The sequence below is a fragment of the Pseudonocardia sp. GCM10023141 genome, from assembly GCF_042653605.1.
Genome location: NZ_JBHSIR010000055.1, coordinates 368925 through 425630 on the forward strand (window position 1 = coordinate 368925; position 56706 = coordinate 425630).

The following is a 56706-nucleotide window of genomic DNA, read 5'->3' on the forward strand; positions in this document are numbered from 1 at the left end:
GCGGCGCGCAGGCCGCGGTTGGTGCCGTGGGTGCGGATCCAGGGGCCCAGGCCGAGCTTCTCCAGCTCCGCTATGGCGCGCGGCGTCAGGCCGTCGCCGCAGGCCTTGTCGCGCGGGAACGTGGCGGCGTCGGCGAGCACGACGTCGAGGCCCGCGCGCGCCGCCCAGGCCGCGGCCGCCGCTCCCGCCGGGCCGGCACCCACGACGAGGACGTCGGTGGCGGTGGGCGGTGCGGACGGAGCCGGAGCTGCGGAGGCGGACGACACCCCACCAGTATCCCGGGCCCGCACCGGTGCCGCGCTGTGACGTCCGGTGCAGTGCGCCTTCGCCGGTGGCCGCGCACGCGTCAGGCACTCGCATTGCAGGAAGGCCCGGGGGCGTTGCCTGCGGTCCCGGGATGTCCCCGCTGGCGGGCCGGCTTCGCGCGGCGATGGCAGGAAAGCCACTTTCCTGCAACGACGTTGCGGGAAAGTGGCTTTCCTGCAACGGGGCCGGTGCGGGGGGCCCTACACCAACCGTTCGAGCACCCCCCGCAACAGGGCGAGTGCCGCGCCGGGGTTGTCCCAGAACACCATGTGCCCGGCATCGGGGATCTCGACGAACCCGGCGGCGGGGTTGGCCGCCGCCGCCTCCACCACCCCGGCGGCGGTCACCACCGGGCTGTCGGCCCCGTGCACCAGCACCGCGGGCGCCGGGACCGACGGCCATGCGGAGAAGAAGTCCTCGCTCTCGAAACCCTCGTGCGTCGCGACGATCGCGGCCTCGGCGCAGCTGGAGAGCCACCGGGCCCGCAGCTCCTGCTCGGCGCGCGGCCACCGCGGCCAGGCGGCGGCCACCTCGTCGGCGTCGGTCCCGCGCTGCGCCTGCGCGAGCTGGCCGCGGAACGCCGCAAGCGTGGTCGGGTAGGGACCCCGGCCGGGCCCGCTCATCGGCGGGTCCACGAGCACCGCGCCGCGCAGGTCCGCGCCCCCGGCCGCCACCACCGCCGCGATCCGGGCGCCCATCGAGTGCCCCATCAGCAGCGGCCGCTCCAGCTCCAGCCCGGCGATCACCGCGCGGGTGTCGGCGGCGTAGTCGTCGAGCGTCCAGGACGAGCCCGTGTCCGACAGGCCACGCCCCCGCACGTCGACGACGACCGGGCGCACGAGGTCGGTCAGCTCGCGCGCGACGAAGTCCATGGTGATCGCCGGGCTCGTGATGCCGGGCAGCAGCACCAGCGGCACGCCGGGCCCGCCGTAGTCGAGCACGTGCAACCGCACCGCGCCCGAGCGCACCCAGCGGCTGGTGGCGGGCACGTCGGCGAGGTCGGCCAGCGCGGCCTGCAGCACGGAGCGGGTCACGCGGGAAGGCCCTTCAGGTACGCGACGGCGTCGGCGACGTCGATCACGTCGCCGTACTTGGCCTGGATGTCGAAGAGGTTGGCCTCGTGCGGCGCCTGCGCGCGGTCGCCCACGCACTGGCGCGGCACGAGCACCGAGAACCCGGACTGGACGGCGTCGACGGCGCTCGCGCGCACGCACCCGCTGGTGGTGGCGCCGCAGATCAGCACCGTGTCGACCCGCAGCCCGGTCAGCAGCGCGGCCAGCGTGGTGCCGAAGAACGCCGAGGCACCCTTCTTCGTGATCAGGTGGTCGCGCTCCTGCACCGGCAGCCGGGCGTCCAGGTCGACCTGCGCGCTGCCCGCCCGCAGCGCCCGCATGCCGGGCGCCTTCGTCAGCCACGTGACGCCGTCACCGTCGGCCTCGGCCGGGGTGAAGGCGATCGTCGTGAAGACGACGGGCACCCCGGCCGGGCGCCCGGCCTCGATCAGCTCCGACGTCGCCGCCACCACGGCCGCGAGATCGGACCCGGTGGGGGCGTCGGGGTCGGTGAAGCCGTTGGTCAGGTCCACGACCACGATCGCCGGACGCTCACCGCGCCGGACCGTCGCGCCGAACCCCGCCCGTGCATAGACCTCGCTGGTCATGCGCTCTCCCGTTCCGGTACCCGGCGGGCACGGGCACACTCGTCAATGGCTTCGACGATCGTCTGGTAGCCGGTGCACCGGCACAGGTTCGCGGCGACGACATCCCGGATCTCCTCCTTGGTCGCGTCCGGCCGCTCGGCGAGGAACCCCTCGGCCAGCATGAGGAAGCCGGGCGTGCAGAACCCGCACTGCAGGCCGTGGTTGGCCGAGAAGCACTGCTGCAGGTCGTTGAGGGTGCCATCGGGTGCAGCCAGCGACTCGACGGTGCGGACGTCGGCGCCCTCGGCCTGCGCCGCGAACATCAGGCACGCCCGCATCGGAGCGCCGTCCACCAGCACCGTGCAGGCCCCGCAGACGCCGTGCTCGCACCCCACATGGGTGCCGGTCAGCCCCAGGTCGTGGCGCAGGACGTCGACGAGCGTGCGGCGCGGTTCGATCGCCAGCTCGTGGCGCTCGCCGTTGACGGTCAGCTCGATCAGCTGGACCTCGTTCACAGGACCTCCAGTGCCCGGTAGATCGACTCCCGCGCGATCGGCGTGTCGTCGAGCTCGACGCCGGTGGCGCGCAACGCGTCGTTGACGGCGTTGAGCACCGCGGCGGGCGCGCCGATGGTGCCGCCCTCCCCCGCGCCCTTGGCGCCGCTCTCGGTGAACGCGCACGGTGTCTCGAGGTGGTGGATCAGCACGTCGGGGATCTCCGCGGCCGTCGGCACCTTGTACTCCATGAAGCTCGGCGCCATCGGCTGCCCGGCGTCGTCGTAGGTGACCTGCTCGAACAGCGCGCCCGCGATGCCCTGCGCGATGCCGCCGCGGCACTGCCCCTCCACCACCTGCGGGTTGATCGCGACGCCGCAGTCCTCGACGCAGACGTAGCGCAGGATCTCGACGCCGCCGGTGCCGCGGTCCAGCTCCACCACCACGCCGTGGGTGGCGTTGGAGAACGTGCCGTCCCCCGCCACGTCGAAGCTCGCGGTGGCCGTCAGGCCCGGGCCGACGCCCTTGGGCAGCAGGTGCGCCCGCAGGTACGCGACGTCGGCGATATCCGCATAGGACAGTCGACGGCCGTGGTCGTCGCGCAGTCGCACGCCGCCGTCGCCGTCGAGCTCCACGTTGTCGACGTCGGCCTCCAGCAGGTGCGCGGCGATCTCGCGCAGCTGCTCGCCCAGCTTCACCGAGGCCGCCGCCACCGCGCTGCCGCCGATCGTGACCGAGCGGCTCGCGAACGATCCGAACCCGTAGGTGATCCGGTCGGTGTCGCCCTGCACGATCTTGACCTGGGCGATGTCGAGCCCGAGCCGGTCGGCCACGATCTGCGCCATCGTCGTCTCGTGGCTCTGCCCGTGGCTCATCGTGCCGGTGGTGACCGCGACCGTGCCGGAGGTGTCCATCCGGATCTCGGAGATGTCGAAGCCGGGCACCACCAGCATCTTGCGCTGCGCGAACGCGCCGGAGCCGTAGCCGGTGCGCTCGGAGAAGCAGGCGTAGCCGATGCCGATCACCCGACCCGGCTCCGCCCGCACGTCGTACCAGCCCTCGTCGCGCACCACCTGCTCGCACAGGTCCAGCGACTCCCGGTAGGAGCCCGGGTCGTAGGTGATGCCGTTGATGCCGGTGTAGGGGAACACGGTGATCACGTTGCGGCGCCGGATCTCGACGGGATCCATGCCGAGCTCACGCGCGGCACGTTCCATCAGCCGCTCGACGACCATCACGTACTGCGGGCGGCTCACCCCGCGGTACGGGCCGGTCGGCGCCTTGTTGGTGGTGACGGCCCGGCCGCGCACCCGGTAGGCGGGCACCCGATAGACCCCCGGCATCTCCGCCGACGCCATCAGCGGCTCGATCCCGGCCGTGAACGGGTAGCAGGAGTACGCGCCCATGTCGCACACGACATCGGCGTCCAGCCCCAGGATGTGGCCCTCGGCGTCGAACGCGGCGCGCACGTCGTAGCGCTGCTCGCGGGCGAGGAACGCCGCGGTCAGCGCGTCCTTGCGGTCCTCGATCCACTTCACCGGACGCCGCAGCCTCAGTGCGGCCGCGGCGGCGGCGATCTCCTCGCGGCCGACCACGCACTTCTGCCCGAACCCGCCACCCATGTCGGGCACGGTGACGCGCACCTGCTGCTCGTCGAGCCCGACGCAGCGCGCGAGCACGGTGCGCACCTGGTGCGGGATCTGGGTGGCGGTCTGCACGCGCAGCTGCTCGTCGCGGTCGTCCCAGTCCGCGACGACGCCGCGGGTCTCGAGCGGCAGCGCGTTCTGCCGACCGGTCTTGGTGCGGACCCGCACCACGCAGGCGGCCTCGGCGAACACGTCGTCGATGCCCTCGGTGGCGAACAGCGCGACGTCGACGAGCGTGTTGGCCGGTGCGTTGTCGTGCACGAGCGCGGCACCGGTGGCGAGCGCGGCGGTGTCGGAGACGATCGGCGACAGCTCGTCGTACTCGACGACCGCGTACTCCAGCCCGTCCTCGACCGCGTACGGGTCGGTGGCGACGACGATCGCGATCGGCTCGCCGACGTAGCGGACGCGGTCGCGGGCCAGCACCGGCATGCCGGTGGGCACGAACTCCTCGATCGGACGGTCCAGCAGCGCCGTGATGTCGCCCAGGTCCAGGTCGGCCGCGTCGAACGCGGCGACGACGCCCGGCACCGCGCGCACCTCGGACAGGTCGACCGAGACGATGCGGGCGTGGGCGACCGTGGCCCGGACGAACTGGGCGTGCAGCATCCGCGGCAGGTCGATGTCGTCCACGAACCGGCCCCGGCCCGCGAGCAGGCGCGGGTCTTCGCGGCGGCGCACCGAGGCGCCGACCCAGGTGCCGTCGCGTCCCATCTCAGGGGGTCTCATCGGCCTCCTCACAGGCTCGTTCGACGAGGGTGCGCACCAGCCCGCGGCGGTAGTGCGCGCTGACCCCGGGCTCGTCGCGGGGGTCGATGGCGGCGGCTGCTGCGGTGGCGGCGCGGCGTGCCGGGGTGTCCAGCGGGGTGACATCGCTGACGTTGGACGTCAGTGATGTCACCCCGCTGGAAGATCCACCCGCCAGCTCCGCCGCCGCGGCCGGCACCCGCAACGGGGTGGTGCCCACCCCGCCCAGCACCACGCGCGGGGCGTCGAGATCCACCGCGGCGGCGACGATGGCGAAGTCACCCCGCCGCTCCGCGAACTCCGTCAGCGCCGCCCGCGGTGCGGGCCGCGGGAACACGATCTCGACGATCAGCTCGTCGGGCTCCAGCGCCGTGGTGAAGACGCCCTGGAAGAAGTCCGCGGCCGCGATCTCGCGGCGCCCACCCGGCCCCTCGACGACGATCACGGCGTCGAGCAGGACGGCGAGCAGGCACCACTCGGCCGTCGCGTCGGCGTGGGCCAGGCTGCCGCCGATCGTGCCGCGCGTGCGGATCGGCAGGTGGCCCACCCAGCGCATCGTGCGCGAGAGCACCGCGAAACCGGCGCCCAGATCGGCCGTCTCGACGGCGTGGTGGGTCACCAGCGCACCGATGCGCAGGATGTCACCGTCGCGGCGGATCGTGTCGAGCCCGGGCACCCGCGCGATGTCGATCAGGTGCTCGGGCCGGGCGAGGCGGAAGTTCATCATCGCGACCAGGCTCTGCCCGCCTGCGATGATCTTGGCGTCGTCCCCGAGCTCGGACAGCAGCCCCACCGCGCCGGCGACGGAGCCGGCGCGGTGGTAGGTGAAGGACGCAGGCTTCATGCGACGGTGGAGGGCTGCGCAACGGTCGGCACGGCCTCGTCCCCGGTGACGCGGTCGAGCTCGCGACCCGCGGTCTCCGGACCCGACACGGCCATCCAGATCACCGCGACGACCACCAGCACGGCCAGCGCGGCGAACGTCAGCGGCAGGCCCAGCAGCGGCCAGAGCACGCCGCCGAACACCAGCGGGATGAACCCGCTGACCACCCGGCTCGCCGAGGACGCCCAGCCGAACCCGCTGGCCCGCAGCTCGGTCGGGTAGAGCTCGGAGACGTAGGCGTACATCACGGGGATCACCACCAGCACCACCGCACCGAACACGGCGAGCATCGTCACGGCCGCGGCCGGCGCGCCCAGCACCATGGCGAACACCGTGAGGCTGATCGCGGCGAGCGGTCCGGCCACGCCGATCACCCACTTGCGGCCCACCCGCTCGACCAGCAGCACCGCCGCGGCCACACCCAGGATGCCGAACGCGTTCATCAGCGTGGCGGTGGCGAAGGCGGCGTACTCGCCGAAGCCCTGCGTCCGCAGGATCGACGGCATCCAGGTCACCGCGGCGTAGTAGGTGGTCATGACGCTGACGAACAGCAGCCACGCCATGCCGGTCAGCACCGGGTTGAAGGCCCAGATCCGGCGCAGCTGGTCCAGCGCGGCGGCCGGGCCACGCAACCGCCTGCCCACCTCGACGGCCTTGATCTCGTAGGGCTCGACCACGCCGCCCGTGCGGGCCACCATGTCGTCGATCACCGCACGGGCCTCGGACTCGCGCCCGGACCGGGCCAGGTAGATCGGCGACTCGGGGATGCCACGGCGCACCCAGAACAGCAGCAGCGCGGGCAGCACCATCAGGGCCAGCGCCCAGCGCCAGCTGCCGGGCAGCGGCAGCAGCAGCGTCGACGCGACGCCGGCCAGCGTGGCTCCGATCGGCCACCACCCGTCCATGCCGGCGAGCACCCGGCCGCGCTGCTTGCGCGGGGAGAACTCCGACACCAGCGCGTAGTCGACGGGGATGCAGCCGCCGAGCCCGACACCGGCGAGGAAGCGCAGCACCAGGAACACCCAGTAGGACGGCGACAGCGCGCCGAGCACGGAGAACAGGGCGAACGCGAGCAGCGTCAGGCTGAACGCCTTCTTGCGCCCGAGCCGGTCGGCCACGGTGCCCCAGGCGACGGCGCCCACAGCCATGCCGACGAGGTTCGCGGTGGCCACGAGGCCGCGCTCACCGGTCGTCAGGCCGAACTCCTGGCCCAGCAGCGGTGTCAGGAAGCCGTTGAGCGCGACATCCCAGGCATCGAACATGTAGCCGAGCCCGCCGATGATGAAGATCTTTCCTTGCACTCCCCACTTCCAGGGGAGGTCCTGCACGACCTGGTCGCCAGTACGCATGTCGGGTCTCCGGTTGTGTGGCGGGAAGGGGATCAGCGCACGAACGGGTAGGAGAAGGACTCGAGATCGGGGTTGTTGAGCGGGGTGCCGCGCCACAGCCAGTCGTAGGACACATCGGACTCGCCGCTGAACGTGCGCAGCTGCGCGTCGCGCGCCTCCTGCTCGGGGCCGTCGGGCAGGTGGTAGAAGCGCATGTTCTCCAGCGACGCGTCCTGCACCATGCCGGCGTGGGTGGCGCGCCGGGACACGTACCGCACCAGAGCGCCCGCGATGCCCGACCGGGTCACCGCGCCCAGCTCCTCGGCGAGCACGGCGGCGTCCTCCATGGCCTGCGAGGCGCCCTGGGCCTGGTAGGGCAGCATCGCGTGGGCGGCGTCGCCCAGCAGCGCGACGTGCCCGTCCACCCACACCGGGTCGCGGTGGCGGCGGTACATCGCCCAGCTCGACGCGTCGCCCTCGGCCTTGGACAGCATCGACGCCACCCGGTCGTCCCAGCCGGGGAAGCTCTCCACCAGCTCGTCCGCGCTCGCGGGGGCCGTCCACGTCGACGGGTCGTCGTCGCGGACGTCGAGGGTGTTGGGCACGATGGCGACCACGTTGAGGAACTCTCCGCCACGGATCATGTAGTGCACGAGGTGGCGGTCCGGCCCGTACCAGATCGTGGAGTGGTACCGGTCGAGCAGGAAGCGCGTCGCCGGATCGGCGGCGATCTTGTCACCCGGGATCAGGGCCCGGAACGCCATCTCTCCGGAGAACACGAGCGTGTCGGGCAGGCCCATCGCGTCGCGCACCGCGGAGCGGATGCCGTCGGCCCCGATCAGCACGTCGGCGTCGAAGCGGCGGCCGTCGGCGGTGACGGCGACGGGGCGCTCGGCGTCACTGCCGTCGATGTCGACGACCCGGGCGTTGGTGAACACCTGCACGACCGGTCCGGCGCCATCGGGGTCGAGGCAGGCGTCGAGCAGGACGCGGTGCAGGTCGGCGCGGTGGTAGTGCCAGTACGGCGCGCCGTACTCCTGCTTGACGCGGTCACCGAGCGGGAGCTGGGCGATGATGCTGCCGTCCTGCCAGCGGCGCCGGACCTGGTCCAGCGGCTCGGTGCGGATGGCGGCGAGGTGGTGGCGCAGGCCCAGGCCCAGCAGGATCCGGCTGGCGTTGGGCGCCGTCTGGATCCCGGCGCCCACCTCCCCCAGCTGCGGGGCCGACTCCAGCACGGTCGTGCGCAGGCCACGGCGGCGCAACGACAGGGCGGTGGTGAGGCCACCGAGACCGCCACCGGCGATGGTGACGGTGAACGACTGGCTGGTCACAGGTTCCTCCACGGCGCTCGACGGGTGTGCGCGCAGAGATAATCCGAACACTGACGATCTGGTTTGGCAAGCCCTGATGTGACCTGTAACGCATCAGAAACCTGGCAAGCGGGCCCGACGACGGCCCGGAATCAGTCCTCGACCAGGCTTTCCCAGTGTTCCGAGAGCTTCGTCAGCTCGCGCAGGATCGACTCCTGACGCGGCGCGTCGTAGCCCTGCATCAGCACGACGTCGAGCTCGCGGGCCCGCCGATCGGCGTCAGCCAGCGCCTCGGCCCCGGCGGCGGTGAGCGTCAGCATCCGCTTGCGGCCGTCCGCGGCGGGCTTCTCCCGGGTGATCAGCCCGCGGTCCTCGAGCCTGCGCACGATGCTCGCCATCGTGGAACGGTCCAATGCCACGGCGCGGGCGAGGTTGCCCTGCTCCACCCCGGGATAGGCGTTGACGGCCGTCAGCACGGCGAACTGCGGGCCGGTCAGCGTGGCGTCCACCATCCGGACCCACGCGGCCACGTACGCCTGGTGCAGCCGTCGGGCGACGTAGCCCGGGGCCGCGAGCAGTTCGGGCGGGGCCGGGAGGCCGCCGGGGCCCGTCGTTCGTTGATCGCCAACCACGGTGGCAACTCAACCATGTCGAGCGGGCCCGCCCGCGGAGGCTCGCGCCCGACCGTGCCACCCGGAGCTACATGACCTCGCGGACCGCCTTCTCGAACCCGATGACGTGTTCCAGCGCCAGTGCCGACGCCCGCTCGGGGTCGCCCGCGATGATCGCCTCGAGCAGCGCGTGGTGCTCGCCGATGTGCCCGGCCAGTCCCGGGAGCCGGTCGAGGAACAGGCCCCAGATGCGGGTGGCGAGGTTGTCCTGGCGGATGAGGATGTCCTCGAGGTGGGGGTTGCCCGCCGCCCGGTAGATCGTGCGGTGCACGTTGACGTCGCGGCGCAGCAGCTCGTGGCGGTCGGTGATGTCGGGCGTGGCGGCGATCGAGGCGGCGACCTCGACCAGGTCGGCCCGGATCGACGCCGCCGGGTTGCGCGCGGCCCTGGCCGCGGCGAGCGGCTCGAGCTCGGCCCGGATCTCGGAGATGTGCGCGAGGTCGGCGATGTCGACGGCCGTGGCGAACGTGCCGCGCCGCGGGTAGGCGACGACCAGGCGATCGCCCTCCAGTCGCTTGAGCGCCTCGCGCACCGGCGTGCGCCCGGTCGCGAGCTCCCTGGCCAGCAGCTCGTCGTTGAGCGGCTCCCCGGGGCGGATGTCGAGCATGATCAACCGATCGCGGATCGCCTCGTAGGCCCGGTCGGCGAGCGACACCGTCGACGCCCACGGCTGCGCGGTAGCCCGCTCTGCGCTCGTCACGCGAACCTCCCTTGACCGCCCCCAACAGTGCGCCTACCGTACACGGCGGACTGATATATCAGAAGTTCGACACTGACCCGGCAGAAGGGGTAGCCACTGTGGCGCTCGCCGACCACGAGACCGTCGAGGCACTCAACGCCTCCCTCGCCGACACCGACCCCGAGGTGTACGCCGCCGTCGCGGCCGAGCTGGAGCGCCAGGAGACCACCCTGGAGATGATCGCGAGCGAGAACGCCGCCGCGATCTCGGTGATGCAGGCCCAGGGCACCGTCCTCACCAACAAGTACGCCGAGGGATACCCCGGCCGGCGCTACTACGGCGGCTGCGAGCACGTCGACGTCATCGAGCGCCTCGCCATCGAGCGGATCAAGAACCTGTTCGGCGCGGACTTCGCCAACGTCCAGCCGCACTCGGGCGCGCAGGCCAACGCGGCCGCGATGGCCGCCATGCTGAAGCCGGGCGAGACGATCCTCGGCCTGGACCTCGCCCACGGCGGGCACCTCACGCACGGCATGCGCCTCAACTTCTCCGGCAAGCTCTACCAGGTCGCGGCCTACCACGTGCGCGAGGACGACCACCGCGTCGACATGGCCGAGGTGGAGCGCCTCGCGAAGGAGCACCGCCCGCAGGTGATCATCGCGGGCTGGTCGGCCTATCCCCGCCACCTCGACTTCGCCGCGTTCCGCCGCATCGCCGACGAGGTGGGCGCGTACCTCATGGTGGACATGGCGCACTTCGCCGGCCTCGTGGCCGCCGGGCTGCACCCCTCCCCCGTGCCGCACGCCCACGTCGTCACGAGCACCACGCACAAGACCCTCGGCGGGCCGCGCGGCGGGTTCATCATCACCGGGGGCACCGACGACGCCGCGGTCGAGCTGCGCAAGAAGCTCAACTCCGCGGTCTTCCCCGGCCAGCAGGGCGGCCCGCTCGAGCACGTGATCGCGGCCAAGGCCGTCGCCTTCAAGCTCGCCGCCACCGACGCGTTCAAGGAGCGCCAGCAGCGCACGCTGGAGGGCGCCGCGCTGCTCGCGGACCGGCTGCTGGCCGAGGACTCCCGCGCCGCCGGCATCAACGTCGTCTCCGGCGGCACCGACGTGCACCTGGTGCTCGCCGACCTGCGCGCGTCCGAACTGGACGGACAGCAGGCCGAGGACCGGCTGCACGCCGCGGGCATCACGGTGAACCGCAACGCGGTGCCGTTCGACCCGCGCCCGCCGATGGTGAGCTCGGGGCTGCGGATCGGCACGCCCGCGCTGGCGACCCGCGGCTTCGGCTCGGCCGAGTTCACCGAGGTCGCCGACATCATCGCCACCGCGCTGCGCCCGGCCACCGACGACGACGCGATCGCCGCGCTGCGCAAGCGGGTCACCGACCTCGCCGGGCAGTTCCCGCTCTACCCGGGGCTGGCATGACCAGCCCGCCGCCCGAGCACCCCGACTTCCTCTGGCACAACCCGGAGCCGAGGTCCGCCTACGACGTCGTGATCATCGGCGGTGGCGGCCACGGCCTGGCCACCGCGCACTACCTGGCGCAGAACCACGGCATCACCAATGTGGCCGTGCTGGAGAAGGGCTGGCTCGCGGGCGGCAACATGGCCCGCAACACCACGATCATCCGGTCCAACTACCTCTGGGACGAGAGCTCGGGCATCTACGAGCACTCCCTGAAGCTGTGGGAGGGGCTCGAGGCCGACCTCGACTACCCGATCCTGTTCAGCCAGCGCGGCGTGCTCAACCTCGCGCACTCGCTGCAGGACGTGCGCGACAGCGTCCGACGGGTGGAGGCCAACGTCCTCAACGGGGTCGACGCCGAGTGGCTCTCCCCCGAGGAGGTCGCGAAGATCTGCCCGATCGTGAACACCTCGTCCGACATCCGCTATCCGGTCATGGGCGCCACCTACCAGCCGCGGGCGGGCATCGCGAAGCACGACTACGTGGCGTGGGGCTTCGCCCGCAGGGCCGCGGCGGCGGGCGTCGACCTGGTGCAGGACTGCGAGGTCACCGGGTTCGGCACCGACGGCGATCGCGTGACCGGGGTCCGCACGACCCGCGGCGACATCGCGGCCGGGCAGGTCGTGCTGTGCGCAGCGGGCCACACCTCGGTGCTCGCCGACATGCTGGGCGTCCGGGTGCCGCTGCAGAGCCACCCGTTGCAGGCGCTGGTGTCGGAGCTGCTGGAGCCCGTGCATCCGACGGTCGTCATGTCCAACGCGGTGCACGTCTACGTCTCGCAGGCGCACAAGGGCGAGCTGGTGATGGGTGCCGGGATCGACACCTACAACGGCTACGGGCAGCGCGGCGCGTTCCACATCATCGAGCGGCAGATGGCCGCGGCCGTGGAGCTGTTCCCGGTGTTCGCCCGCGCCCACCTGCTGCGCACGTGGGGCGGGATCGTGGACACCACACCGGACGCGTCGCCGATCGTCGGGCGGACGCCGTTCGAGAACCTGTACCTCAACTGCGGCTGGGGCACCGGCGGGTTCAAGGCGACGCCGGGTGTGGGCTGGTGCCTGGCCGCCACCGTGGCCGCGGACGAGCCACACGCCTTCCTCGCCCCGTTCACCCTGGACCGTTTCGTCACCGGCGCGCTGGTCGACGAGCACGGCGCCGCGGCCGTCGCCCACTAGAGGAGTCAGCGTGCAACTCATCGAGTGCCCCTGGTGCGGGCCGCGCGAAGAGGTCGAGTTCCACTACGGCGGCGAGGCCGGGGTGGCCTACCCGGCCGACCCGCAGGCGCTGTCGGACACCGAATGGGCCCACTACGTGTTCTTCCGCAACAACCCCAAGGGCCGCTTCCACGAGCGCTGGAGCCACAGCGCGGGGTGTCGCCGCTGGTTCGACGCCGTGCGCGACACCGTGACCTACCGGTTCCAGACGTGACCCGGGTCGACGGCGGCCGGATCGACCGGTCGCAAACGTTGCAGTTCACCTTCGACGGCGTGGCGCTCACCGGGCATCCCGGCGACACGCTGGCGTCGGCGCTGCTGGCGAACGGCATCCACCGCACCGGCAGCAGCGTCAACCTGGGCCGCCCGCGCGGCATCGGCGCGGCCTGGGCGGAGGACCCCGGTGGGCTGGTGCAGATCGAGGAGCCCTTTCCGGAGCCGATGCTGCTGGCCACGACCGTGGAGCTGACCGAGGGGCTCGTCGCACGCGGGTTGCCCGGACGCGGCCGGCTCGCCGCCGAACCCGACCCCGCCCGCTACGACGCGATGCACGCCCACGCCGACGTCCTCGTGGTCGGGGCCGGCCCGGCCGGGCTCACCGCTGCGCTCGACGCCGCCCGCGCGGGCAGGCGCGTGGTGCTCGTCGACGAGCAGACCGAGGCCGGCGGCTCGCTGCTGGGCACCGGCGAGAGCCTGGACGGGGTCGCGGCGGCCGTCGCGGAGCTCGCCGGCTTCCCCGAGGTGCGCCACCTGCAGCGCACCACCGCGTTCGGCCACTACGACGACGGGTTCGTGCTGGCGCTGGAGAACCGCGCCGGTGCCGCGGCACACCAGTCGCGGCAACGTGTGTGGCGGATCCGGGCGAAGCACGTGGTGATCGCCACCGGCGCCCACGAACGTCCGATCGTGTTCGGAGACAACGACCGTCCCGGGATCATGCTCGCCGCCGCTGCCCGCACCTTCCGCCACCGCTACGGCGTGCTGGCCGGGAGCGACGTCGTGGTGTTCACGACCAACGACAGCGCCTACGCGGCGGCGGTCGACCTCGCCGACGCGGGCGCGAGCATCCGCGCGGTGATCGACGCGCGCCCGACGGCTCCGGCCGGGTGGGCGGCGGAGTGCGCGCGGCGGGGTATCGCGGTCCGGGCGGGCGAGCTCGTGACGGGCACGCTCGGCGAGGAGCGGGTCAGCGCCGCACTCGTGGCCACTTCCGACGGCGCCGACGAGGTGCTGCCGTGCGACCTGCTGCTGGTCAGCGGCGGCTGGAACCCGGCGGTCCACCTGTTCAGCCAGGCCAGGGGGCAGCTGCGGTTCGACGAGGCGCTGGGCGCGTTCGTGCCCGACGGGGAGCTCGCCGGGGTGACGGTGGTGGGTGCGGCTGCCGGGTTGCAGGAAAGCCACTTTCCTGCCATCTCGTTGCGGGAAAGTGGCTTTCCTGCAACGGAGCCGGCCACGCTGTGGCGCGTCCCCGGCGACGGCGCCCACCAGTTCGTCGACATCCAGCGCGACGCCACCGTCGCCGACATCCGGCGCGCCATCGGTGCGGGCATGACCTCGGTCGAGCACATCAAGCGCTACACGACCATCGGCACCGCCCACGACCAGGGCAAGACCTCGGGCGTCATCGCCTCGGGGATCACCGCCGAGCTGCTCGGCGTGCCGGTGGCGTCGCTGGGCACCACCACGTTCCGCCCGCCCTACACCCCGGTGTCGTTCGCAGCGCTCGCCGGGCGAGACCGTGGCGCCCTGTTCGACCCGGAGCGCCACACCGCGCTGCAGGACTGGCACGTCGCGCGCGGCGCGGTGTTCGAGGACGTCGGGCAGTGGAAGCGGCCGCGCTACTACCCCGAGCCGGGTGAGGACATGGACGCGGCGGTGCTGCGCGAGTGCGCCGCCACCCGCGGCTCCGTCGGCATCCTCGACGGCTCCACGCTCGGCAAGATCGACGTGCAGGGGCCGGACGCCGGCGCGTTCCTCGACATGATCTACACGAACCTGATGAGCTCGCTCAAGGTCGGCATGGTGCGCTACGGCGTCATGTGCGGCGTCGACGGCATGGTCATCGACGACGGCACCGTCATGCGGCTCGCCGAGGACCGCTACCTCGTCATGACCACCACCGGCGGCGCCGCCACCATCCTCGACTGGATGGAGGAGTGGCTGCAGACGGAGTGGCCGCACCTGCGCGTGCACCTCACGTCGGTCACCGACCACTGGGCCACGTTCCCGGTGGTGGGCCCACGCTCGCGCGAGGTGATCGCCGCGGTCTTCCCGGGTGTCGACGTGTCCAACACGGCGTTCCCGTTCATGGCCTGGCGCGACACGGTGCTCGCCGGGGCGGACGTGCGACTGGCGCGCATCAGCTTCTCCGGCGAGCTGGCGTTCGAGGTCTACGTCGACGCCTGGCACGCCCCGGCCGTCTGGGACCTGCTGCTGGCCGCGGGAGCCCCGCACGGGATCACGCCCTACGGCACCGAGACCATGCACGTGCTGCGCGCCGAGAAGGGCTACCCGATCATCGGGCAAGACACCGACGGCACCGTCACCCCGCAGGATCTCGGCATGGCGTGGGCGGTGTCGAAGAAGAAGATCGACTTCATCGGCAAGCGCTCCTTCGCCCGCGCGGAGAACCAGAACCCGCTGCGCAAGCAGCTCGTCGGGCTGCTGCCCCTCGACCAGGACGTGCTACTGCCGGAGGGCTCGCAGATCGTCGAGCACGAGGTGCTGCCCGCTCCCCCCGTGCCGATGCTCGGCCACGTCACGTCGAGCTATCGCAGCGCGGAGCTGGGCCGCACGTTCGCCCTCGCGCTGGTCAAGGGCGGCCGCGAACGCATCGGGGAGACGCTGCACGTCCCCGTCGGTGGTGCGCTCGTGGCCGTCGAGGTCACCGGATCCGTGCTCGTCGACCCCGAGGGAGCCCGCCGTGACGGCTGACGCTCTGACCAGGACCGCACCGCTGCACCACGAGAGCGGGCAGTTCGCCCAGCTCCCCGACGGCGTCCAGGTGCTGCCGGAGTCCTTCGTCGCGCAGGCGTCGCTGCGGATCGACGCCGGTGCGTCCGCGGCGGTCGCCGCCCACCTCGGCGTCGCGCTGCCGACCACGCCCAACACCTGGGTGCAGGGCGAGCTCGCCACGGTGGTCTGGCTGGGCCCCGACGAGTGGCTCGTCCTGAGCCCGTTCGTCGCGCCGCGCGACCTCGACGCCGGGCTGCGCGCCGCGGTGGGGTCCGGCAACGGTGCGGTGGTGGACGTGTCCGCCCAGCGCACCACGCTGCGGCTGCGCGGCGCGCACGCCCGGGATGTGCTCGCCTCCGGGTGCGCGATCGACCTGCACCCGGGCGTGTTCCCGGCCGGCTCGGCCGTGCAGACCACGCTGGGCCGCACGGGGATCCTCCTGCTCGGACTGGGCGAGAACGACTTCCGGCTGCTCGTCCGGTCGTCGTTCGCGCGCTACCTGGCGGCGTGGCTGATCGATGCTGCGCAGGAGTATCGGATACAGGAGTACCGGCCATGACGACCAGCGTGTTCGACCTCTTCAAGGTCGGGATCGGGCCGTCGAGCTCGCACACCGTCGGCCCGATGCGGGCCGCGTACACGTTCGCCACCCGGCTGCGGGACGAGGGCCTGCTGGAGCGCACGGCGGGGATCCGCGCCGAGCTGTTCGGCTCACTGGGCGCCACCGGCCACGGGCACGGCAGCGTCAAGGCGGTGGTGCTGGGCCTGGAGGGCGAGCAACCCGACCTCGTCGACCCGACGGGCGCCGCGACCCGCGTCGCCGAGGTCCGCGCGAGCGGGCGGCTGCGGCTGGCCGGCGCGCACCCGGTGCCCTTCGCCGTGGACGACGACGTGGTGCTGCACCGGCGCAAGCGGCTGCCGTTCCACACCAACGGCATGCTGTTCCGCGCGGTCGACGCGGGTGGCGCCGACGTGCTCGCGGCCGAGTACTACTCGGTGGGCGGCGGGTTCGTCGTCGACGAGGACGCGGCGGGCAACCCCGTGCTCGTCGACGACCCGACACCGGTGCGCTACCCGTTCTCCAGCGGCGACGAGCTGCTCAAGCTCACGTCCGACACCGGTCTCTCCATCAGCGAGCTGATGCTCGCCAACGAGCTGTCGTGGCGGACGGAGGAGGAGATCCGGTCCGGCCTGCTGCACATCTGGCAGGTGATGCAGGAGTGCGTCGAGCGCGGCACGCACACCCCGGGGACGCTGCCCGGTGGGCTCAAGGTCCGGCGCCGCGCGGCCACGCTGCGGGAGAAGCTGGAGTCCGACGCCGACGAGTCCGATCCGTTGCGCGCCATGGAATGGGTCACGATGTACGCGCTGGCCGTCAACGAGGAGAACGCGTCGGGCGGGCGCGTGGTCACGGCACCGACCAACGGCGCGGCGGGCATCATCCCGGCGGTCCTGCACTACTACCGCCGGTTCATCGACTCCTACTCCGAGGACGGCGTCGTGCAGTTCCTGCTCACGGCGGCGGCGATCGGGTTGCTGTTCAAGGAGAACGCGTCGATCTCGGGCGCCGAGGTCGGCTGCCAGGGCGAGGTCGGCTCGGCCTGCTCGATGGCGGCGGGCGCGCTCGCCGAGGTGATCGGTGGCACCCCCGAGCAGGTGGAGAACGCCGCCGAGATCGGTATCGAGCACAACCTCGGCCTGACCTGCGACCCGGTCGGCGGGCTGGTCCAGATCCCCTGCATCGAGCGCAACGCCATCGGCTCGATCAAGGCGATCGCCGCGGCCCGGATGGCAGTGCGCGGTGACGGCCGGCACCACGTCACGTTGGACAAGGCGATCAAGACCATGCGCGAGACCGGCGCGGACATGAAGGACAAGTACAAGGAGACCGCGCGCGGGGGCCTCGCCCTCAACGTGGTGGAGTGCTGAGCGGGCGGCGCCCTTGATGAGCGCTCGCACACACCCCCGGTCGTCGGCACACACCGTGCACGGTGTGTGCGGGGACGCTGCGGTGTGTGCGAGCGATGTCGGGTGCGGTGACGTCGCGCGCTCCAGCGCGTCCCGGCCGGCCGGGCCTACTCGGTGAGCGCGCCCCAGGCGTAGGTCTGCTTGGCCAGTTCCAGGTAGACGAACGTCTCGGTGGAGAGGATCCCCGGGATGCCGCGGATGTGCGCGTTGAGCACCTTCAACAGCTCGGCGTCGTCGCGGCAGGTGATCTCGGCGAGCAGGTCGAACCGGCCCGCGCACAGCACCACGTAGTGCACCATCGGCAGCGCGCTGAGGTGCTTCGCCACCACGTGGACGTCGCCGGAGACCTTGACGCCGATCATGGCCTGGCGGGCCAGGTCGACGTCGAGCGGGTCGGTGACGGCCACGATCTGCATCGTGCCGTCGCGCAGCAGCCGCTGCACCCGTTGCCGCACCGCGCCCTCCGACAGGCCCACGGCCTTCGCGAGCGCCGTGAACGACGCCCGACCGTCGCGTTGCAGCAGCGAGATCAGCGTGCGGTCCGTGGCGTCGAGCGCCTTCGCGATGCGCGGCTCGTCGCCGGGCTGATCGCCGCGGCGCTCCCGCAGCCCCTCCGCCATCTCGGCCGCCTTCCGCCTGCATTGCACCCGATCCCGACAGCGAAGGGTATCCAGTGACCGCCGACCCGACTCAGAGCATCCCCACGGCCTTCGTCAGCACCTCACGCAGCACCGACTCGATCTCGTCGAACTCGGGCTGCCCGCAGATCAGCGGCGGCGAGATCTGGATGACCGGGTCGCCCCGGTCGTCGGTGCGGCAGTACAGCCCGCCGTCGAACAGGGCCGTGGAGACGTAGCCGCGCAGGATCCGCTCCGACTCCTCGTCGGTGAAGGACTCCTTGGTGGCCTTGTCCTTGACGAGCTCGACGGCCAGGAAGTAGCCGTCGCCGCGCACGTCACCGACGATGGGCAGGTCGTGGAGCCGCTCCAGCGTGGAGCGCAGTGCCGCGGCGTTGTCGCGGACCCGACCGTAGAGGTCCTCCCGGTCGAAGATGTCGAGGTTGGCCAGCGCCACGGCGCAGGAGACGGGGTGCCCGCCGAACGTGTAGCCGTGCAGGAACGTGGCGTCACCGTGCAGGAACGGCTCGGCAAGGCGGTCGGAGATGATCGCGGCGCCCAGCGGCGAGTAGCCCGACGTCAGGCCCTTGGCGCAGGTGATGATGTCGGGCTGGTAGCCGAACCGGGTGGCGCCGAACGCGTGGCCGAGCCGTCCCCAGGCGCAGATGACCTCGTCGGACACCAGCAGCACGTCGTGGCGGTCGCAGATGGCGCGGACGCGCGCGAAGTAGCCGGGCGGCGGGGTGAAGCAGCCACCGGAGTTCTGCACGGGCTCGAGGAAGACGGCCGCGACGGTGTCGGGGCCCTCGGCGACGATCGCGGTTTCGATCTGGTCGGCCGCCCACACCCCGAACGCCTCGAGGTCGTCGGCGTGCTCGGGGGCGCGGTAGAAGTTGGTGGTGGGCACCTTGTGCGCGCCCGGCACGAGCGGCTCGAAGGGTGCCCGGTAGGGCTGCACGCCGGTGATCGACAGGGCGCCGTGCGTGGTGCCGTGGTAGGCGGTGGTGCGGCTGATCACCTTGTGCTTGCCGGGCTTGCCGGCGAGCTTGAAGTACTGCTTCGCGAGCTTCCACGCCGTCTCGACGGCCTCGGAGCCGCTGGTGGTGAAGAAGACGCGGTTGAGGTCGCCGGGAGCCTCGTGGGCGATGCGCTCGGCCAGCTCGACGGCCTTCGGGTGCACGTGGGACCAGAGCGGGAAGTACGCGAGCTCGCTCGCCTGCGCGGCCGCGGCGGCGGCGAGCTCCCGACGACCGTGGCCGGCCTGCACGACGAACAGCCCGGCCAGCCCGTCGAGGTAGCGCTTGCCGTTCTCGTCGAAGATGTGGGCGCCCTCGCCGCGGGTGATCACGGGGACGCTGCCGGTCGCGAAGGCCGACAGCCGCGAGAAGTGCGGCCAGAGGTGGGCGGCGGCGCTTTCGGATACCGATCGCTGGGCGGTGCTCGTCATCGTCATCTCCGTCGTTGCGGCCGAGGTCATCTCCTTTATCGCATGCCGGATCGTTCCGAACAAGGATTTCCGCAGTTCTAGCTTACGATTGCCACCGAAACAGTTGCCGCTGGCCGCGACGGCTGCCAGCATCGGACTGTCCGCGACGCGGAGGAGACTCCTGCATGCCCGCACAGATCAGCGTGACCAACCCGGCCACCGGCCAGGTGATCGCCGACTACGACCTGGCCACGCCCGCCGACGTCGACGTGGCGGTCGATGCCGCGCGCAAGGTCCAGCCCGAGTGGGCCCGCACCCCGCCCGGCGAGCGCGCCGCCGTCCTGCACCGCGTGGCGGCGCTGCTCACCGAGCGCACCGAGGAGTTCGCGCTCGCCGAGACGCGCCAGTGCGGCAAGCCGATCCGGCTGTCGCGGGAGTTCGACCTGCCCGGCACCATCGACAACGCCGCGTTCTTCGCCGGCGCGGCACGGATCCCGCAGGGCCTCGCCGCGGGCGAGTACTCCGCCGACCACACGTCCGCGATCCGCCGCGAGCCGGTCGGTGTCGTCGGCTCGATCGCGCCGTGGAACTACCCGCTCAACATGGCGGGCTGGAAGATCTTCCCCGCGCTCGCGAGCGGCAACGCCGTGGTGATCAAGCCCGCCGAGATCACGCCGATCACCACGCTCCTGCTCGCCGACGTGTTCGCCGCGGCCGGGCTGCCCGACGGGCTGCTGACGGTGCTCGTCGGGCGCGGTCGCGACGTGGGCGAGGCCATCGCCGGGCACCCCGGCATCGACATGGTGTCGTTCACCGGCTCCACCCCCGTGGGCAAGCGCGTGGCCGAGCTCGCCGCGCGCGGTCCACGTCGGGTGCACCTGGAGCTGGGCGGCAAGGCACCCTTCGTCGTGTTCGACGACGCCGACCTCGACGCCGCGATCCAGGGCGCCGTCGCCGGTGCGCTGATCAACGGTGGCCAGGACTGCACGGCCGCCACCCGCGCCTACGTGCAGCGCCCCCTCTACGACCGGTTCGTCGCCGGGGTGGCCGACGTCCTCGACACCGTGCGGATGGGCGACCCGGAGGATCCCGCCACCGACCTGGGCTCGCTCATCTCCCGCGGGCACGCCGAGCGGGTGCACGGGTTCGTGCGCCGCGCGGTGGAGGCGGGGGCGCAGGCGGTGCGCGGCGGCACGGCTCCCGACGGCGCGTTCCACGCGCCCACGCTGATCGTCGGCGCGGCGCAGGACGCCGAGATCGTGCAGGACGAGCTGTTCGGGCCGGTGCTGGTGGTGCTGCCCTTCGACACCGACGACGAGGGCCTCGCGCTCGCCAACGACACGCGCTTCGGGCTCGCCGCCTCGGCCTGGACGTCGTCGGTGCACCGGGCGGGGCGGGCGAGCCGCGAGCTGACGGCGGGCTGCGTGTGGATCAACGACCACATCCCGATCGTCAGCGAGATGCCCCACGGCGGCGTCAAGGCGTCGGGCTACGGCAAGGACATGTCGGTGTACGCGCTGGAGGACTACACCGTCGTCAAGCACGTGATGAGCGACAACACCGCCGTGGCGCGCAAGGCCTGGCACCGCACCGTGTTCGGGGGCTGAGCCGAGACGTCAGTGGTGGAACAGCCGCGGCATCCCGCTCAACCGCACGATCCCGTGCTCCCGGCACGCCTGCTCCACCTCGCCCGATCGCACCGAGCCGCCCGGTTCGGCGATGTGCCGCACGCCGTGGCGGGCGGCCTGGTCGACGTTGTCGCGGAACGGGAGTGCGCCGTCGGAGACGAAGCCGACGCCGTCGAGCCGCCGCAGCCACGCGGCGCGCTCCCCCGCGGGCAGCTCCACCACCCCGCCCCGCACCACCGTGGCGAGGTGGGCGCGCTCGCGGGTGTCGAGGTCGCCCTCGGCGAGCCGGATGCGCCAGCCCGTGGCGTCGAACGGGCGCACCGCGGCGTCGAACTCCACCGCCTGCACGGCGGGGTGGCGCCGCAGCCACCAGGTGTCGGTCTTGGCACCGGCCAGCCGGGTGCCGTCGATGCGCGCCTGCTGGCCCGCGCCGACCCCCACCGTCATGCCGTCGCGCACGTAGGCCACGGCGTTGGACGGGGTATGGCGCAGCACGACGAGCCCCAGCAGCAGGTCGGTGAGCACCGTGTCGGGCACCAGCTCCGCCGGCAGCGCCGCGGCGGCGGTGTGGAGCAGGTCCCGGCTGAGGCGCAGCTCGTCGCGCCGGGTGACGATGCGCAGCCCGCCGATCTCGCGGCTCTCCTGCGCGGGCGGCTCGGCGAGCGGGTCGGCCTCCAGCACGAGGAACCGCCTGCCCTTCTTCGCCGCGAGCACCGCCACCGTGTCGGGGTCGAAGCCGGGCGCGATGATGCCGTCGCTGGGCAGGCGCCGCAGCAGGTCGGCGAGCTCGGCGTCCACGGCCTGCGAGACGGCGATCATGTCGCCGTAGGACGCGCGCGGGTCGGCGTCCCGGGCGCGGACGTAGGCGCTGGTCAGCGCGCCGACCTGCGCGGCGTCCACGCCGAAGGTGGCGGCCGCGACGGCGTCGAGCGGGCCCGTCAGCGCGGCACCGGCCGGGGCCACGTGCTTGAAGGACGCGGCAGCGGGCACCCCGCAGGCGCTGCTCGCCTCGCGCACCAGCGCCCATGCCGCCAGCGCGTCCAGGATGTTGATCAGCGACGGTTCGCCGCTCAGCACCCGTACCGGCCAGCGGTCGACGAGCGACTCGACGTGGGCCTGCTGCTGGTGGGGGTTCATGCCGTAGCGCAACACGCGTGCCTCCCGGTCGGCAGTGGAACTGCGGATCGGGACGCCCAGGCGGTCGGCGCACCTTCGGTTCGAGCACTGCTCCCCGGTGGTGATCCACCCTCGCCAGTCGCAGCAGCGTCCACCTTACGCGGCGCGCGACGATCCGTCAGGCGTCCTCGGTGCGGCCGGGGAGGTTCTGCGTGATCACCCGGGACAGGTGCTCCCCCATCACGTCGGTGACGTGGCGTTCCATGGCGTGGGCCAGCAGGCCCTGCACCGAGGACGTCGCGAGCTGGCGCAGCCGGCCCAACAGGTCGGTCACCTCGGCCACCTCCTCGCCGCGGGGCAGCCAGGACTCGCCGTGCTCCGCGACGAGCCGGGCCGCGCCGACCTCGACCATCCGCCGCGCGATGTCGTCGATCGCGGGCACGATCCGCTCGTGCAGCCCCAGCACGTCGACGAGCCGGAAACCCCGACCGACGAGCTCGATCAGCGTGGAGATCAGCTGCGGGCTCGGGATCAGGCAGTGCGCGCCCTCGGGCTTGATCACGCCCAGGCGCACGGCGCGGTCGAACACCGCGGACTCCTGCTCCGGGTCCGCCACCGCAGCGGCGATGAAGGCCTCGACGTCCGCGGTGGGCATGTAGCTGGGGATCTCGTCGGTCCACGGGCTGTTGAGCGCCGTCTCCAGGCCGAGCACATCGGCGAGGTTGCGCCCCTGCTCCCAGCCGGCGATCAGCTCCGCGATCTGCGCGGAGGTGTAGCCGCGCTCGTGCAGCGAGGTGATCAGGCGCAACCGCGCGAGGTGGATCTCGGTGTAGATCCCGACCCGGCCCGCGCGCCGTGGCGGTGGCAGCAGCCCGCGTTCCTGGTAGGCGCGGACGTTGCGGGTGGTGGTGCCGGCGAGGCGGGCCAGCTCGTCGATGCGGTACTCGGACATGAACCCCCTCACCCACCCGTCGGGGGCGTCACAGTAGCGGGATCCCACCGTAGCGAGCCCCATCATGCCATTGACGAATGGTACATTCGCCGTGGCGATGACGTGGCTCACAGCGGGCGCGCACGAACCACAGGGGGTGGGCAGATGATCGAGATCAACGCCGATCGGCGCGGATCCGGGACACCGCTGGTGCTGCTGCACGGGATCGGGCACCGCTGGCAGGCCTGGGAGCCGGTGCTCGACCTGCTCGCCGAGCACCACGACGTCATCGCGATCGACATGCCCGGTTTCGGGCTCTCCCCCGCGATGCCCGACACGTACGCCCACGACCTGCCCGGCAGCACGGCGATGCTGCGCGACGTGTTCGCGCAGCTCGGGATCGCCCGGCCGCACGTCGCCGGCAACTCCCTCGGGGGGCTGCTGGCGATCGAGGCGGCGGCGCAGGGCCTGGTGGCCTCGGCCACGGCGCTGTCCCCGGCAGGCTTCTGGAACCCGCGCGACCGGGCGCGGGCCTTCCGCATCCTGCGCGGCATCCGCGCGGGCGCGCTCGCCCCGGCGGCGGCACGCGCCGCCCTCACCGGCAACTCCCGGCTGCGAGCCATCGGGCTCAGCACCCTCTACGCGCACCCGGAGCGCATCGACCGCGCGTCGGCGCTCGGCGACATGGACGCGCTGCGCGCGTCGACGGCGTTCGCGCCGACGCTGCGGGCCGGACGCAGCGTCATCTGGGAGGGGACCCAGCCCACCGTCCCCGTCACCGTCGCGTGGGGTGAGCGCGACCGCATCCTGCCGTTGCGCCAGGCCGCCCGGGCCGCGGCGCTGCTGCCCGGCGCGCAGCACGTCACGCTGCCCGGCTGCGGGCACGTCCCGATGATCGACTCGCCGCGGCTGGTGGCTGCCGCGATCCTCGCGACGTGCGCTCGCGCGCAGGTGCAGGAGACCGAGGAACCCCAGCGCGTCGCGGGCTGACATTCGTCATGCCCGACCCCGGAAGTTCGGCACTACTGGCGTCGGGCCGCGACGGCGATGCTGGTTCCCATGAGCAGCACGAACGACACCGCCGCACTCCGGGTCTCCGACGCCGACCGGACGGCTGCGGCCGCCCGGCTCGAGGCGGCTGTCGCGGACGGGCGGCTGACCGTCTCCGAGTACGACGAGCGCCTGCGCAACGCCTACGGCGCCGTCACCCGTGGCGAGCTCGACCAGCTCACCGCTGACCTGCCGGTGCCCGGCAACGCACCGCAGCCGGTCGAGAGCATGCCGTCGAGGGGTACGGCATGCTCGTCCGACCTGCGCAACTGGGTGCTGAGCAGCATGTTCTTCACCGCGATCTGGGCATGGAGCTCGATCGCGTCCGGGCACCTGCTGTTCTTCTGGCCGCTGTTCATCATCCTGTTCTCCGGGACGGGCGTGGCCGGCATCCGCCTGCGCCGCCACGAGCGGCCCCGGCTCAGCCGCCGGTAGCGACCTCGGCCGCGCGCACCGCGTTGCGGAACAGCATCGCCACCGTGGTGGGCCCGACGCCACCGACGCGCGGCGTGATGGCCCCGGCGACGCTCGCGCAGGACTCGTCGACGTCGGGCAGCAACCGCCTGCCCTCGTAGCGCACACCGCCGCCGATCACGACCGAACCGGGCTTCACGTGCTCGGGCTGGATGATGCCGGGCACGCCGACGGCGGCGATGAGGATGTCGGCGCGGCGGGTGTAGCGGTCCCAGTCGGGCACACCGGTGTGCACCACCGTGACGGCGGCGTTGGCCGTGGGGCGCTTCTGGGCCAGCAGCAGCGCGAGCGGGCGGCCCAGCGTCGGCCCGCGCCCGACGATGACGACCTCGCGACCCGACACGGGGATCTCGTGGTGCGCCAGCAGCTCCTCGATGCCGGCCGGGGTGCAGGGCAGCGGTCCGGGGAGGCCGACGGCGAGGCGGCCCATGTTGACCGGGTGCATGCCGTCGACGTCCTTGGCGGGATCGACGGCCGAGAGCGCGTCGTCGTAGTCGAGGTGACCCGGCACCGGGTACTGGATCAGCAGCCCGTGCACCTCGGCGTCGGAGTTGAACGTGTCGACGGCGGCGAGCAGGTCGGCCTGGGTGCTGTCGGCGGGCAGGTGGATGTGCGGCGAGGTGAAACCGAGCTCGGCGGCCTGGCGCTGCTTGATCCGGATGTAACCGGCGCTCGCGTCGTCGTCGCCGACGAGGATGGTGGCCAGGCTCGGCGTGACCCCGCGGGCACGCAACGCGGCGACGCGGGTGGTGACGTCGGCGAGCACGCGCTCGGCGACGGGGGCACCCGGCAGCAGGCGGGCGGTGGTGGTGGTGGTGGTCACGGACATGAGTCTCCTCCGCGTGGGTGCCCAGGCGGTCGACCCCCACGGCGAAGCTCCCCGATGGTCATTGCCATCCTCGACCCGCCAGTCGCGACCGGCCCATCATGCCGCACGCACCCGCCCCGGGGCGAACTGCGCGGTGAGCTCAGGCGCGAGCGTCGAGGAGGGCCAGCACCTCGGCGGGAGCCTTCTCCGGTGAGCCGCAGTCGAACGGCGGCTGCGGGTCGGACTCGATCATCAACTGGATCGTCATGGCCGCTGACGACGGCCCCGAGCTCGGCGAGCAGCTCGCGCGCCATCCAGTGGGTGATGGCGGGCCGCCCGGTCAGGATCCCGGCCTCGGCCAGCAGCGTCGAACCGGTGCAGACCGACGCCGCCCAGGTGGCGGCCGGGTGCACGGCGGCAAGCCAGGACGTCAACGCGGTGTCGTTGATCGCGTCGCGCCAGCGGGAGCTGCCCGGCACCACGATCATGTCGGGCGCGCTCACCGCGTCGAACGTCGTGTCGGCGTGCAGGGTCAGCCCGTGTCACAGACGATCTTCCCCGCGCGGGCGGCGACGAAGTGCGAGGTGACGTCGGGATGGCCCGACAACGTCGCGTACGGTCCGATCAGGTCCAGTGCGGTCATGTTCTCGTAGAGCAGGACGGCGACGTCCATGGCGTGATCCTCGGGCGCCGGGCCCGCGGCGGCAACGACCGGCTGTCCACCGTTTCGGCCACCGCGCTAGCGTCGTCCCATCACCCCGACACCCGCCCGTGCCGCGCTGGCCCTGCTGCTGGCCTGCGCCACGCTCACCGCGTGCGGTGCCACCACGCCCGGCACGGCGTTCCCCGCGCCCGGTGCGTCGCCGTCGAGTACCGCGCCCGCATCGCCGAGCCCCGTCCCGACCGGCGCACCGGTCACCACGGCGCCGGCCTGCCCCGATCCCGCGTGGAGCTGCGAGCAGCAGCAGCGGTTCACCGCCGTCGAGGAGTTCCGCAAGCGCACCGTCGGCGCCCACGGCCACCTCGGTGTCGTGTTCACCGACCGCCGAACCGGGGTGACGTGGCGCACCGGTGCCACCGACCGTCCGGGCTGGACGGCCTCCACGATCAAGCTCGCGATGGCCGCCGACATGCTCGCGCGCGACCGTACGGGCAGCATCACCCTGTCCGCGGCGGACCACCACGACATCGACACGATGCTCAACTTCTCCGACGAGGCAGCATCGGACCGGCTGTGGAAGGCCTACGGCGGCGATGCGATGCTGGCCCGCTTCCGCTCCGAGCTCGGCATGACCGGGCTTGCGTTCGTGCCGGGGTTCACGCGCACCACGTACTGGGGCTTCGTCAAGTGCACCGCCGACGACCTCGCCGCCCTCATGCAGCACGTGCTCACCCGCAGCGACTCCGCCGACCGCACCTCGCTCGTGGCCGCGCTGCGCGGCGTCGCCCCCAACCAGCGCTGGGGCGTCTGGGGAGCAGGCGCGGCGCAGCAGCCCGGCAACAAGGACGGCTGGTCGTTCGAGTCGGACTCCTACGGCAAGCACTGGGTCACCGACACCGTCGGGTTCGCGGGTCCGGACGAGCGCTACGCCGTGGCGATCACCTACCAAGTGGATCCCGCCGGGTCGCTGGCCGACGGCGTCCATGCGGTCAGCGACGTGGCGGCACTGCTGTTCGGGGCGCCCGTTCCGGCGCCGATCACGGTGCCCGAGCCCGACGGCTGAGGGCGGCTCAGCGGCCCCGCGCCGCCCCGCCCCGTTGCAGGAAAGCCACTTTGCTGCAACGACGTTGCGGGAAAGTGGCTTTCCTGCAATCGCCGCGCGAAGGCGGCCGGCGGCTCAGAACGGGTGGCTGATCACCACGGCGCCGACGTTGTCACCGCTCCCCGCCGCCAGTGCGGCGCTGGTCAGCTCGCGGGCCGCGACGACGGGCTCGTCGGCACGCCCGACGATCGCGGCGATCGCCTGCTCGTCGAGCACGCTGTACACCCCGTCGGTGACCAGCACGATCGCGTCGCACCGCTGCGGCCCGCGGACCCAGCCGATCTCGGTGGGCTGCCCGGCCGTGCTCGTGACGACATGATCGAGCAGGGCGGCGGGCGCCACGCCGTGCGCCCGCAGGTAGGCCGCCACGGTGTGGTCGGAGCTCAACTGCCACGCACGCCCGTCGACCACCGCGTAGGCGCGGCAGTCCCCCGCCCAGGCGACCGACCATCCGCTGGAGCCCCCGGCGGCGACGGCGAGCACGCAGTCCCCGACCAGTCCGGTGGTCTCGCGGGCGTGGCGCAGCGCCGCGGCGGCAGCGTGCACGGCGTCCCAGGCGCCCGAGCGGATCGCCACCTCGGCCGCCGCCTCCACGGCGATCGCGGCGGCCCGCGCGGCGTCGGGCGACTCGCCGATCCCGTCGCCGATCGCAGCGCCGAAGCGCGGACCGGCGCAGTGGACGGCCGCGGCGTCCGCGGCCACCGAGCGGCGTCCCTGAGCGGTGCTCCAGCCGGCAGCAGGGAGGTGGGGCAGCGGCCAGGGCCCGGTGGGCCGGGGCGAGCTGTCGATGATCGTCATGGGATGCACCTCGCGATCGGGTTCCCGACCGACGGTCCGCCCCGTCGCTGGGAATCTCCTGTGTCCATCCTGTGCACCTGCGAAGATCACCGGAGGGTGGAGGATCAGCCGATGACGCACGCCACCGCGCCGGACGGCACCCGCATCGCCTACCAGGTCCAGGGTTGCGGGCCACCGCTCGTGCTGCTGTCCGGGCAGGCCAACAACCACCACTGGTGGGACCCGGTGCGCGCCGACTTCCACGACACCCGCTCCACGATCACCCTCGACTTCCGCGGCACCGGCGAGAGCGACAAGCCCGACGTGGCCTACAGCACCGCCGGGTTCGCCGACGACGTGATCGCGGTGCTCGACACCGCCGGCGTCGAGCGCGCCGACGTCTACGGCACGTCCATGGGCGGCCGGGTGGCGCAGTGGGTGGCGGCCCGGTATCCGGACCGGGTGTGCGCGCTCGTGCTCGGGTGCACGTCACCGGGTGGGCGCCATGCCCTGGAGCGTGGCCCGGAGGTTCGCAGGGCACTGGCCCAACCCGACGCCGCCGCGGCCCGGCAGGCGCTGACCGACCTCATGTACACACCCGCCTGGAGCGCCGCGCACCCCGGGCCGCACGCGACGCTCGGCGACCCGGCCATGCCCCCGTTCGCCCGGCGGCGCCACTTCGCGGCCAGCGCAGGCCACGACGCCTGGGACGTGCTGCCGCAGATCACCGCGCGGACGCTGGTGGTGCACGGCACCGACGACCTGTTCAACCCGACCGCCAACGCCGCCCTGATCACCGGGCGCATCCCGGGTGCCCGGCTGGAGCTGATCCCCGGGGCCCGCCACGCCTACTTCGAGGAGTTCCGCACGGTGGCGAGCCCGCTGGTCCGGCACTTCCTCGACGCCGGCTGATCGCCCGCCGTGCGGCACACTGGCGTGGTGGGACGACCGGCGGAGCGGATGTTCGACAACGAGGGGCTGGGCCTCGTCGAACCACGGTTCGTCCGGGGCGCCGCCACGGTCGCCGTGCTCGGTGTCGCCCTCCTCGCTGCGATCAGCGATCCGGGGCCGCCCGGCGACGTGGCGCTCGCCGCCGCGGCGGCGGCCGTGTTCGTGGGCTGGGTGTGGTGGCCGGTGCTGCCCACGCCCGTGCTGGCCGTGCTGGTGCTCGGGCCCGTCGTGCTGGCCGCCCGGTCGGGCCAGCTCGAGCAGGCGCTGTTCCTCGCGTCGCTGCTGGCGCTGCTCGTCGCCTGGCTGGAGCCCTCGACCCCGCGCGCGGCGGTGGTCGGCGTGCTCGCGCTGCTCAGCCCGGCCGCGGTGTGGCTGCTCCTGCCGCCGCGGGAGAGCTTCGGGGTCTGGAGCTGGGTGCTCGGCATCACCTTCCCCTGGCTGCTGGGACGGCTGGTGCGCCGCCAGCTCGAGCTGATCACGCGCCTGGAGGCCGTCCGCGGGGACCTCGCCGCGCAGGTCGTCACCGAGGAGCGACGGCGCATCGCCCGCGACGTCCACGACCTGGTCGGGCACGGCCTGGCGGCGGTCCTGCTGCAGATCACCAGCGCCCGGCACGTGCTGCGGCGCGACCTCGGCGCGGCCGACGAGGCGCTCGCCGCCGCCGAGACGGCCGGCAGGCGCAGCATGGCGGAGCTGCGCACGACGATGGCGTTGCTGCGCAGCGACGGCGACGCCCCCGGCTCCGCCGGCACGCCCTCGCCGGGCCTCGGCGGGCTGGCCGGCCTCGTCGACGCAGCCCGCGCCGACGGCCTGCGCGTCACCTTCCGGGCCGACGGGGACCTCACCCACGTCGACGACGGGGTCGCACTCGCCGTCCACCGCATCCTGCAGGAGTCGCTCGCGAACGCTCACCGGCACGCGCCGCGGGCCGCCACGACCGTCGCCGTGGCGGTCGACGGGGACGCGATCACGCTCGCGGTGACGAGCACCGGCCCGGTGCACCCGCGCGCCGACGACGACCGGCCCCGCTACGGTCTCGTCGGGATGCGCGAGCGGGCGGAGGTGGTCGGCGGTGAGCTGCAGGCAGGCCCGGACCCACAGGGCTGGCACGTCCGCGGCCGGTTCCCGGTGACGGGCCCGTCATGAGCCGCACCCGCGTCGCGATCGTCGACGACCAGGCCCTCGTCCGCGCGGGACCGGCGCGGATACTCGGGCCCGAGGACGGCTTCAAAATCGTCGGCGAGTACGGCGACGGGGCCGCCGCACTGGCCGGGATCGACGCCGATCCGCCCGATCTGGTGCTGATGGACGTCCGGATGCCGCGGATGGGTGGCGTCGAGGCGATCCGGGCGCTGCACGCCCGGCCCGACCCGCCACCGGTGCTCGTGCTCACCACGTTCGACGACGACGACTCGCTCTGGGCCACGCTCGACGCCGGGGCGTCCGGGTTCGTGCTCAAGGACGCGTCGGCCGCCGACCTCATCGCCGCCGCCCGCACCGTCGCCGCCGGTGGCTCCTGGCTGGACCCGGCCGTCGCACCCCGGGTGCTGGCGGCGTCGCGGCGCGCCGCCCCGCGCGCCGGCAGGCGGCTGGAGCGGCTCACCGATCGGGAGCACGACGTGCTGCGGCAGATCGCGCGGGGCGCCACCAACGCCGAGATCGCCCGGGCACTGCATCTGAGCGAGGCGACGGTGAAGACCCACGTCCGCGCGATCTTCACCAAGCTCGACGCGCGCGACCGGGCGGCAGCCATCGTCATCGCCCACGACCACGGCATCGTCGGTCCCGCAGGGTAGGACTCCTCCCACGGGAGGAGACGGTTCTCCCCCGCAGGTCGATGCGGCGGGCCGGCGCGCTGCCGACGATTCCCCCATGACCGCACTCGCGACACCGTCGCCCACCCGGGCCGGGCTCCCCGACTGGCGCCGGGGCCCGGCGTTCGTGATCGCCCTCGCCGGCCTCGCCGTGCACCTGGCGTTCGCCGCGGGCTACGGCTATCACCGCGACGAGCTGTACTTCCTGGCCGAGTCCAAGCGCATGGCGTGGGGATTCGCCAGCGAGCCGCCGTTCACCCCGGCGGTCGGCTGGGTGTCGCGCGCGCTGTTCGGGGACGCGCTGATCGGCCTGCGCCTGTGGCCGGCGCTCGCCGGCGCCGCGTTCGTGCTCCTCGCGACGCTCGTGGCGCGCGAGCTCGGCGGGCGCCTCACCGCGCAGCTGACGGCCGGGATCTGCGTCGGCACCGCCACGATGTGGCTGGCGCTGTTCCACCTCTACGGGCCGTCGGCGTTCGACCAGGTGGCGTGGGCGGGGTGCCTGCTCGTGCTGGTCAAGCTGCTGCGCGGGGCCGATCAGCGGTGGTGGCTCGCCTTCGGGGCGATCGCGGGCGTCGGCCTGCTCAACAAGAACACGCTGGTGCTACTGGCGCTCGGGCTCGTGCCAGCGCTGCTGCTGAGCCGCACGCAGCGCCACCTGCTGCGCTCGCCGTACCTGTGGCTCGGCGGCGTGCTCGCGGTGGCGGTCGCGTCGCCGTTCCTGCTCTGGCAGGCCGCGCACGACTGGCCGATGGTGGCGGTGGCCGCCACGATCAGCCACGACTTCGGCGGCCCGGTCGGGGCGCTGACGTACCTGCCGATGCAGGTGCTGACGATGAACCCGCTGCTGCTGCCCGTCTGGGTGGCCGGGTTGTGGTGGTTGCTGCGCTCGCCGGGGTGGCGCCCGATCGGGTCGGTGTACCTGCTGCTGCTGGTGCTGCTCGCCGTGATCGGCGGGCGCTCGTACTACCTCGCGCCGATGTACCTGCCGCTGTTCGCCGCCGGCGGGATCGGTATCGAACGGTGGCTCGCCCGCCCCGGCGTCAGGCTGCGCGCCCGGGTCGTCCCCGTCGTGCTGGTGGCCGTCGCGGTGATCACCTCCCCGATGGCGCTGCCGGTCCTGCCGCTGGCGCTGCAGCGCGACCTCCCGTTCACCAGCATCAACCCGGTGCTGGGCGACGCGATCGGCTGGCCGCAGTTCGTGGCGCAGCTCGCCGCCGTCCGCGACGGGCTTCCCGCCGCCGAGCGCGCGGGGGTGATGGTGCTCGCCGCCAACTACGGCGAGGCGGGTGCGGTCGAGGCGCTCGGCGGCCCCTACGGGCTCGGGCAGCCGGTCAGCGGGCACAACAACTACTGGCAGTGGGGCCCGCCGCCCGCGGGCACCGACACGGTGATCGCCGTCGGCTTCCGCGACTCTGGCGCACTGCAGCGCGTGTTCGGCGACGTGCGGCGGGCCGGCACCGTCGACAACGGTCCCGGGATCGACAACGAGGAGCAGGGCCTGCCGATCTGGATCTGCCGTTACCCGGTGGCGCCGTGGGCGCAGCTGTGGCCGGGGTTCCAGCACAACACGAACTGACCGGCGTCCCCCGTTGCAGGAAGAGCCCGCCGCCGCGCCGGGCGAGTGATCAACGCCCACAGGTTCCGGTTCGATCATGAGCCAGTACGCGCTCGGCGGCGAACGCGCTGATCAACGCCAGCCCGCCGCCAGCTCCCCCAGCGCCACCGCCGCCCGGGAGCGGAAGTCCGCCACCCGCGCCAGCTTGATGTCCTCGTACCCCCGCACCACCTCCGCCAGCTCGGCCACGGCGAGGACGGCGTCGGCGTTGTCCGCCGTCAGGTGCCCCAGCGCCGCACGCACCAGCCGCTGGTACTCCCCCATCAGCTCCCGCTCGGTGCGGCGCACGCCTGCGTAGCCGAAGACGTCGAGGGGCGTGCCACGCAGCCCGCGGGCGGCGCGCAGCCCGCGGAACGCGAGCTCCGCCGTTCGCACCAGCCGCAGCTTGCGCTTCATCCCCATGGCCCGCAGCACCGGCGGGTGCAGCAGCACCGAGACCTTCGCGTCGGCACCGAACTCCTCGTCGCGCCGGGCCTTCTCGACGGTGTCGAGGTGCAGCCGCGCCACCTCGTACTCGTCCTTGTAGGCCATGAAGCGGTGCAGGCCCTTGGCGTAGGCCACCGCGATCCGCTCACCCGGCTCCGCGCCGGCGCGCTCGGTGGCGATGGTCGCGACCCGGCGCACCTCCTGCGCGTAGCGGGTGGCGTAGGCCGCGTCCTGGAACCCGACGAGGTCGGCCACCCGGGTCGCGAGGATCTCGGCCAGCTCACCGGAGGAGACCGCGGCGGTCGCGATCGACCGCGCCGCCGCGTCGACCTCGACGACCGCCCGCTCCGGAGCGGCGACGGCGGCGCGCACCGCGTCCCGGTCGAGGACGGCCGCGCGGCCCCACCGGAACGCGGCGAGGGTCATCGGCACCGCCGAGCCGTTGAGGCGGATCGCCTGCTCGATCGCCTCGGCCGAGATCGGGAGGCAGCCGTGCTGGTAGGCGGCGCCGACCAGCAGCATGTTGGTGGGCATGTGGTCGGCGAACAGCGCCTCGGACAGGCCCTGCGCGTCGAGGTAGAGGTTCTCCGCCGCCCGCGTCACCGACCCGATGCGCTCCAGCGCGTCGTCGGGCGTGCCGGGCACCACCACGCGGTTGGTCACCATCGCCGCGGTCGGCACGACGGCCGAGTTGATCACCGCGATGGTGCGCTCGGGGTTGCCGACGGCCAGCGTGGCGTCCGACGCGGCCCCGAGCAGGTCGAAGCCCAGCAGCACGTCGGCCGTGGCCTTCGTGGCCCGCAGCGCGCCGGTGATGGGCGCCTTGGAGATCCGGATGTCGCTGTCGACCGGGCCGCCCTTCTGCGCCAGACCGGTCTGCTCCAGCCCCGCGGCGTAGAGGCCGTCCAGATGCGCGGCCATCTGCAGGATCTGCGAGACGGTGACGACGCCGGTGCCGCCGATGCCGGGCATCCGCACCAGCGTGCCCTCGCCGATCGGGCGCACCAGCGGCGGCGTCAGCACCACGGGCAGCTCCGGCACCTCGCGGCGCTTGCGGGTGCCCGGTTCCACCAGCAGGAACGACGGGCAGTCGCCCTTGAGGCAGCTGAAGTCAGAGTTGCACGACGCCTGGTGGATGCGGGTCTTGCGGCCGAACTCGGTGTCGACGGGCTGCACCGACAGGCAGGTCGAGACGTCGCCGCAGTCCCCGCAGCCCTCGCAGACCCGCTCGTTGATCACGACCTTCTCTGCCGGGGTCGGAAGCTGCCCGCGCTTGCGCAGGCGGCGCTGCTCGGCTGCGCACTGGTCGTCGTGGATCAGCACGGTGACGCCGGACTCGGTCGCGAGCTGCGCCTCGACCTCGGCGAAGTCGTCGCGGTGGCGCACCGTCGTGATCGCCGACAGCGTGACGCCCCGGTAGTTCTGCGGCTCCGGGGTGGTGATCACGATGCGGCGCACGCCCTCGGTGGCCAGCAGCTGCGTCAGCGCCGGCACGTCGAGGCGGCCCTCCGCGCGCTGCCCGCCGGTCATGGCGACGGCGTCGTTGTAGAGCAGCTTGTAGGTCATCGTCAGCCCCGCCGCCACGGCGGCGCGGATCGCGAGGGACCCGGAGTGGTGGAACGTGCCGTCGCCGAGGTTCTGCACGAAGTGGCGGTCGTCGGTGAACGGCGCGATCCCGATGAACTGCGCGCCCTCGCCGCCCATCTGCGTGAGCCCGATCTGGTTGCCGCGCCCGGCACCGTCGAGCGCGACCATGGCGTGGCAGCCGATGCCGACACCGACGATCGTGTCGTCACCGGTGCGGGTCGACGTGTTGTGCGGGCATCCCGAGCAGAAGTACGGCGTGCGCGCCGACACGGTCGGCAGCAGGATCCGCGACGGTCGGGGCGGGCGCAGCGACGTCAGGTGCGCCGCCGCCGCGGCCGGCAGCCGGTCGGCCCCGATCCGGGCGGTCAGCGCCAGCGCGACGTCCTCGGCGCCCAGCGCGCTGCGCGCGGTGAGCAGCGGGCGGCCGGTCTCGTCGTGGCGACCCACGACGACCGGTGCGGCGGGACGACGGTAGAGCGCCGCCTTCAGCGCGTCCTCGAGGAAGGGCGTCTTGTCCTCGACGACGAGCACCTCGGCGAGGCCCTCGGTCATCGCGGCCACGGCCTCGCCGTCGAACGGGAAGGGCATGGCGAGCCGGATCAGCCGCAGGCCCAGCGCGTCCATGGCGGACTCGTCGATGCCGAGGTCCTCGAGCGCGCGCAGCACGGCGCCATAGGCCGTGCCGGAGGCGAGGATGCCCAGCCGCGCGGCCCGGGCGTCGAACACGACCTTGTTGAGGCCGGCCTCGCGGGCGTAGGCGATGGCGAGCCGCAGCCGCCGCGTGATCATGTCGTGCTCGGCCGAGACCGCGCTCGGGCCGACGAGCACCGCCGGGGAGTCGGTGTCGACGCGCACGGGAGCGGGGACGCCGTGGTGGAGCGCGCCCACGTCCATCGTGGCGGACGCGTCGGCGATGTCGGCCACGATCTTCAGACCGGTCCAGAGCCCGCTCGCGCGCGACATCGCGACGGCGTGCAGGCCGAACTCGATGATCTCCGCGATCGACGACGGCGCCAGCAGCGGCATCGCGAGGCTCTGGCACATCTGCTCGCACGCGCTGGGCACGGTCGAGGACTTGCTGCTCGGGTCGTCCCCGATGAGCGCGACCGCGCCGCCGAGCGCGGCCGTGCCGGCGACGTTGCCGTGGCGGATGGCGTCGGCGGCGCGGTCGAGACCGGGATTCTTGCCGTACCAGAAGCCGGTGACCCCGTCGTGGCGGGCGCCGGGGGTGCGGCGCAGCATCTGGGTGCCGGCGATCGCCGTGGCGGCCAACTCCTCGTTGAGACCCGCCTGGAAGACGACCCCGGCGGGCTCCAGGAAGCGGGCGGCCCGCCCCATCTCGGTGTCCAGCCCGGCCAACGGCGAGCCCTGGTAGCCGGTGACGAACACCCGGGTGTTCAGACCCCGTGCCTCGTCGAGGGCCCGCTGCTCCAGCGTCAGCCGCACGATCGCCTGGATGCCGGAGATCAGTACCCGGCCGTGCTCCGCGGTGTACTTGTCGTCGAGCGACACGGTGGTGAGGTCGACGCTCACGCAGGGCCTCCATCAGGGTCGTTCCGTGGTGGGATCGCCGTAGCAGAACCGACGGCACCCCCCTGATGCAAGCAACCTTGCACTTGTCGCCTCGAGGACGCAAAGAACCACTGCGAGATCGGCATCGCGCGGATATCCTTTGCTTCGTGAACCAGGTTGATGAGACCGACCACCAGCTCCTGGAGATGCTGCGGGTCGACGGCAGGCGCACGTACTCGGACATGGCCCGCGACGTCGGGCTCTCGGTCGCGGCGGTGAAGCGGCGCGTCGATCGGCTGCGGGAGATCGGCGTGATCACCGGCTTCACGGTGCAGGTCGACGATGCCAAGCTCGGCTGGGGTGTGGGGGCGTTCTGCGAGCTGCGCTACGTCGGCACCACCGGCGTCGACGACATCCTGCGTACGGCGCGGAGCATCCCCGAGGTGCAGGCCGTCTACACGATCGCCGGCGATCCCGATGCGCTGTTCCAGGTGCGGGTCCGCGACATCGGCCACCTGCAGGACGTGATCGACAAGCTGCGCCGCTCCGGCACGGTGACGGGCACCAAGACCCTCATGGTGCTGGGCTCCTGGACCCGCGACTGACGGGTGGGAGGATCCGATCATGACCTCGCCGGCGCCGACGCTGCTCGCCGACCTCGACCGGCTCGCCCACCGGCCGCGCCAGGAGCTGCTGGCGCACACCGCGCGCGCAGGCGCCGGCACCCCCGAGCTCGACGCGCTGCTCGCCGCGTTCGACCGCCAGGGCACGTTCGCCCAGGTCATGGCACTGCAGATGGCCCGCATCGCCGGGCACGACGCCTACGTCCGGCACCTGCTGGGGGCGCCGCAGCAGTCCCTGCGTGCGCGGGCCCTGCACGCCGCGGTGCGGCGCGGGTTCCCGGCAACGGACTTCGCCGTGCTGCTGCCCGATCTGCCCGCGACGCTGCGGCGCGTGCTCTACCGGGCGATCCGTCGCCGGGGGTCCGCCGTGCTGGCCGATGCGCTGCTCGACCCCGTGCGTTCCCGCTTCGGCGACCACGAGGCGGCCGCGCTGCTGCCCGCCTGCTCGGGGCCGGTGGTGCGGGCGGGCCTGCCCGAGCTCGAGCACGCCGTGGACAAATGGGCCGCGGTGGGCAGGCGCCATCCCGCGGTGCTGCTCGGCCACGTCGACGAGCGGCTCGCCACCGCACCCCCCGCCGAGCGCCGCCACCTCGCGACGCTCACCCGGCACGGTCTCGCCGCCGCCGCCGGCAGCGATCCCGACGGCGTCCTGCGGCTCATGGAGCGGAACCGGTCACTGGTTCCGCCCCTCGCCGGCGTGCTGCCGGTACTGGCCCGCCACGACGCGGCCCGCGTCGTGGCGGTGCTGCTCGACCAGCAGCGCGACGGCTGCTCCCCCGTGAGTAGATCGCTCTGGCGCGCCATGGCCGGAGCGCCTGACCCCGACCTGATCGCGCTGGCGCGCAATGTCGACGGCTGGATGCTGGACGACGCGCTGCGTGCGCTCGCCCCGGCGCGGCGCCCGGCCGTCTACGCCGCGGTGGTGGGCGATCGGTCCACCGACGAGTCAGGCGCCACGATGGCGGCGCTGGGCCTGCTGCCCGCGCCGGCCCGCCACGTCGAGGCCCGCAGGCTGGCCGCGCTGCGTGCCGTCGACGACGAGCCGGCGCGCCGGCTGGCCGTCACGGCGCAGCTGCCGTGGGCCGACGCCGAGCCGGTGCTCACCGCTGCCACGCGCCGCCCCACCGCGGCGGAGCGCATCGAGGCCTACCCGCTGCTCGTGGCCGCCGCGGCCGGTGCGCGCAGCGCGGCAGCGCTCTCCCGGCTGCTCGCGCTGCTCACCCGGATCGCGAACGAGCAGGATCCGGTGCGCTCGGCAACGATCGGTGCCCTCGCCCGCATCCCACCACGGCGTTTCGACGACGCGGCCGTGCCGGCGCTGCGCTCCGTGCTCGTCGACGCCGGGCAGGCCAGAGACGTGTCGTGGTCGACGCGGGCCGGCGTCCGCACGATCGTCGTCGCGATGATCCGCGACGGCGCCCGCACCCGTCGGCCGGTGCTGCTCGACGCCGGGCTGGCGGTGCTCGAGACCATGGGTGTGCAGCTGGCGCGACACGACCTGGCCGGCCTCGCCGAGCAGCTGCCGCGCGGCACCGAGCACCGCGTCCTCGACGCGCTGCTGCCGCGCATCACCGCCGACGCGGCCGTGGGCCGGTTCACCGTCGCGATCGCGCTCGCCGCCGGGCTCGGGCGGCGCGCGCGGATGCTCCCGGCGCTGCAGGACGTGCTCGACCGGGCCCGCTCGGCGGCGTCGGACGACACGGTGCGCGCCGCTGTCGAGTTGTGGCTGGACGCGCCTGCCACGCGCGGCGACCGCGTGGAACGGGTGCTGTCGGACGACCCGTCGACGATCGCGCTGCCCTCGGTCCAGAACGCGGTGGCGCTGCGGCGCACCGACCTGCTCGACGGCGTGTTCGCGGGCCCGAGCCACGGCCGCTTCCAGACGTCCGGGGTGCGGCTCGTCCCCACGTTCCGGACGGGGCTGTCGCGGTGGCTGCCCCGCCAGGTGGCGGCCTACACGGCGCTGCTGGCGGGGATCGCGACGGCGCCGGGCAGGCCCGCCCACGAGCGCGTCACCGCCGTCCGCGCGCTCGGGTGGGTCCCGGCCGCCGGTCCGGCGCTGCGTCCGCTCGTCACCGACGCCGATGTCACCGTGGCGGAGGCCGCACTCGCCGCGCTCGCCCGGAGCGACGAGCCCGCCGCGGAGCTACCGCTGCTGCTGTCGTTCGCGGACGGCGATCGCGCCCGCGTCGCGGTGTACGCCGCCACCCGGGCCGCCCGATCCGTCGCGCCCGGAGCGCTGCTGACCGCCCTGCAGCCGCTGCTCTCCTCGACCAGGGTGACCTCGCGCAAGGAGGGCGCCCGACTGGTCGCGGAGCTGCACGCGCCCGACGCCGCCGCCGCGCTGACCGCGCTGTGGCAGGCGCCCCAGCAGCACCGCGACGTGCAGCGCGCCGTCGTCTCCGCGGTCCGGTGGCTGCTCGACGACCCGCGCGCCTGGACGCTGCTCGAGGACGCCATCGCTCGGGGAGGCGCCGTCGCGGGCGCCGTTCTCGACCTCGCCCCCGAGGCCACGGCCCCCCGTCACCGCGCCCGGTACGCCCGGCTCGTGCACGCCGTGGCCGCGACCGCGGACGCCGACGGGGTTCGCCGGGCGCTGCCGGTACTGGGGCGCTGGGTGCGCTGGGATCCCACCGCCGTCGGCCTGCTCACCGGGCGCGCCGCGGATCTCACCGCCACCGCCACCTGGTTCGTCGCGACCGCGGCGCTGGTCGAGGCGGGCCGCCGCGCCGAGGATCCCCAGCCGGTGGTGGACCTCGCGACGGCCCTGCTGGGGTCCACCGATCCGGGTCCCGCACCCGATCGGGACCTGCCGGCCCGCCAACGGCTCCGGGCGTTGACGACGCAGGTCCTGTCCCACGCCACAACGGGTGCCGCACCACGTCGGACCGCCCGCGCGCTCGCCGCGGTGCTGGTGGCCGCGGGCACCCCCGAGCACCGGCCGCTCGCTGTCCGGCTCACCGCCGCGGCCGTGGACTGGGACGGCGAGGAGGCGCTCCCGCAGCTGCAGCACCTCGCCCGGCTCGCCGACCGCCCGGTGCTGGCCGCACTCGCCGCCGAGCACCTGCACGGCGGGCTGGCCGCGACGGTGCGCCGGCTCCCAGCCGAGATGCTGCTGGGGGCGGGTCGGGAACTCGTCACCGGCGATGCGACGGCCGCCCGCCTCGCCGTCGCGATCGCCGGGGTCGCCGGGCCCGCGACCGGCTGGCCGGCGCCGTGGCGCGAGCTCCTGCACGGGCTGCGCGACCACGCCGATCCCGACGTCCGCCTCGCCGCGCTGGACACGTTCACCGCCCCGGAGTGAGAGGTCGCGCCGGGCCGAACAACCGACCAGCAATCGATTTCTCGGGCGGTACGCTGCGGGCAGGAGCGGCACGTCCCGGAGGCGACTGGGTGGCAACGATCAGCGATGTGGCCGCGCTCGCGGGCGTCTCCACCGCCACCGTGTCCCGAGCGCTCAACGGCAAGGCCACGGTCGCGCCGGAGCTCGTGGAGCGCGTCGCGGCCGCGGCCACCTCCCTCGGATACCGGCCCCACGGCCCGGCGCGCAACCTGCGCCGCCAGGAGACGGCCGTACTGGCCCTGCTCATCTCCGACGTCGAGAACCCGTTCTTCACCGCCGTCGCGCGCGGTGTGGAGGACGTCGCGCACGGGCGTGGCTACTCGGTGGTGCTGTGCAACACCGACGAGGACGCCGCGAAGGAGCGCCGCTACCTCGACGTCGCGCTGCAGGAGCGGGTGGCGGGCGTGATCCTGTCCCCCACCGGGCCGGGCACCGACGTCAGCGCGCTCGCCGAACGCGGCACGCCCGTGGTGGCCGTCGATCGACCGTTGCCCGACTGTTCCGGATCGTTGGACCCCGGACCCTTCGACATGGTGTTGGTCGACACCCGGCTGGCAGCCGCCACGGCGACGGCACACCTGATCGCCCAGGGCTACGAGCGGGTGGGCTGCCTCACCGGGCCTGCGGGCGTCCGCACCGCCGATGACCGGCTCGCCGGCTACCGCGACGCGATCCGATCCGCCGGGTTGCGCAGCGACCCGCGCCGGGTGCGCCGCGCCGCGTACAAGGCGGCGGGGGCGCACGCCGCGGCGCTCGATCTCCTGCGGTCCCCCGAGCCGCCCGATGCGCTGCTGGTGGCCAACAGCCCGATGGCGATCGGCGTGCTGGACGCGCTGCGCGAGCTCGGGCTGCGACCGGGGCGCGACGTGGGCATCGTCTGCTTCGACGACGCCGCGTGGGCCGGGCTGGTCGACCCGCCGCTGTCGGTCGTGGCGCAGCCCGCGTCCGAGATGGGACAGATCGCGGCGCAGCTCCTGCTGGCCCGGATCGGGCAGGCGCACCGCCCCCCGACGGTCACGACGCTGGGTGCGCGCCTGATCGTGCGGGCCAGCTCGCACCGTTGACCTGCTGCCCCCCGCTTCCCCCCTTGCAGGAAAGCCACTTTCCCGCAAGATCCTTGCGGGAAAGTGGCTTTCCTGACGGCGAGCGGGAGCCCCCCGACCTCAGCTCCCGTTCGCCTTCGCGTACTCGGCCGTTGCGTTGTCCGGTGTGATCAGCAACGTGTCGAGCGTCTTCGTCTTGGGCACCTGCCCGCAGTCCACGAGCAGCGTCCTGGCGGCGTCGATCGCCTCCTTGCCCCCGGTCGGGTAGACGAACGTGGCCGACAGCCGGCCCGCCTCCACCGCCTTGATCCCGCCGGACGGGATCGGCAGGCCGTCGATGCCGATGAACTTGATCTTCGTGTCGACGCCCGCCGCCTTCGCGGCGATGTAGGCACCCTCGGCCATCGGGTCGTTGTGCGCGTAGATCGCCTGGATCTCCGGGTGTGCCTTGAGCAGCGCGTCGGCCTGTGCCTGGCCCTTCTCGCGGAGCCAGTCCCCGTCGGCCGTGGCGACGATCTCGATGCCGCTGCCCGCGATCCCCGTGGCGAAGCCCGCCGAGCGCTCCTTCGCGGGCGTCGACCCGGCCAGTCCACGGATCTCCGCGATCTTGCCGCCGCCGGGCAGCACCTTCTCGGCCATGAACTTGCCGGCCTGGCGTCCGATGTCGGTGTTGTCGGCGCCGATGAACGTGGTGTACGCGTCGCCGTCGACCTTGCGGTCGAGGACCACCACCGGGATGCCCTTGTCGTAGGCCTTCTTCACCACGGCCGTGAGCGGCGTCGCCTCGTTGGGGCTGATGATCAGCAGGTTGATCTGCTGCGTCAGGAAGTTCTCGACGTCGGCCACCTGCTTGGCGTTGTCCTGCTGCGCGTCGGCGACGGTCACGCTGAACTGCGGCACCGACTTCGCCGCCGCGATGATGTCGTCGTCCATGCGCTGGCGGTAGGGCTCGGCCACGTTGGCCTGGCTCATCCCGATCACGTACTTCCCGGACGTGCCCTTGCAGTCCGCGGCCGTGCCGGTAGCGGGCGCCTTCCCGGAGTTCTCGCTGGTCGTGCCACACGCAGCCACACCGGCAACGGCGCAGGCCAGCACGGCGGCGATGGCGTGCCGACGACGGATCATGAACGTCCCCCTCATGAGTTCGGCCGCAACCGCTGCAGTCCGGCGGCGACCACGATGACCAGTCCCTTGATCAGCAACTGCACGTTCGGATCGATGTTGTTGAGCGCGAGGATGTTGTTGAGCACGCCGAGCAGCAGCGCCCCGGCGACGGTGCCCGCCACCGTGCCCCGGCCACCGGAGAGCGCCGTGCCGCCGACGACGACAGCGGCGATGGCGTCGAGCTCGTAACCCGAGCCGTCGTTGGGGCTGCCCTGGTTGAGCTGCCCGGCGTGCACGATCCCGGCCAGCGCCGCGAGCAACCCGCACAGGCCGAAGACGATCACCTTCACCCGCACGACCGGCACCCCGGACAGCCGCGCCGCCTTCTCGTTGCCGCCGATGGCGTAGATGTGGCGGGCGAACGCCGTCACGCGCAGGAAGACCACGGCGAGCACGGCCACCACGATGAAGATCACCGCGGGGATCGGCACCAGCCCACCGAACGTGCGCTCGCCCAGCAGCGAGAACGTGAGCGGCGCCTCCCCGGGGCCGTCGCCGTAGGCGATCGCGACGCCCTGCCCGCCGGACACGATCCGCGCGAGCCCCCGCGCGATCTGCAGCCCGGCGAGGGTGACGATGAACGCCTGGATGCCCAGCACCGCCGACGCGATGCCCTGCAGCAGGCCCAGCACCAGCCCGGCGAGCAGCACGAGCACGACGGCAGGCAGCACGCCCATGTCCCGGTCCACCAGCAGCACCGCGGAGCCGACCGCCGCGAGCCCGAGCACGGCACCGACCGACAGGTCGATCCCGCCGATGAGGATCACGAACGTCATGCCGACGGCGATGATGCCGATCTCCGAGACCGCGCGCACCACGTTGAACAGGTTCTCGCTGGTCAGGAACAGCAGCTGCCCGTCGCGGGCCGGTGAGAACGCCACCGCCGCGACGAACACCGCGACGAGTCCGAACAGGCTCTGGAAGCGGAAGAGCGTCTCGACGACACCGGCGCGCTGCCGCACCGCCGGGGCGGTCACCGGGCCCCTTCCGCGACGACCACCGCGTCGGCGGCCGCACCGGCGCCCATCGACGCCGCGAGCAGATCGGCCTCCGTGGTGGCGTGCGTGTCGAGCTCGTGGACGTCGCGACCGTCGCGACCGTCGCGCAGGATGATCACCCGGTCGCAGACGCCCACGAGCTCGGCGAGCTCCGACGACGCGAGCAGCACCCCGACGCCGTCGGCGGCGGCCCGGCCCAGCAGGGCGTAGATCTCCGACTTGGCGCCGATGTCGACGCCGCGGGTCGGCTCGTCGAGCAGCAGCAGGCGGGGCTCGGTGAGCAGCGCGCGCCCCAGCACCACCTTCTGCTGGTTGCCGCCCGAGAGCGTGCCGACGCGGTCGCGCAGCGAGGCGAGCTTGATCTGCAGGTCGGCCACGAGCCGTTGCACGGCTGCGGCTTCACGGCGCCGGGGCACGACGCCCAGCACCGCCAGCCTCGACACGACCGACAGCGCGGCGTTGGCCTGCACCGAGTGCTCCAGCGCCAGACCGGCGACGCGCCGGTCCTCCGGGACGAACGCCATGCCCATCCGCAGCGCCTGGCGCGGTCCGCGGGGCCGCACGGTGTGCCCGTCCAGTCGCATCTCGCCGCGCCAGCGGCCCCGCGATCCCACGCCGAACAGCGTCTCGAGCAGCTCGGTGCGCCCGGCGCCGAGCAGGCCGCCGATCCCGACGATCTCGCCGCGCCGCACGGTCAGCGAGATGCCGTCGGGCTCCCGACGACCGGGACGCGGCCGGGAGGTCACGGCGAGGTCGGTGATCTGCAGCAGCTCGTCGCCGGGCGCGCCGCCGCGTGCGGTGAACAGCGTCTGCACCGAGCGGCCGACCATCGCGTCGGCCGCCTGCGCCGCGGTCATGGTCCGCGGGTCGAACTCCGCGACGACCGCGCCGTTGCGCAGCACGGTGGCGCGGTCGGCGATGCGCCCGATCTCCTCCATCCGGTGGGAGATGTAGACGATCCCGGTGCCGGTCCGGCGCAGCTGCTCGACCACGGTGAACAGCTGCTCGACCTCGGCGGCGGACAGGGCCGACGTCGGCTCGTCCATGATCAGGACGCGCGCGTCGAGCGCGAGCGCCTTGGCGATGACCACCAGCTGCTGCTCCCCGGTGCGCAGCTCGCCGACCGGTCGCCGGGTGTCGAGCACGATCCCCGTGCGCGCCAGCAGCGCGCGCGTCTCGCGGTGGCAGCGCCGGGTGTCGACCGTGCCCAGCCGCGTGCGGGGCTCGCGGCCCAGCACGATGTTCTCCGCGACCGAGAGCCCCGGCACCAGGTCGAGCTCCTGGTGGATCATCGCGATGCCCGCGCGCTGCGCCTCGACCGGTGACGGGAACCGCACCTCGGCACCGTCGAGCGTGATCGTGCCGGTGTCGGCGAGCAGGTCGCCCGACAGGATCCGCATGAGCGTCGACTTGCCGGCGCCGTTCTCCCCGAGCAGCGCGTGCACCTCGCCGGCACGCACGCCGAAGTGCACGTCGCGGCAGGCGTGGACACCCCCGAAGGACTTCGACACCCCCGCCATGGTGACCAGCGGAGGCCGGTCTGCACCCTCGTCCACAGCCATCCTCGCCGGCGCGCCCCCTCGTCGACATCCCGCCTGCGCCGGGCGAGCAATCGATTACCGGGCAAGCTAGGGCCAGCGCGACGAGGGTGTCAAGCGACACGGAGGAACGCCGGACGATCAGGCCGGTGCGAGCGCGCCGTTCAGCGCAACAGCCCGGCCACGACGGCCTGCACCGCGGCGGGGAACCCGGGCCTGCGGGCGAGGTGGGGGGTCTGCGCGCCGTCGTTGACCACCATCAGGGCGGCCTGCACCTGGATCCGGGCGGCCACCGCGTCGAGGTCGGGCCGCACGGCGCGCAGCAGCTCCACCCACTCGGTGACGTAGTCGTGCTGGGACTGCCGGGCCCGGTGCTGGTCGGGCTCGGCGAGCTCCCGGATGTCGCTGATCAGCACGTCGACCACGTCGCCGTGCCGGGTCGTCAGCCGGACGTAGGAGTCCAGCAGCCGGTGCAGGGCGTCGGCCTCGTCGACGGCGGCGGCCAGCGCCGTCTCGAGCTCGAGCCACAGCCACTCGTTGCAGCGGTCCAGCGTCGCCATCAGCAGCTCCTGCTTGGAGGCGAAGTGGTTGTAGAGACTGGGCCCGGCGATGCCGACGGCCTCACCGATGTCGTCGACGGTGACGGCCGCGTAGCCGTGCGCCGCGAAGAGCCGGGCGGCCTCGCGCAGCACGTGGGCCCGCCGTGTCCGCGGCTGCAACCCACCGGGCGGGGGCTCACCGTCCGCGGCGGGCGGATCCGGCAGGTCGGCGGCGAGGATCCGGTCCAGGACGTCGGCCAGCACCGACTCGAACCGGGCGCCGGGCAGCTGCAGCTGGTGGAACGAGACGCTCGACATCGCCGCGAGCGCCGACCAGGCCAGCAGGTCGGCGTCGGCGGCAGGCAGCTGCGGGCGGTCCCGGCCGATCCGGTCGGCCAGCAGCGCCGCGACCCGGCGCAGGTCGGCCCGGACCTCCTGGTGGATCTCCGCGGAGAGCAGCCGAGCCTCGCGCTGCCAGAGCACCCCCACCTCGCGCCGGGCCACCAGCAGCCGGGCGAGGTCGAGGAGCAGCTGCGGGCGCGGGACGTCGGCGCAGTGCTGCAGGTAGTCCAGGGTGGGCGCGAGCGTGTCGCGGGCCGCGGCGACGAACAGCTCGCTCTTGCTCGCGAAGTGGCGGTACAGGGCCGAGGGCGCGACGTTGACCGCCGCCGCGATGTCGCTCATCGACACCCCCGCGTACCCGACGCGGTAGAACAGGTCGGTGGCCGCCGCGACGATGAGGGCACGCCGGTTGCGGGGCCGGGTGCCGCGCGCCGGCGCCCCCTCGTTCACGGTCTGCGACGCCACGGCCGTCAATCTAGTGCGTGTCATCCGAGACGGAGTGACTTGCCGATGATCTCCTTCATGATCTCGGTGGCTCCGGCGTAGATCCGGGAGACGCGCCCGTCGGCCCACGCGCGGGCCACCGGGTACTCGGTCATGTAGCCGTAGCCGCCGTGCAGCTGCACGCAGGAGTCGAGCACCCGGCCCTGCAGCTCGGTGCACCACCACTTGGCCTTGGCGGCGTCCTCTCCGGTCAGCTCGCCGTCGTTGTGGGCCAGCACGCAGCGGTCCAGGTAGTGCTGGGCCACGTCGACCTCGGTGACGAGCTCGGCCAGGGTGTGCCGCACGGTCTGCAGCGCGCCCAACGGGCGGCCGAACGCGGTGCGCTCGCGCACGTGGTCGATGGTCCAGCCGATCGCCGCGGTGGCCGCGGCCAGCCCGCCGACAGCGCATGAGAGCCGCTCCTGGGCGAGGTTGCGGGTGAGTCCGAAGAAGCCCTCCCCCTCGGCACCCAGCAGGTTCGCGACGGGCACCCGGGCCCCGGCGAACGACAGCTCCGCGGTGTCCTGCGCGTGCAGTCCGGTCTTGTCCAGCTTGCGGCCGCGCTCGAATCCCGGGGTGCCCCGCTCGATCACGATCAGGCTGATCCCGCGGTGGGGATCCGGGCCGGTGCGCACCGCCGCGATCACCAGGTCGGCGTTGATCCCGTTGGTGATGAACGTCTTCGCGCCGTCGATCACGTAGTGCTCGCCCGACCGGGTGGCCGTGGTGCTGATCCCGGACAGGTCCGACCCGGTACCGGGCTCGGTCATCGCGATCGCGGTGATCGTCTCGCCCGCGACGATGCCGGGCAGCCAGCGCTGCTTCTGCTCGGCGGTGGCCAGCTCCAGGTAGTAGGGCAGGCAGATGTCGGCCTGCAGCCCGGGACCGAGCATCGCGGGCGCCACCGCGGCGCGCGCCGCCTCCTCCTGCAGCACCACGCTGTAGCGGAAGTCGCGCAGGCCGGCCCCGCCGTACTGCTCCGGGACGGCGATGCCGAAGACGCCCAGCTCGCCCGCCTTCGTGAACAGCTCGCGCGCGACGATGCCCGCGCGCTCCCACTCGGCGTAGTGCGGCGTGACCTCCTTGGCGAGGAAGGTGCGGACGCTCTCGCGGTAGTCCTCGTGCTCGGCGTCGAACAGGATCCGCTTCATCAGACGAAGAACCCGCCGCCGCAGATCAGGGTCTGCGCGCTGACGTAGTCGGACTCGGGCAGGCACAGCAGGTACACCGAGCCCGCCGCCTCGGCCGGGGTGCCGGCGCGGCCCAGCGGGATCATCTTCTCCATCGCGCCCAGCAGCGCCGGGTTGACACCCACCTTGATCTTGTTGCCCTGCACGTCGATCTCGGCGTCGCCACCGGCGGCGGCCTCGGTCAGCCGCGTCCTGATCAGGCCGAAGGCGACGGTGTTGACCGTGACGTTGTAGCGGCCCCACTCCTTGGCCAGCGTCTTGGTCAGCCCGGTGATCCCGGCCTTCGCGGCGGCGTAGTTGACCTGGCCCGCGTTGCCGCCCAGCCCCGCGATCGAGGAGATGTTGACGACCTTGCGGCAGGTCACGGCACCGGCCGCGGCCTCCTTCTTCGCGAGCCCGCTGATCACCGGCTGGGCCGCGCGCAGGATCCGGAACGGCGCCTTGAGGTGGACGTCGAGGATGGCGTCCCACTGCTCGTCGGTCATCTTCTGGATGACGGTGTCCCAGGTGTAGCCGGCGTTGTTGATGATGATGTCGAGCCCGCCGAAGTTGTCGACGGCGGCGGCGACGAACCGGTCCCCGAAGTCGGCGTCGGTGACGCTCCCGATGCACGACACCGCGGCACCGCCCGCGCCCTCGATGGCGGCGACGGTCTCCTTCGCGGGCTCGGCGTCGAGGTCGTTGACCACGACCTTCGCGCCCTCGGACGCGAGCTTGAGTGCGATCTCCCGGCCGATCCCCCGGCCGGAGCCGGAGACGATGGCGACCTTGTCCTGCAGCGTTCCCATGGCGCTTCTCCTGATCAGAGTGCGACGACGGCGTCGCCGGTGAGGGTCACGGTGCCGTCGGCGAGCGTGACGGCCAGCTCGATGCGGGCGCGACGCTCGCCGTCCACCTCGTCGATCGCGGCGACGGTGCCGGTGCAGGTGGGCTGCGCGAGCACGGGTGTGATGGCGGCGAAGCGCACCCGGTAGGTGCGGATCCGCTCCTGCGGCACCCACCCGGTGAGCAGCCGCCCGAGGTAGGCCATCGACAGCATGCCGTGGGCGAAGACGTCGTCGAGCCCGGCGGAGCGGGCGACGTCGAGATCGATGTGGATCGGGTTGTGGTCACCGGACGCCCCCGCGAACAGGGCCAGCGTGGTGCGGCTGATCGCGGGCAGGACCAGCGGCGGCAGCTGCGTGCCGACCCTCGCTTCGCCGATCGCCGTCATCGGGGCACCTCAGTGTTCTGGGCGGGATTCTGGATCACGATCGTGTTGCGCAACTCGGCGACGACGGTGCCGTCGGAACGGCTGATGCTGGTCTCCTTGACGATGAACTCCAGCGCACCGCCCTTCTTGCTGTAGACATCGGCGATGCACGGGGCGACCGTCAGCGTCTCCCCGGCGTGCGCCACCGCGTGGTAGGTGAAGGACTGCTCGCCGTGCAGCACCCGGCGCAGGTCGATGCCCAGCTCGGTGAACAGGGCGAACGGGTCGGCCCCCGCCATCTCGAGACCGAACAGGAACGTCGGCGGCACCGGCAGGTCCGGGTGCCCGGCCGCGCGCGCGGCGGCGAGGTCGGAGTAGACGGGATCGGTCTCGCCGATCGCCGTGGCGAAGAACGCCAGCCGGCCACGCTCGACGTCGACCGTGCTGACCGGCAGGGCACGCCCGATCACATCGGTGGAGACTGCCACGTCAGCTCACCTTCTCGTACAGCGTGACGACGGCGGCGCCGCCGAGCCCGATGTTGTGCTGCAGCGCCACCTTCGCGCCCTCGACCTGGCGGCCCTCGGCCTGCCCGCGCAGCTGCCAGACGAGCTCGGCACACTGCGCCAGCCCCGTGGCGCCCAGCGGGTGACCCTTCGACAGCAGGCCGCCCGACGGGTTGGTGACCACGCGGCCGCCGTAGGTGTTGTCGCCGTCGAGGATGAACTTCTCCGCGGTGCCCTCGGGCGTGAGGCCGATGGCCTCGTAGGTGAGCAGCTCGTTGGCGGTGAAGCAGTCGTGCAGCTCGACGACCTTCAGGTCGAGCGGGTCCACGCCGGAGCGCTCGTAGACCTGCTGGGCCGCCGACCGCGCCATGTCGTAGCCGACCAGCTTGATCATGTCGTCCCCGCCGAACGTGGACGCGGTGTCGGTCGTCATCGCCTGCGCGGTGATCGCGACCGAGGTGTCGAGGCCGTGCTTGCGCGCGAACTCCGTGCTCGTGAGCACCGCCGCCGCGGCGCCGCAGGTGGGCGGGCAGCACTGCAGCCGCGTCAGCGGGCCGTAGATGTGCGGCGAGGCCAAGACGTCCTCGACCGTGACCTGCTCGCGGAACACCGCGTAGGGGTTGTGCGCGGCGTGCTGGCGCGACTTCACCGAGATCCGGGCGAACGTCTCCGGCGCGGTGCCGTGGCGCTCCGCGTAGGCGGCACCGGCGCCGCCGAAGTACTGCGCTGCGAAGGGCGCCGTCGGGTCCGGCGCCTGCGCGCGCACCGCCATCTCGTTGAAGCGGTCGAACGGGCTGGGCCGGTCGTCCCAGATCGCCGAGAGCGCGCCGCGGCGCATCTGCTCGAAGCCCAGCACGAGCACGCAGTCGACCGCACCGGACTCCACGGCCTGGCGGGCCAGCCACAGCGCCGACGACCCGGTGGAGCAGTTGTTGTTCACGTTGACGACCGGGATCCCGGTCTGGCCGACGCCGTAGAGCGCCGCCTGACCGGCTGTCGAGTCGCCGTACACATAACCGACGTAGGCCTGCTGGACGAGTGCGTAGTCGACGCCGGCATCGGCCAGCGCCGCTCGCACGGCCCGATCCCCCATGACGTCGTACGCCTCGGTTCGGCTCGGCGTGACGAACGGGATCATCCCGACACCGACGACCTGAACACGCTGTGGCATGGCAAGCACCTCCCTGGGCTGCCGACGATACTGCACCATCGCCGACTGAAACTAGGCGTGATTCACATAACGTCGCCGAAAACCTTGACCGGCCGCGGTTGGGCGCCCTAGGGTTTCGGGGCAATCAGTGACATGGATCACCGCTGACCTCATGCCGCCGGGCCACGGCGCGCCAGCACCCGCAGCGAACGTCGCGACCTTCAGGAGACGGCATGTACCTCACCCAGGCCCTGCACCGAGCGGTGCAGCAGACCCCGGACCAACCGGCCACGATCTTCGGCGAGCGCCGGCGCACCTGGGCGGAGTGCGCCGATCGCGTGGCACGGCTGGCCGGTGCGTTCCAGGCGCTCGGGGTCGCTCCCGGTGATCGGATCGCCATCCTCGCGCTGAACTCCGACAACTACCACGAGTACCTGCTGGCCACGCCGTGGGCCGACGCGGTGCTCAACCCCGTCAACGTCCGGTGGAGCCCCGCCGAGATCGCGTACTCGCTCGTCGACTCCGACACCCGGGTGCTGCTCGTGGACGACGCGTTCGCCGCGATGGTCCCGGCGTTGCGCGAACAGTGCCCCGACCTGGCCACCGTGATCCACTGCGGGGAGGCACCGACGCCCGATGGCACGCTGGGGTACGAGGCACTGATCGCCGAGCACGAGCCGGTGCCCGACGCGCACCGCAGCGGCGACGCGCTGGCCGGCATCTTCTACACCGGCGGCACCACGGGCTTCCCCAAGGGGGTGATGCTCAGCCACACCAACATGCTCGTCTCGGCGCTGGGGTCCACTGCCAACGGCGGGTTCATGACCCGCGGCGGGCGCCTGCTGCACACCGCGCCCATGTTCCACCTCGCCGACATCGCCGCCTGGGTCGCCGGGTGCGCACTGGGCAGCACGCACGTCATCGTGGCGATGTTCGATCCGGTGGCCGTCATCGCCGCCATCGAGAAGCACGCCACCACCGACGCCCTGCTGGTGCCGCTCATGATCCAGGTGCTGGCCGATCACCCGGCGGCCCAGACCGCCGACCTGTCCAGCATGCAGAACCTGATCTACGGCGCCTCTCCCATCTCCGAGGCCGTGCTCGAGCGGGCCGTCAAGATCCTGCCCACCGCCGATTTCACGCAGGCCTACGGCATGACGGAACTGTCACCGGTGGCCACGATGCTGGGCGCGGCCGACCACCGCGACGCCACGCTGCGGCGCTCGGCGGGCCGGGCGGCGCCGCACTGCGAGGTCCGGATCGTCGACGCCGAGGACAACGAGGTGCCCCGCGGCACCGTCGGCGAGGTCGTCGCCCGCGGTGGGCACGTCATGCTCGGCTACTGGAACAAGCCCGAGGAGACCGCCGCCGCCCTGCGTGGGGGCTGGATGCACACGGGCGACGGCGCCTACATGGACGAGCGCGGCTACGTCTTCGTCGTCGACCGGATCAAGGACATGATCGTCACCGGCGGCGAGAACGTGTATTCGGCCGAGGTCGAGAACGCGCTCGCGCAGCACCCGGCCGTCGCGTCGTGTGCCGTCATCGGCGTGCCCGACGCCGAGTGGGGCGAGCGCGTGCACGCCGTCGTGGTGCTGCAGGCCGGCAGCGCGCCCACTCCCGAGGAGATCCGCGCGCACGTCAAGACGCTGATCGCCGGGTACAAGGCGCCGCGCACCGTCGAGTTCGTCGAAGCGCTACCGGTCTCGGGCGCCGGCAAGATCCTCAAGCGCGAGCTGCGCAAGAAGTACTGGACCGACGCCGACCGCCAGGTGCACTGAGGGGTCAGTCCCCCGCCACGGGCTGGGCGACCGGCGCCGCCACCACGGCGGGCGCCGGCGCCGCGGGCAGTGGCTTCAGGAACCGCATCCGGTCGGTGACCGGGCGGTGGCGCAGCTCCAGCAGCTCCAGCGGGTAGTTCATCCGGCTCTTCCACGGCGCGTGCGAACCCTGCTTGGGCAGGGCGGCGAGCGCGCGCCGGATGTAGCCGGGCTGGAAGTCCAGCAGCGGCTTGGTCGCCATCGCCAGGTCGGCGTTGCGCGGCACCGCCACGGCGTAGTGGCGTGCGCGCATCACGTTGAGCAGGCGGCAGACGTACTCGGCGACCAGGTCGGCCCGCAAGGTCCAGGACGCGTTGGTGTAGCCGAACGTGTAGGCGAAGTTGGGCACCCCGTCGAGCATGATCCCCTTGTAGGTGAGGTGCTCGGCCAGCACGACCGGCTTCCCGTCCACCGACACGGGGCACCCGCCGAACATCTGCAGGTTCAGGCCGGTGGCGGTCACGATGATGTCGGCCTCCAGCTCGGCGCCCGACTCCAGCCGGATGCCCTTCTCGGTGAAGGCCGCGATCCGGTCGGTGACCACGGAGGCCGTGCCGGCGCGCAGTGCGGCGAACAGGTCGCCGTCGGGCACCAGGCACAGCCGCTCGTCCCACGGGTTGTAGCGGGGCGTGAAGTGGGTGTCGATGTCGTAGCCGGCGGGCAGCATGCGCTCGAGACCCTTGCGCAGCACTGCCTTCATCATCTCGGGGCGGCGGCGGCTGAGCTGGTAGCTCAGCGACTGGGTCAGCACGTTCTTCCAGCGCACGATCGGGTACGACACGCTCGTGGGCAGGACGCTGCGCAGGGCGCGGTCGATCGGGTCCTTGCGCGGCATCGACACCACGTAGGTGGGCGAGCGCTGCAGCATCGTGACGTGCGCGGCGTCGCCCGCCATGGCCGGCACCAGCGTCACCGCGGTGGCGCCACTGCCGATCACCACCACCTTCTTGCCCGCGTAGTCCAGGTCCTCCGGCCAGAACTGCGGGTGCACCACCTGGCCCGCGAACTCCTCGCGGCCCGGGAACTCGGGCGTGTAGCCGGCGTCGTAGTTGTAGTAGCCGGAGCAGTGGTAGAGGAACCCGCAGGTCAGCTGCGCCCGCTCGCCGGTGTCGGTGCGCTCGACGTCGACCGTCCAGCGCTGCGTCTCGCTCGACCACTCCGCGCCCACCACCTTGTGGTGGAAGCGGATCTCCTTCTCGACGTCGAACTTGGCCGCCGTCTCCTTGACGTAGTCGAGGATGGCCGGGCCATCGGCGATGGAGTCCTCGGACACCCAGGGCGTGAACCGGTAGCCGAGGGTGTGCATGTCCGAGTCGGAACGCACGCCCGGGTAGCGGAACAGGTCCCACGTGCCGCCCATGGTGGCGCGCGCCTCGAGGATCGCGACGGAGCGGTCCGGGCAGCTGGTGCGCAGGTGGTACGCGGCACCGATGCCGGACAGCCCAGCACCCACGATCAGCACGTCGACATGATCAGCGGTCAAGGTCCTGCCTCCTCCGTTGGATCCGGCAACGCCAACCTACCGCCAGTAACCTACGAATGTCGATACCGGCGGTAACTTAGCCGTGGACCATGGGGTCGCAGGCCCTCCGCGGCGGGCCGCGCGAAGAGCGCCTCGCCGGCGGGCAGGTCTCCAGGCGGGTCGGGGTCGTGCCCTCCCGACGACCTCCCAGAGGGCTATCACGCGCCCACCCGCGGGGCAGAGCCTGGGAGCGTCGGCCGGCCATGGACCCGTCGCCGAAGTCGCGCAGGCCGGCACCGAGTCGGCTTTCGAGGTCTTCGAGGGTGATGGTGACGTTGACGTGCGGGCGTTCCCCACCATCGACAGGCAGCTGTCCGCAGGTCAGGGATCGGCGGGCGAGGTCGACCAGTGCGTCGGCGTCGCGTTCTGGCTTGGTCCGCGGGTCCGGGGTGCCGTCGTCGGCCGGTTGGGGTGCGGCCAGCGGTGAGAGGGCGGTGTTGAGGTCGGCGGCGGATTCGGTGCTCAGCCAGCCGCGCAGGTCGAAGCCCTCGCCGTTCGCAGTGAAGGTGAGGTGGTCCTGCGCCGGAGGGGTGTCGCGAGGTGCGGCGCCGTCGGGGTCGAGGAACGCCAACCGCCGGCGGGCGAGGACGCCCAGCTCGTAAGGGTTGAACACGTCGGATTCGCGCATCAAGGCGAGTCCTTCAAGGCGGAGAAGGTTCGTTTTCTTCGCTATCGCGGCGAGCCCGTGCAGGATCTCCGCATCGGAGGCCTGCCAGGCTGTGCTCACCAGGCTGTGCTCACTGGTGCCTCGAACGTACTTGTGGTGATCAAATGGTCTGTTGATCGCATTGACTTCGCTCTCGACGAAGCCCTGCGGGCACAACGGTCACATCGGTCGTGGAGCACCGGCCATGATCGCCGGGTGCGGTACCGGAGGTGCACCCATGCAGCTCAGGTACCGCACTCGCTGATCAAGCTCATCTGGCCGTGTGCGACCCGGCAACGCTCTGCTGGAGATCTTGCTCGCCGTCGAGGCGGTCCTGAAACCGGGCGCTCAACGCAACGCGACCCCAACTCGCAGGTCGATCCGTCGCAACTCGCGGTGCGTTCGAGCGCAACTCGCGGCAAGCCCTGCGCCTGCTGCCGCCCCGTGCCCTGCCGGGCCAGGAGCCCGGGCGCGCGCTGCGCGCACACCGGGGGCCTGGAGTGTCCTCCCGTCGACCTGCCCCGCCGGCGAGGCGGCCCCAAAAGCCGGGGCACGCAAAGCAACGCACCCATTCGGCCACCCCGACTCGCGGTGCATTCAAGCGCAACTCGCGGGGCCATCCACCCCAACTCACCGCATGCCGGGACCAATGGCTCGGCGCATCAGCCCAGTACCGGGGCTGCGGCCTTCTTCACCTTCCGCACCGCCGCCGGGAGGGCCCGTTCGCAATCTCGCGCCCGCGACGACTCCACCTCGTGGAGCAGCCCGTAGGTGAACCCGCTCCCCCCGTCCTGTTGCGCCCGGACGGCGAGGTCGCGCACCACCGGGCGCGCCGCCACCGCGTCGTGGTGGTCGCCGAGCACCTGCTGCAGCTTCTTCACCTGCCGGGTGAGCCTGCGGCCCGGCGTCCCCAGCGCCGGACGTCCGACGTCACCGGCGTAGCGCAGCCGCTTGGCCGCCTTGCGGGCCTCGTGCAGTGCCTCGTCCCGTTCGGGGCCCGCCGCCGCTGACCCGGCGACGCGCAGCCGCTTGCCCAGGCTCCGGTGGGTCCGGCCCAGCAGCGCCGGGAATGCCTTGCGGGCCTTGCGCCCCGCCTGCCGGGTCAGGGGCGGGTCGGCGAGCAGCAGGTCGATCCGCTCCAGCAGCGCGAGGTAGCGGTCGCTGTCCAGCGCGGCCACCGCCTCCGCCGCAGCGGCAGCCTGCCGGGGCGAGAACTCCCTGGTCAGCTCCGCCGCGACCGGGCCGAGGACCAGCTCCGGAGCCAACGTGGCCACCGTTGCCTGCAGGTGGTCGTGCAGGACCTCGAGGTCTCGCGCCGAACCGAGCGCCTCCCCGAGCCACTTCAGCTCGTCGGTCAGCTCCCGGGTGCTGTCGCGGTCGACGACGCGACCGTAGGCCTGCAGGGCGCTGCGCAGCCGTCGGGCGGCCACCCGCATCTGGTGCACCGCATCGGGGGCCTGCCTGCGCACCTGCGCGTCCATCCGGCGCAGCTGCTCGGCCTGCGTGTGCAGATACGCCACCACGACGGCACCGACCGACGAGGCGCCGGAGATCCGGGGCGGAGCGACCGGGGACGGCCACCGGTCCCCGAGCACCCGTTCGAGCTTGGTCGCGGTGGCGCTGCGGCGCACCCCGCCCTTCGCGAGCCGCTTCTCCACCCGGTCGAGCAGTGCGACGTCGCCGGCGTCGGCGAGCTCCACCTCGATCTCGCGCCACGTGACGGCGGTGGTGTCGGCACCGGTGCGGTGCCCGTGCACCGTGTCGTCGGCGAGCTCCGCCACGGTGGCGCCGGCACCGTCGAGCAGCCGCCACTCGCGCCGCTGCGTCGTCATCACCGCGACCTGGGTCAGCACAGCGCCTCGGCTGTACGCCCTGGTCAGCGCGACGAGCTCGGGCGGCGGACGCAGCCGCGCCCGCTGGGTCCGGACGTCGGCCACCCGGATCTCGTCGCGGCTGTCACCACCGGCGGGCAGCTTGAGCTGCCAGCCGGTCTCGCCGCCACCCCGGCGGTGTCGCAGCGTGATGCCCGCGGCGGCCAGGCGCAGGTCGGCGGTGTCGAAGTACTGGTTCTCCAGACCGATCTCATCGGGCCCGACCATCGCCTCGACGCCGTCGACCCGCGTCAGCGACGGGAGCCCGCCGCCCTCTCCTGGTTCGTAGGTCCGCTCGGTCTCTCGCACGGTGCTCGGCATGACCGTGGAGTACCCACGCAACGACCGAGTTACGTGCCGAAACGTCCCGGTTTGCCGAACAGCCCCGGCGGGAATCCCCCGTTCACGCAACCCGGGCAGAGCGATGAAGGAGGCGAGCGGGATGCCGCGACTCAGTTTCGGTCCCGTTGTCGAGGACCCGTCCACCACGGTCACCGGGCACGGGGGCGCCACCTACCTGTGCCCCGACCTCGACACCCTGGACCACCACATCGCCGCCCTCTACACGAAGGTCACCGCCTCCCGGTTCGGGGAGCGGGTCTCGGGGTTGTGGGCCGACATCGACCGGCTGCTCGAGCGCCGGTCCTGGCTGACGCTGACCGCCGTGTCGACCGACCCGCCCCGCGGGGCCGACGCATGAGCGACACCGCGCAGTACATCGCACTGCTGGTCGTCTCGATCTGCCTGACGTTCCTCGTGGGGCGGCTGCTGCTCGTCGCCGGTCAGCCGTTCCTGCTGGAGGTCTTCCAGGACGACAAGGTGACCCGCTCGGTCAACCTGCTCCTGTCGGTCCTGTTCCACCTCATCACCCTGGGCGTCCTCGCGATCATCTCGGTGATCACGCTGCAGGCCGGCAGCCCGCTGCAGAC

The 56706-nt window shown here is 72.9% G+C and carries 51 protein-coding genes, 1 pseudogene and 1 riboswitch (2 of these 53 running past the window's edge); of the genes and pseudogenes, 20 read left to right on the top strand and 32 right to left on the bottom strand.

Going from position 1 to position 56706, the window contains the following annotated elements; translation table 11 throughout:
• The 10 genes from ACFPFQ_RS30760 to ACFPFQ_RS30805 all read right to left on the bottom strand — a co-directional run.
• Positions 1–266, bottom strand: partial view of a geranylgeranyl reductase family protein gene (locus ACFPFQ_RS30760; RefSeq protein ID WP_379625085.1) — the 5' portion only. It extends 1039 nt beyond the left edge of the window; only the first 266 of its 1305 coding nucleotides appear in the window; it begins with the start codon at positions 264–266; its stop codon lies beyond the left edge, outside the window.
• Positions 267–506: 240 nt separating this feature from the next.
• On the bottom strand, positions 507–1340 hold the full coding sequence (locus tag ACFPFQ_RS30765; RefSeq protein WP_379625087.1) for an alpha/beta fold hydrolase: 834 nt from the start codon (positions 1338–1340) through the stop codon (positions 507–509).
• Positions 1337–1966: an isochorismatase family protein gene (locus ACFPFQ_RS30770; protein ID WP_379625089.1), complete on the bottom strand. Its 630-nt coding sequence runs from the start codon at positions 1964–1966 to the stop codon at positions 1337–1339. The genes ACFPFQ_RS30765 and ACFPFQ_RS30770 overlap by 4 nt, the downstream gene beginning before the upstream one ends.
• The gene (locus ACFPFQ_RS30775) at positions 1963–2460 is read right to left on the bottom strand and encodes a (2Fe-2S)-binding protein (RefSeq protein WP_379625091.1); all 498 of its coding nucleotides are present in this window, start codon (positions 2458–2460) and stop codon (positions 1963–1965) included. Before ACFPFQ_RS30775 ends, ACFPFQ_RS30770 begins: the two co-directional genes overlap by 4 nt.
• Positions 2457–4814: a xanthine dehydrogenase family protein molybdopterin-binding subunit gene (locus ACFPFQ_RS30780; RefSeq protein ID WP_379625092.1), complete on the bottom strand. Its 2358-nt coding sequence runs from the start codon at positions 4812–4814 to the stop codon at positions 2457–2459. The genes ACFPFQ_RS30775 and ACFPFQ_RS30780 overlap by 4 nt, the downstream gene beginning before the upstream one ends.
• The gene (locus ACFPFQ_RS30785; protein WP_379625094.1) at positions 4801–5676 is read right to left on the bottom strand and encodes an FAD binding domain-containing protein; all 876 of its coding nucleotides are present in this window, start codon (positions 5674–5676) and stop codon (positions 4801–4803) included. The genes ACFPFQ_RS30780 and ACFPFQ_RS30785 overlap by 14 nt, the downstream gene beginning before the upstream one ends.
• Positions 5673–7064 (bottom strand): MFS transporter, encoded by a 1392-nt coding sequence (locus ACFPFQ_RS30790; RefSeq protein WP_379625095.1) that lies wholly within the window; start codon positions 7062–7064, stop codon positions 5673–5675. Before ACFPFQ_RS30790 ends, ACFPFQ_RS30785 begins: the two co-directional genes overlap by 4 nt.
• Before the next feature lie 32 nt (positions 7065–7096).
• Positions 7097–8374 (bottom strand): FAD-dependent monooxygenase, encoded by a 1278-nt coding sequence (locus tag ACFPFQ_RS30795; protein ID WP_379625097.1) that lies wholly within the window; start codon positions 8372–8374, stop codon positions 7097–7099.
• A gap of 131 nt (positions 8375–8505) precedes the next feature.
• The gene (locus ACFPFQ_RS30800; protein WP_379625098.1) at positions 8506–8985 is read right to left on the bottom strand and encodes a MarR family winged helix-turn-helix transcriptional regulator; all 480 of its coding nucleotides are present in this window, start codon (positions 8983–8985) and stop codon (positions 8506–8508) included.
• Positions 8986–9052: 67 nt separating this feature from the next.
• Positions 9053–9724 (bottom strand): GntR family transcriptional regulator, encoded by a 672-nt coding sequence (locus ACFPFQ_RS30805; protein ID WP_379625100.1) that lies wholly within the window; start codon positions 9722–9724, stop codon positions 9053–9055.
• 98 nt (positions 9725–9822) lie between these two features.
• On the opposite strand from ACFPFQ_RS30805, the gene glyA reads away from it, so the two are divergent.
• The 6 genes from glyA to ACFPFQ_RS30835 are packed head-to-tail and all read left to right on the top strand — an operon-like array spanning position 9823 to position 17273.
• Positions 9823–11136 (top strand): serine hydroxymethyltransferase, encoded by a 1314-nt coding sequence (gene glyA / locus ACFPFQ_RS30810; protein ID WP_379625102.1) that lies wholly within the window; start codon positions 9823–9825, stop codon positions 11134–11136.
• Positions 11133–12350: a sarcosine oxidase subunit beta family protein gene (locus tag ACFPFQ_RS30815; protein ID WP_379625104.1), complete on the top strand. Its 1218-nt coding sequence runs from the start codon at positions 11133–11135 to the stop codon at positions 12348–12350. The genes glyA and ACFPFQ_RS30815 overlap by 4 nt, the downstream gene beginning before the upstream one ends.
• 10 nt (positions 12351–12360) lie before the next feature.
• Complete coding sequence (locus ACFPFQ_RS30820; protein WP_379625106.1) at positions 12361–12603, top strand: sarcosine oxidase subunit delta; 243 nt, start codon at positions 12361–12363, stop codon at positions 12601–12603.
• Complete coding sequence (locus ACFPFQ_RS30825; protein ID WP_379625107.1) at positions 12600–15323, top strand: 2Fe-2S iron-sulfur cluster-binding protein; 2724 nt, start codon at positions 12600–12602, stop codon at positions 15321–15323. Before ACFPFQ_RS30820 ends, ACFPFQ_RS30825 begins: the two co-directional genes overlap by 4 nt.
• On the top strand, positions 15313–15903 hold the full coding sequence (locus ACFPFQ_RS30830; RefSeq protein ID WP_379625109.1) for a sarcosine oxidase subunit gamma: 591 nt from the start codon (positions 15313–15315) through the stop codon (positions 15901–15903). The genes ACFPFQ_RS30825 and ACFPFQ_RS30830 overlap by 11 nt, the downstream gene beginning before the upstream one ends.
• Positions 15900–17273 carry an L-serine ammonia-lyase gene (locus ACFPFQ_RS30835; RefSeq protein ID WP_379625111.1) on the top strand — a complete coding sequence of 458 codons (1374 nt, stop codon included), beginning with the start codon at positions 15900–15902 and terminating at the stop codon, positions 17271–17273. Before ACFPFQ_RS30830 ends, ACFPFQ_RS30835 begins: the two co-directional genes overlap by 4 nt.
• A gap of 146 nt (positions 17274–17419) precedes the next feature.
• On the opposite strand, the gene ACFPFQ_RS30840 is transcribed toward ACFPFQ_RS30835, so the two are convergent.
• Positions 17420–17932 carry an Lrp/AsnC family transcriptional regulator gene (locus ACFPFQ_RS30840; protein WP_379625113.1) on the bottom strand — a complete coding sequence of 171 codons (513 nt, stop codon included), beginning with the start codon at positions 17930–17932 and terminating at the stop codon, positions 17420–17422.
• A 70-nt stretch (positions 17933–18002) separates the two neighbouring features.
• Positions 18003–19376 (bottom strand): aspartate aminotransferase family protein, encoded by a 1374-nt coding sequence (locus ACFPFQ_RS30845; protein WP_379625115.1) that lies wholly within the window; start codon positions 19374–19376, stop codon positions 18003–18005.
• Between the two features lie 164 nt (positions 19377–19540).
• Here ACFPFQ_RS30845 and ACFPFQ_RS30850 point away from each other — a divergent pair, with 164 nt between their 5' ends.
• Positions 19541–20962 (top strand): gamma-aminobutyraldehyde dehydrogenase, encoded by a 1422-nt coding sequence (locus ACFPFQ_RS30850; RefSeq protein WP_379625117.1) that lies wholly within the window; start codon positions 19541–19543, stop codon positions 20960–20962.
• 9 nt (positions 20963–20971) lie between these two features.
• On the opposite strand, the gene ACFPFQ_RS30855 is transcribed toward ACFPFQ_RS30850, so the two are convergent.
• Entirely contained in the window at positions 20972–22180 is a 1209-nt protein-coding gene (locus ACFPFQ_RS30855; protein WP_379625492.1) for a 5-aminoimidazole-4-carboxamide ribonucleotide transformylase, read from the bottom strand.
• Positions 22168–22252: riboswitch (ZMP/ZTP riboswitch) on the bottom strand. Its footprint overlaps the gene before it by 13 nt.
• Before the next feature lie 25 nt (positions 22253–22277).
• Positions 22278–23051 carry a MerR family transcriptional regulator gene (locus ACFPFQ_RS30860; protein ID WP_379625119.1) on the bottom strand — a complete coding sequence of 258 codons (774 nt, stop codon included), beginning with the start codon at positions 23049–23051 and terminating at the stop codon, positions 22278–22280.
• A gap of 144 nt (positions 23052–23195) precedes the next feature.
• Here ACFPFQ_RS30860 and ACFPFQ_RS30865 point away from each other — a divergent pair, with 144 nt between their 5' ends.
• Together ACFPFQ_RS30865 and ACFPFQ_RS30870 are read left to right on the top strand one after the other, a co-directional pair.
• Positions 23196–24020, top strand: coding sequence for an alpha/beta fold hydrolase (locus ACFPFQ_RS30865; RefSeq protein ID WP_379625121.1), 825 nt, complete (start codon positions 23196–23198; stop codon positions 24018–24020).
• Between the two features lie 69 nt (positions 24021–24089).
• Complete coding sequence (locus tag ACFPFQ_RS30870; protein WP_379625123.1) at positions 24090–24515, top strand: DUF1707 SHOCT-like domain-containing protein; 426 nt, start codon at positions 24090–24092, stop codon at positions 24513–24515.
• Here the strand turns inward: ACFPFQ_RS30870 and ACFPFQ_RS30875 are convergent.
• From ACFPFQ_RS30875 to ACFPFQ_RS30890, 4 genes and pseudogenes are all read right to left on the bottom strand, one after another.
• The gene (locus tag ACFPFQ_RS30875; protein ID WP_379625125.1) at positions 24502–25383 is read right to left on the bottom strand and encodes a bifunctional 5,10-methylenetetrahydrofolate dehydrogenase/5,10-methenyltetrahydrofolate cyclohydrolase; all 882 of its coding nucleotides are present in this window, start codon (positions 25381–25383) and stop codon (positions 24502–24504) included. The genes ACFPFQ_RS30870 and ACFPFQ_RS30875 overlap by 14 nt on opposite strands.
• A gap of 305 nt (positions 25384–25688) precedes the next feature.
• Positions 25689–25850 (bottom strand): annotated as a pseudogene (locus tag ACFPFQ_RS30880) (DJ-1/PfpI family protein); the annotation flags it as partial.
• Between the two features lie 44 nt (positions 25851–25894).
• Positions 25895–26035 (bottom strand): hypothetical protein, encoded by a 141-nt coding sequence (locus ACFPFQ_RS30885; RefSeq protein ID WP_379625127.1) that lies wholly within the window; start codon positions 26033–26035, stop codon positions 25895–25897.
• Between the two features lie 66 nt (positions 26036–26101).
• Entirely contained in the window at positions 26102–26359 is a 258-nt protein-coding gene (locus ACFPFQ_RS30890; RefSeq protein ID WP_379625129.1) for a hypothetical protein, read from the bottom strand.
• Between the two features lie 34 nt (positions 26360–26393).
• Here ACFPFQ_RS30890 and ACFPFQ_RS30895 point away from each other — a divergent pair, with 34 nt between their 5' ends.
• Complete coding sequence (locus tag ACFPFQ_RS30895) at positions 26394–27086, top strand: tat pathway signal sequence (RefSeq protein ID WP_379625131.1); 693 nt, start codon at positions 26394–26396, stop codon at positions 27084–27086.
• 114 nt (positions 27087–27200) lie between these two features.
• Here the strand turns inward: ACFPFQ_RS30895 and ACFPFQ_RS30900 are convergent, their stop codons facing one another.
• A complete protein-coding gene (locus ACFPFQ_RS30900; RefSeq protein WP_379625133.1) occupies positions 27201–27923 on the bottom strand; it encodes a PP2C family protein-serine/threonine phosphatase in 723 nt (240 codons plus the stop codon).
• 111 nt (positions 27924–28034) lie between these two features.
• Between ACFPFQ_RS30900 and ACFPFQ_RS30905 the strand changes: the two genes are divergently transcribed.
• The 4 genes from ACFPFQ_RS30905 to ACFPFQ_RS30920 all read left to right on the top strand — a co-directional run bounded on the left by ACFPFQ_RS30905 (position 28035) and on the right by ACFPFQ_RS30920 (position 32243).
• The gene (locus tag ACFPFQ_RS30905; RefSeq protein WP_379625135.1) at positions 28035–28814 is read left to right on the top strand and encodes an alpha/beta fold hydrolase; all 780 of its coding nucleotides are present in this window, start codon (positions 28035–28037) and stop codon (positions 28812–28814) included.
• A 27-nt stretch (positions 28815–28841) separates the two neighbouring features.
• Positions 28842–29999, top strand: a complete 1158-nt coding sequence (locus tag ACFPFQ_RS30910; protein WP_379625137.1) for a sensor histidine kinase — start codon at positions 28842–28844, stop codon at positions 29997–29999.
• Positions 29996–30649, top strand: coding sequence for a response regulator (locus ACFPFQ_RS30915; RefSeq protein ID WP_379625139.1), 654 nt, complete (start codon positions 29996–29998; stop codon positions 30647–30649). The genes ACFPFQ_RS30910 and ACFPFQ_RS30915 overlap by 4 nt, the downstream gene beginning before the upstream one ends.
• Positions 30650–30725: 76 nt before the next feature.
• Complete coding sequence (locus ACFPFQ_RS30920) at positions 30726–32243, top strand: glycosyltransferase family 39 protein (RefSeq protein WP_379625141.1); 1518 nt, start codon at positions 30726–30728, stop codon at positions 32241–32243.
• Between the two features lie 111 nt (positions 32244–32354).
• Here the strand turns inward: ACFPFQ_RS30920 and ACFPFQ_RS30925 are convergent, their stop codons facing one another.
• On the bottom strand, positions 32355–35828 hold the full coding sequence (locus ACFPFQ_RS30925; protein WP_379625143.1) for an indolepyruvate ferredoxin oxidoreductase family protein: 3474 nt from the start codon (positions 35826–35828) through the stop codon (positions 32355–32357).
• 146 nt (positions 35829–35974) lie between these two features.
• Between ACFPFQ_RS30925 and ACFPFQ_RS30930 the strand changes: the two genes are divergently transcribed.
• The 3 genes from ACFPFQ_RS30930 (at position 35975) to ACFPFQ_RS30940 (ending at position 40837) form a co-directional block, all read left to right on the top strand.
• Positions 35975–36412 carry an Lrp/AsnC family transcriptional regulator gene (locus ACFPFQ_RS30930; RefSeq protein WP_379625145.1) on the top strand — a complete coding sequence of 146 codons (438 nt, stop codon included), beginning with the start codon at positions 35975–35977 and terminating at the stop codon, positions 36410–36412.
• A 19-nt stretch (positions 36413–36431) separates the two neighbouring features.
• Positions 36432–39734 (top strand): hypothetical protein, encoded by a 3303-nt coding sequence (locus tag ACFPFQ_RS30935; RefSeq protein WP_379625147.1) that lies wholly within the window; start codon positions 36432–36434, stop codon positions 39732–39734.
• Between the two features lie 89 nt (positions 39735–39823).
• The gene (locus tag ACFPFQ_RS30940) at positions 39824–40837 is read left to right on the top strand and encodes a LacI family DNA-binding transcriptional regulator (RefSeq protein WP_379625149.1); all 1014 of its coding nucleotides are present in this window, start codon (positions 39824–39826) and stop codon (positions 40835–40837) included.
• Positions 40838–40936: 99 nt separating this feature from the next.
• Here ACFPFQ_RS30940 and ACFPFQ_RS30945 read toward each other — a convergent pair whose 3' ends face one another.
• From ACFPFQ_RS30945 to ACFPFQ_RS30985, 9 genes are all read right to left on the bottom strand, one after another.
• Positions 40937–41941 carry a substrate-binding domain-containing protein gene (locus tag ACFPFQ_RS30945; protein ID WP_379625151.1) on the bottom strand — a complete coding sequence of 335 codons (1005 nt, stop codon included), beginning with the start codon at positions 41939–41941 and terminating at the stop codon, positions 40937–40939.
• Positions 41942–41952: 11 nt separating this feature from the next.
• Positions 41953–42957, bottom strand: a complete 1005-nt coding sequence (locus ACFPFQ_RS30950) for an ABC transporter permease (protein WP_379625153.1) — start codon at positions 42955–42957, stop codon at positions 41953–41955.
• The gene (locus tag ACFPFQ_RS30955) at positions 42954–44498 is read right to left on the bottom strand and encodes a sugar ABC transporter ATP-binding protein (RefSeq protein WP_379625494.1); all 1545 of its coding nucleotides are present in this window, start codon (positions 44496–44498) and stop codon (positions 42954–42956) included. The genes ACFPFQ_RS30950 and ACFPFQ_RS30955 overlap by 4 nt, the downstream gene beginning before the upstream one ends.
• A gap of 182 nt (positions 44499–44680) precedes the next feature.
• Entirely contained in the window at positions 44681–45862 is a 1182-nt protein-coding gene (locus tag ACFPFQ_RS30960) for a TetR/AcrR family transcriptional regulator (protein ID WP_379625155.1), read from the bottom strand.
• Between the two features lie 20 nt (positions 45863–45882).
• The gene (locus ACFPFQ_RS30965) at positions 45883–47031 is read right to left on the bottom strand and encodes an acyl-CoA dehydrogenase family protein (RefSeq protein WP_379625157.1); all 1149 of its coding nucleotides are present in this window, start codon (positions 47029–47031) and stop codon (positions 45883–45885) included.
• On the bottom strand, positions 47031–47858 hold the full coding sequence (locus tag ACFPFQ_RS30970; protein ID WP_379625159.1) for an SDR family NAD(P)-dependent oxidoreductase: 828 nt from the start codon (positions 47856–47858) through the stop codon (positions 47031–47033). Before ACFPFQ_RS30970 ends, ACFPFQ_RS30965 begins: the two co-directional genes overlap by 1 nt.
• A gap of 14 nt (positions 47859–47872) precedes the next feature.
• The gene (locus tag ACFPFQ_RS30975; protein WP_379625161.1) at positions 47873–48283 is read right to left on the bottom strand and encodes a MaoC/PaaZ C-terminal domain-containing protein; all 411 of its coding nucleotides are present in this window, start codon (positions 48281–48283) and stop codon (positions 47873–47875) included.
• Positions 48280–48750: a MaoC family dehydratase N-terminal domain-containing protein gene (locus ACFPFQ_RS30980; RefSeq protein WP_379625163.1), complete on the bottom strand. Its 471-nt coding sequence runs from the start codon at positions 48748–48750 to the stop codon at positions 48280–48282. Before ACFPFQ_RS30980 ends, ACFPFQ_RS30975 begins: the two co-directional genes overlap by 4 nt.
• Position 48751: 1 nt before the next feature.
• On the bottom strand, positions 48752–49939 hold the full coding sequence (locus ACFPFQ_RS30985) for a lipid-transfer protein (protein WP_379625165.1): 1188 nt from the start codon (positions 49937–49939) through the stop codon (positions 48752–48754).
• Positions 49940–50151: 212 nt separating this feature from the next.
• Here ACFPFQ_RS30985 and ACFPFQ_RS30990 point away from each other — a divergent pair, with 212 nt between their 5' ends.
• Positions 50152–51699 (top strand): acyl-CoA synthetase, encoded by a 1548-nt coding sequence (locus ACFPFQ_RS30990; RefSeq protein WP_379625166.1) that lies wholly within the window; start codon positions 50152–50154, stop codon positions 51697–51699.
• Positions 51700–51703: 4 nt separating this feature from the next.
• Here ACFPFQ_RS30990 and ACFPFQ_RS30995 read toward each other — a convergent pair whose 3' ends face one another.
• From ACFPFQ_RS30995 to ACFPFQ_RS31005, 3 genes are all read right to left on the bottom strand, one after another.
• Positions 51704–53221, bottom strand: a complete 1518-nt coding sequence (locus ACFPFQ_RS30995) for a flavin-containing monooxygenase (RefSeq protein WP_379625168.1) — start codon at positions 53219–53221, stop codon at positions 51704–51706.
• A gap of 76 nt (positions 53222–53297) precedes the next feature.
• The gene (locus tag ACFPFQ_RS31000; RefSeq protein WP_379625170.1) at positions 53298–54083 is read right to left on the bottom strand and encodes a DUF222 domain-containing protein; all 786 of its coding nucleotides are present in this window, start codon (positions 54081–54083) and stop codon (positions 53298–53300) included.
• Between the two features lie 485 nt (positions 54084–54568).
• Positions 54569–56098, bottom strand: a complete 1530-nt coding sequence (locus tag ACFPFQ_RS31005) for a CHAD domain-containing protein (RefSeq protein ID WP_379625172.1) — start codon at positions 56096–56098, stop codon at positions 54569–54571.
• 121 nt (positions 56099–56219) lie between these two features.
• Here ACFPFQ_RS31005 and ACFPFQ_RS31010 point away from each other — a divergent pair, with 121 nt between their 5' ends.
• Positions 56220–56477 (top strand): hypothetical protein, encoded by a 258-nt coding sequence (locus tag ACFPFQ_RS31010; RefSeq protein WP_379625174.1) that lies wholly within the window; start codon positions 56220–56222, stop codon positions 56475–56477.
• Positions 56474–56706 carry the 5' portion of a hypothetical protein gene (locus ACFPFQ_RS31015; protein ID WP_379625176.1) on the top strand. 205 nt of this gene lie beyond the right edge of the window, so 233 of the gene's 438 nt are visible here — the first part of the coding sequence; the start codon lies at positions 56474–56476; its stop codon lies off the right edge, out of view. Before ACFPFQ_RS31010 ends, ACFPFQ_RS31015 begins: the two co-directional genes overlap by 4 nt.

Coding starts and splice junctions, on each gene's coding strand:
- ACFPFQ_RS30780 (WP_379625092.1), bottom strand. CDS start 4,814: ATGAGACCCCCTGAGATGGGACGCGACGGCACCTGGGTCGGCGCCTCG.
- ACFPFQ_RS30900 (WP_379625133.1), bottom strand. CDS start 27,923: ATGACGATCATCGACAGCTCGCCCCGGCCCACCGGGCCCTGGCCGCTG.
- ACFPFQ_RS30945 (WP_379625151.1), bottom strand. CDS start 41,941: ATGATCCGTCGTCGGCACGCCATCGCCGCCGTGCTGGCCTGCGCCGTT.
- ACFPFQ_RS31010 (WP_379625174.1), top strand. CDS start 56,220: ATGCCGCGACTCAGTTTCGGTCCCGTTGTCGAGGACCCGTCCACCACG.
- ACFPFQ_RS30840 (WP_379625113.1), bottom strand. CDS start 17,932: ATGGCGGAGGGGCTGCGGGAGCGCCGCGGCGATCAGCCCGGCGACGAG.
- ACFPFQ_RS30790 (WP_379625095.1), bottom strand. CDS start 7,064: ATGCGTACTGGCGACCAGGTCGTGCAGGACCTCCCCTGGAAGTGGGGA.
- ACFPFQ_RS30885 (WP_379625127.1), bottom strand. CDS start 26,035: ATGGACGTCGCCGTCCTGCTCTACGAGAACATGACCGCACTGGACCTG.
- ACFPFQ_RS30870 (WP_379625123.1), top strand. CDS start 24,090: ATGAGCAGCACGAACGACACCGCCGCACTCCGGGTCTCCGACGCCGAC.
- ACFPFQ_RS30970 (WP_379625159.1), bottom strand. CDS start 47,858: ATGGGAACGCTGCAGGACAAGGTCGCCATCGTCTCCGGCTCCGGCCGG.
- ACFPFQ_RS30770 (WP_379625089.1), bottom strand. CDS start 1,966: ATGACCAGCGAGGTCTATGCACGGGCGGGGTTCGGCGCGACGGTCCGG.
- ACFPFQ_RS30875 (WP_379625125.1), bottom strand. CDS start 25,383: ATGTCCGTGACCACCACCACCACCACCGCCCGCCTGCTGCCGGGTGCC.
- ACFPFQ_RS30845 (WP_379625115.1), bottom strand. CDS start 19,376: ATGACGAGCACCGCCCAGCGATCGGTATCCGAAAGCGCCGCCGCCCAC.
- ACFPFQ_RS30975 (WP_379625161.1), bottom strand. CDS start 48,283: ATGACGGCGATCGGCGAAGCGAGGGTCGGCACGCAGCTGCCGCCGCTG.
- ACFPFQ_RS30935 (WP_379625147.1), top strand. CDS start 36,432: ATGACCTCGCCGGCGCCGACGCTGCTCGCCGACCTCGACCGGCTCGCC.
- ACFPFQ_RS30860 (WP_379625119.1), bottom strand. CDS start 23,051: ATGTCCGAGTACCGCATCGACGAGCTGGCCCGCCTCGCCGGCACCACC.
- ACFPFQ_RS30905 (WP_379625135.1), top strand. CDS start 28,035: ATGACGCACGCCACCGCGCCGGACGGCACCCGCATCGCCTACCAGGTC.
- ACFPFQ_RS31005 (WP_379625172.1), bottom strand. CDS start 56,098: ATGCCGAGCACCGTGCGAGAGACCGAGCGGACCTACGAACCAGGAGAG.
- ACFPFQ_RS30920 (WP_379625141.1), top strand. CDS start 30,726: ATGACCGCACTCGCGACACCGTCGCCCACCCGGGCCGGGCTCCCCGAC.
- ACFPFQ_RS30815 (WP_379625104.1), top strand. CDS start 11,133: ATGACCAGCCCGCCGCCCGAGCACCCCGACTTCCTCTGGCACAACCCG.
- ACFPFQ_RS30785 (WP_379625094.1), bottom strand. CDS start 5,676: ATGAAGCCTGCGTCCTTCACCTACCACCGCGCCGGCTCCGTCGCCGGC.
- ACFPFQ_RS30915 (WP_379625139.1), top strand. CDS start 29,996: ATGAGCCGCACCCGCGTCGCGATCGTCGACGACCAGGCCCTCGTCCGC.
- ACFPFQ_RS30865 (WP_379625121.1), top strand. CDS start 23,196: ATGATCGAGATCAACGCCGATCGGCGCGGATCCGGGACACCGCTGGTG.
- ACFPFQ_RS30985 (WP_379625165.1), bottom strand. CDS start 49,939: ATGCCACAGCGTGTTCAGGTCGTCGGTGTCGGGATGATCCCGTTCGTC.
- ACFPFQ_RS30835 (WP_379625111.1), top strand. CDS start 15,900: ATGACGACCAGCGTGTTCGACCTCTTCAAGGTCGGGATCGGGCCGTCG.
- ACFPFQ_RS30955 (WP_379625494.1), bottom strand. CDS start 44,498: ATGGCGGGGGTGTCGAAGTCCTTCGGGGGTGTCCACGCCTGCCGCGAC.
- ACFPFQ_RS30990 (WP_379625166.1), top strand. CDS start 50,152: ATGTACCTCACCCAGGCCCTGCACCGAGCGGTGCAGCAGACCCCGGAC.
- ACFPFQ_RS30965 (WP_379625157.1), bottom strand. CDS start 47,031: ATGAAGCGGATCCTGTTCGACGCCGAGCACGAGGACTACCGCGAGAGC.
- ACFPFQ_RS30850 (WP_379625117.1), top strand. CDS start 19,541: ATGCCCGCACAGATCAGCGTGACCAACCCGGCCACCGGCCAGGTGATC.